We start from the raw sequence: 55,451 nt of genomic DNA on the forward strand, positions 1-55,451 counted from the left end.
GAGACTTCCCACAGCGCAAGCTGGTAAGACCCCTCATAGACGATGAGGTTGATAGGTTCGGTGTGGAAGCGTGGCAACACGTGGAGCTGACGAATACTAATCGGTCGAGGACTTATCCACATGCTTTGGCAATCATGCAGATCCAGTTTTCAAAGAATAAACCGGACCTCCTTATCGGATTGATAAGGAGGTTTTTGTTGTAATAGCTTGCTACTCTGTTATGAATCAACTAACATGGGTAGAGCTTGTCGAATGGATAGAAGTCCAGATGCACATGATGGGATAGAAAGCCATGACGATGCAAAGGAGAGAAGAAACATGAGCATACCGTATGCTATTTTATTGGATATGGATGGTACCTTGCTTCAAACAGAAAAACTGTCAACACCTGCTTTTCAACGTACGTTTCAGCAGCTTCGAGAACAAGGCATGTGGGAACGTCCAACACCAGACGAAAAGGAATTGGTTAACGTTTTGGGGATGACGGTCGAGCAGGTATGGGAAAAGCTGTTGCCAGATACAAATGAAGAAACAAAGCGAGCTGCAGATCTACATTTGCTGGAGAATGAAATCCAACTGATCAAGGAACGGATTACGGATTTGTACCCAGGTGTAAAAGAAACGCTGCAGCAGCTTCATGACGACGGGTATTCATTATTTATTGCGAGCAACGGCCAGGAAGAGTATATTGAAGCCATTTGCGAAGAATACGGTTTGAAACCACTATTCACGGATCTGTATTCTGCCGGCCGCTTTCGAACGAGTACCAAAAACGACCTCGTTGCCAAATTGCTCAGTGATTACCAGATCAAGCAAGCAGTCATGGTAGGAGATCGCCATTCTGACATCGAAGCGGGCTTGACCAATGGACTATTTACCATCGGCTGCGATTTCGGCTTTGCCAAACAAGGTGAACTCGAGGGTGCCAATCAGGTGATCCGTGATTTTAAAGAGCTGCTTACATACTTGCCTCCCCATAAACAATAGGCATGAAATGAATCCTTACCGATACTGTTGATATGATAAGCCACTCAGCCGAGTGGTTTTTTTCATGTGCAGAACCAGCTTCACCTTTGACCCATGCACCCGCTATCCGGTCAAAGATCACAACGAATGATCGTCTTACTGAATCAAAAGTCAAGATTCTGCCCACAATAGTACGTGTAGAAAGTAGATTCTCCACTTGCACGACCGAGAAAAACCCATTATAATAAAAGTCAAAGATAGTCAAAGTCAAAAAATCAAACACATTGGATAGGAGGCGATGACTTGCGTAACATCTCGGACATCATCGAGCAGCACTTGAAAAGCATCATAACCGAGAGCCCGAATGGATCAATCGAGATTCAGCGTAGTGAGCTTGCCGACCTCTTTCAGTGTGTCCCATCTCAGATCAACTACGTGATCAACACTCGTTTTACGGTTCAAAAAGGGTACATTGTGGAGAGCAAGCGAGGCGGAGGAGGTTACATCCGAATTCGCAAGGTGCAGATCGTCAGCAAGGCGAGACTTCAGGAGCTCCTGACCGAAGAATTGATTGGTGAGAGCATTGCCCAAAGCGTCGCATACGCAATCGTGGAGCGATTGCTGGAGGATGGATTGGTCAGTCATCGCGAAGCCACACTGATGAAGATTGCAACCTCGCGCAATGTGTTAACCATCGAGCCGGAAATTCGGGATCGACTTCGGGCAAACATTTTAAAGCAAATGATTGCAGCTATCTTGTTAAAGTAAGGAATGTGTTAGGAGGGATCGAGATGAACTGTGAGGAATGTGGAAAAAGACCGGCGACACTACATTTGACTAAAATCGTCAATGGTGAAAAAACCGAATACCATATTTGCGAACAATGTGCGCAGGAAAAAGGGGATGTCTTTACCGGCTTTCACAACTTCAGCATCAACAATCTCCTGTCAGGCTTGCTCAAATTTGACCCGATGCAGAAAAACGGGCGCGAATCTACGGCAAGCAAACCGCTTCGATGTGAAACGTGCGGTCTGACCTATGCGCAATTCAGCAAAAGCGGTCGATTCGGCTGCAGCGATTGTTACACGTTCCTGGGAGATAAGCTGGACCCGTTGTTTCGACGTATCCACGGCAATACCCAGCACATGGGCAAGGTACCCGAGAGGACAGGTGGACAATTGAAGATCCGCAAAGAACTGGAACAATTGAAAAGTGCTTTGCAAAAGCATGTCGCCAGCGAGGAGTTTGAAAAAGCCGCAGAAATGCGCGACCGGATTCGTCTGCTGGAACAAAAAATGTCTCAATCGTAACAAGGGGAGGTAAGCTGGTCATGTCCCAACAGCAGTTTATGCAAAACCCGTGGAGCAATTGGATGAAAGGAGAAGGTCCTGACTCCGATATTGTCATCAGTACACGGTTGCGTATCGCGCGAAACCTGCGCCAGCACCCTTTTCCGTTATTGGCTACGGATACCCAAGGGGAGGAAGTAGTAAGAAAGGTAACGGAAGTAAGCGATTCAGAGGCTATGCGCAAGCGGCACCGGATGCAGCTGATTCAAATGGATCAGGTCAATCCATTGGAAAAACGGGTACTCGTAGAAAAGCATCTCATCAGTCCTCATCTGGCTGAGGAATCACGCAAAGGGGCAGTTTTGTTAAACCCGGATGAATCAGTCAGCATCATGATAAATGAAGAAGACCATATTCGCATTCAAGTCCTGTTGCCTGGTTTCCGATTAAATGAGGCTTGGGAGATGGGCACGAAAATAGATGACATATTTGAAAAGCATCTGAACTATGCTTTTGACGAAAATAGAGGTTATCTCACCAGCTGTCCGACCAACGTCGGTACAGGTATCCGAGCTTCGGTCATGCTACACTTGCCCGCGCTGGTCATGACGCAGCAGATCAATAGGATCCTGCAGGCAATCAATCAGGTAGGGCTGGTTGTTCGCGGCATATACGGTGAAGGCAGTGAGGCATTGGGCAACCTCTTCCAGCTCTCCAATCAGGTTACGCTGGGGATGTCGGAATCGGACATTCTTTCAAACCTGTATGGAGTAGCAAGGCAGATTATTGAGCAAGAGCGCGTGGCTCGCAATTATTTGCTGGAGCACACCCGCATCTCCTTGGAGGATCGAATCTTCCGCTCGTATGGCATCTTGCTGCACGCGCGGACGATGGAGTCGAAAGAAGCAGCACAGCGTCTCTCAGATGTACGGCTCGGTATTGACCTTGGTGTCATTCCGAATGTGTCGCCGCTGATCTTGAACGAGCTGCTCGTCACGACACAACCGGGCTTTCTGCAACAGCACGCCGGGCAAAAATTGACACCGGAGCAAAGAGATGAACGCAGAGCGCGGTTGATCAGGGAGCGAATCAGTGCAGACTGGTCGCAGGAGGAGAATGGCAATTTGTAAGAGAACCCATAAACTATAAACGCGGTAATCATGGAGGTGTACACGTATGATGTTTGGACGATTTACAGAACGAGCACAAAAAGTACTGGCGCTGGCCCTGGAAGAAGCAGTGAGACTGGGTCACAAAGATATTGGAACAGAACACGTACTGTTGGGATTGATTCGTGAAGGAGAAGGTATCGCAGCCAAGGCATTGCAGTCTTTGGGACTGGGCCTCGACAAAATTCAGAGTGAAGTGGAGTCGCTGATCGGCAGGGGTACCGAACAGTCCGGCAGCAACTACACACCGAACTATACACCAAGAGCGAAAAAAGTGATTGAGTTGTCGATGGACGAAGCTCGCAAATTGGGCCATACGTACGTGGGCACAGAGCACATTCTGTTGGGCCTCATCCGTGAAGGGGAAGGTATCGCGGCCCGCATCATGAATAATCTGGGAGTAAGCCTGAACAAGGCACGTCAGCAAGTGCTGCAGCTTCTGGGCAGCTCGGAAATGATGGCTTCCCACCAACCTTCCGGGGGCAATCCTGCAGCCAACACCCCTACTTTGGATGGCTTGGCACGTGACCTGACGGCAATCGCTCGTGAGGGTGGTCTGGACCCCGTTATCGGCCGCCAAAAGGAAATTGAGCGCGTGATTCAGGTTCTGAGCCGACGCACCAAAAACAATCCGGTTCTGATCGGTGAGCCTGGTGTAGGGAAGACCGCAATTGCAGAAGGACTGGCACAAAAGATCGTAAATAACGAAATTCCGGAAACACTGCGTGACAAACGCGTCATGACCCTGGATATGGGTACAGTGGTTGCAGGTACCAAGTATCGGGGTGAATTTGAAGATCGTCTGAAAAAGATCATGGATGAAATCCGTCAGGCTGGAAATATCATCTTGTTCATTGATGAGCTGCACACGCTGATCGGTGCGGGTGGGGCAGAAGGGGCGATCGACGCCTCCAATATCCTCAAGCCGGCACTTGCACGCGGGGAACTGCAATGCGTAGGAGCAACCACTCTCGATGAATACCGCAAGTACATCGAGAAGGATGCTGCTCTGGAACGCCGTTTCCAACCGATTCAAGTAGATGAACCGACAGCTGAGGATGCGATCAAAATTTTGCACGGCCTGCGCGATCGCTATGAGGCTCATCACCGTGTGAAAATTACGGATGAAGCGATTGAGCAAGCAGTGAAGCTCTCTGACCGCTATATTACAGACCGTTTCCTGCCTGATAAAGCCATTGACCTGGTGGATGAAGCAGCTTCCAAGGTACGCCTCCAGTCCTTTACCGTTCCGCCTAATCTCAAAGAGCTGGAAGGACGTCTTGAAGAAGTGCGCAAAGAAAAGGATGCGGCTGTACAATCTCAGGAATTTGAAGAGGCTGCAGCACTCCGTGATCAAGAGCAGAAGCTGCGCGAAGAGCTGGACAAAACCAAGAAGGATTGGAAAGAGCGCCAGGGTCAATTGAACATGGAGGTCACACCAGAGGATATCGCGACAGTAGTGGCAAGCTGGACGGGTATTCCTGTGATCAAGCTGAAGGAAGAAGAGACAGAGCGTCTCTTGAAAATGGAAGAGATTCTACATGATCGCGTCATTGGTCAAGATGAGGCTGTCAAATCCATCTCCCGGGCAGTACGCCGTGCTCGTGCAGGTCTCAAAGACCCTAAGCGTCCGATTGGTTCGTTCATCTTCCTGGGCCCTACAGGGGTTGGTAAGACCGAATTGGCTCGCGCTGTAGCGGAAACCCTGTTCGGTGACGAGGACGCCATGATTCGTGTAGACATGTCCGAGTACATGGAGAAGCATTCCACGGCTCGTCTGGTAGGTGCGCCTCCGGGATATGTGGGCTACGATGAAGGCGGTCAATTGACGGAAAAAGTTCGTCGCAAACCATATTCCGTTATTCTGTTGGACGAAATTGAAAAAGCGCATCCGGATGTGTTCAACATCCTGCTGCAAGTCCTGGATGATGGCAGACTGACCGATTCCAAGGGACGTACCGTAGACTTCCGCAACACGGTCGTGATCATGACCTCCAACGTAGGGGCGAGCATGATCAAGAAAAATACGACACTCGGCTTTACCACAGGTGACACCGAGAGAAAATATCAGGATATGAAGGACAAAGTGATGGATGAGCTGAAAAAGAGCTTCCGTCCGGAGTTCCTCAACCGTATCGATGAAGTGATTGTCTTCCATTCCCTGGAGCAAGAGCACATCGAGCAAATCGTTTCACTGATGACAGAAGAGCTCCGCAAGCGTCTGAAAGAACAAGAGATCGATTTTGTACTGACAGATACAGCCAAGAAAATTTTGGCGAAGGAAGGCTTTGACCCGGCATACGGAGCACGTCCATTGCGCCGTGCGATCCAGCGTCATATCGAGGACAGATTGTCTGAAGAACTGTTGAAGGGTGTCATCAGCAAGGGAGACACTGTGAATATTGACGCAGAGGACGACAAGCTGGTTGTGAAGCGCCTCGAAAAGGCAAAGTCGTAAAAAGTCGAATAAACTCGCAAAAGGGTACCCCTTTTTAAAGGAGGTATCCTTTTTTTCATCCATCTGGTCATGTATGATAATGGTAGTTCAAACTAAAAACGAGGGACGATCATGTCAAAGTATAAAACGAAATACGCGTGTCAAGAATGTGGCTATGAATCACCAAAATGGATGGGAAAATGTCCGGGCTGCAACAGCTGGAATACCCTGGTCGAGGAAGTGACGGTCAAGGCCACATCGCACCGTCATGAGGGGATTGGCGGAGGTCAACGTCAAGCTCCACTACCGCTCACGCAGGTGGCCAGTGAAGAAGAACCGCGTATGGATACCACCATTGGGGAATTGAATCGGGTGCTTGGGGGAGGTTTAGTTCCCGGGTCGTTGATTTTGGTAGGTGGAGATCCCGGAATCGGCAAGTCCACCCTGTTGTTGCAAACCTCATTTGCTCTTGCTCATAAAGGCGGTAAAGTCCTCTATGTGTCTGGTGAGGAATCAGCAAAGCAGATAAAGCTGCGTGCTGATCGACTGGGCATGAAAACACCGCCTATGTTTGTATTGGCTGAAAATGATTTGGAATTGATCGAACAGCATATTAATCAAGTAGACCCCGACGTGTTGATCATTGACTCGATCCAAACTGTTTTTCATCCTGCGATTCAGTCGGCTGCAGGCAGCGTCGCGCAGGTCAGAGAAGCGACTGCCCAATTGATGCGTATCGCCAAGGGAAAAGGAATCGGAACGTTCATTGTCGGTCATGTAACCAAGGAAGGCTCGATTGCAGGACCGCGGATGCTGGAGCATATGGTGGATGCCGTTCTATATTTTGAAGGGGAAAGGCATAATACCTTCCGGATCCTGCGAGCAGTCAAAAACCGCTTTGGTTCGACAAACGAGATTGGCATATTTGAGATGAAGGATCGGGGCTTGGAGGAAGTGGCGAACCCCTCCGAGATCTTTTTGGCCGAACGTCCATTTGGGGTAGCAGGCTCCACCGTCGTTGCCAGCATGGAGGGGACGCGCCCTGTTCTGGTGGAATTGCAGGCATTGGTAGCACCAACGAGCTTTGTCACACCACGAAGAACGGCTACTGGAGTGGACCACCAGCGAGTAGCGATGATTATGGCCGTCCTGGAAAAGCGCATGGGCATGATGCTCCAAAATCAGGATGCGTATGTGAATGTGGCCGGAGGTGTGCGACTGGACGAGCCGGCAGTTGATTTGGCGATTGCAGTCAGTATTGCCAGCAGTTTTCGCGACCACGCCACGAATCCTCATGACGTGGTGATTGGCGAGATTGGCCTGACCGGGGAAGTGCGAGGAGTCTCACGGATTGAACAACGTGTGCGAGAGGCACATAAATTGGGCTTCAAGCGCGTAATAATCCCGGAGAAGAATATTCGCGGTTTAGATGCACCTGAGGATATCCAGGTGATCGGTGTGAACAATATTGCAGAGGCGTTGAATGAAGTCATGAGGGGGTAGACTGGCATGCACGAGAACAGTAAACGACATCAGCACTTCAGCGATGTGCTTCGCTTCGTCGCCCCCGGTACCATGCTTCGAGAAGGCCTTGAGCACGTCCTCAGGGCCAAAACGGGTGGATTGATTGTGATAGGATGCGGGTCTAAAATGGACGAGATGGTGGACGGGGGTTTTTCCATCAATTGTGAGTTCTCACCTGCCCACTTGTATGAATTGGCTAAAATGGATGGGGGAATTATATTAAGTGAAGATGCCAAGCGCATCCTGTATGCCAATACGCAGTTATTTCCCCCTTCCTCCATTCCGACGAGTGAAACAGGAACGCGCCATAGGACAGCCCAACGCACGGCTATTCACACGGGTCATCTCGTGATCGCGATTTCCCAACGCCGCAATGTCATCACGCTTTACAAGGGGAGCTACCGCTATGTGCTCAATGACATCAGCGTCATTTTGGCGAAAGCGAATCAGGCTGTCTCCACGCTAGAGAGGTACAAGGCCGTTCTGGAGCAGGCCATGTCCAATCTGGGAGCAATGGAGTTTGAAGAGCTGGTCACACTGGAAGAAGTGACCTCCGTTTTGCAACGAATTGAGATGGTATTACGTATTAAGGAGGAAGTGTCCAATTACATCTGTGAAATGGGCACAGAGGGCAGGCTCATCAGCATGCAGCTGGAGGAGCTGGTTGCCAACATTGAGGAAGAGGCATATCTGTTGATCCAGGATTATCGTCGTGATCCGAGTTTGTCTCCAAAGGAAGTATTATTGGAAATGAAAAAACTCAGTTCCGACGAAATGCTGGAGTTGGGATCTTTCTTGCGTGTGCTTGGCTATACGGCTAATGTCAGCATGCTTGAAGAGTCGATTTCACCGCGTGGCTATCGAATTTTGCAGAAAATTCCCAGGCTGCCTGTCTCGATCATTGCGAATCTTGTCGATCACTTTCACAACCTGCCGCGAATTGTGATGGCGACCATTGAAGAATTGGACGAAGTGGATGGGATCGGAGAGGTTCGAGCCAGGGCAATCAAGGATGGGTTGAAAAGGATTCAGGAGCAAGTGTTCATTGACAGGCACATTTGAAGTAGAATAGGATTAAGTCACGTTATTTTCTGTGAAAATCGTCCCCTCTTTTAGTGAAACGCTTTTCAGACATGGTAAGGGCCTTTGGGTCAACAAAACGGTTAAGGCTGTTTTGTAACAATCGATTTGCCTAGTGGACCAATCATGAGAAATGATCTGTCTTCTTCGCGAAGGAAATCAGGAGGTAGTCTATGTTCGTGAAATCGTTACCGAACATACTAACCGTAAGCAACTTGTTTTTGGGAGTACTCGCTATTATTCTTGCGTTTCAAGGTGATCATTACGTCGATTATGCTGCGATTACAGTCATTATCGGTATGCTGGCGGATGGGCTCGACGGTCGTGTGGCCCGTATGCTGAATGCCCAAAGTGAGTTTGGGAAAGAACTGGATTCATTATCGGATGTCATTACGTTTGGTGTCGCTCCTGCCTTCATCATGTACGTGGTGGTCCTGCAGGATTTTAACTGGCTGGGCATTTTCCTTACAGCGATATTCCCGATCTGTGGTGCATTGCGTCTTGCTCGATTCAACGTACAAGCTGGCGTTCCCGGCTACTTCATTGGGCTACCTATCACAGCAGCAGGTGGGGTGTTAGCGACACTGGCTCTATACCATGAAGTGTTCAATTCTACACTTCTGGCTGCCAGCATGCTGCTGCTCGCATTTTTGATGGTATCCAAAGTCAAGTACCCGAACTTCAAAAAAGTAGGCATTCCCAAGGCTGCTTATTGGATTACACCGATCATCATTGCAATCGTTGTGATCGTGGCGGTTAAATACCCACAACAGTTTCCGAAAATCGTCTTCTTGCCGCTCGCTTTTTACGCCTTGTACGGAATAAAAAAAAACGTTGACTTTTTGATTAAAAAGTTAAGCAAGCGTAAAAAGAAAGAAGAAGAATCAGTGCCATTTGAATAAAGCACGGCTCACAGAAAAAAACCCGCAGATGAAAAATGCGGGTTTTTTTGCAACCTTTTATTAGGCTTATACGTATTACGAATGAAGAATTATGTGAGATTAAACACGCCCAGCGTATTCAGCCGTTCCTTTTCCTGCTTGATGACGTCTTCCAGCTTAATATCTGTGATATTGCACAGGGCAGTCAGATAAAAAAGGTTTTTTCCCAGCTCTGCGGTGACGACATCGCGGCAGTGTTCGCACAATGGACCCGAAAAATGAGTGTCGAGATGATTTTTGTTTTCCTCCAGATTTTTGCTGGCGTCATACGTTTGTTTTTTGGCTACCACCTCAACACAGCCGCATTCTGTGATGGCTTTTGTCAGTGAACGATTGATGCGAGAAGCTGTTTCCTGCACTTTTGACATGACATCCAGAACGCTGCGATGTCTGATTAAAAGTTCCGATACCTGTGTTTGAAAATCGTCGATGTTGCGAGTGTCCATACGGTTCACCTCTACTTTAGGCTGTACTGTTCGTCACAATTTTCAAGCCAATCGCTATTGCCATTATAAGAAGGGTTTCGGCTCGCTGTCAATTTGTGCAAAAGGAAAACACCAGTTCGATGTTGACGTTTGTTTGATAATTATGTTAAAATTTTTGGCTATTTGACATGATAAAATGAATTTTGCTATAGTGAGGGAAATAGGGTTTTACTTGTAAGCTTCTGTCAATATTAATAACAAGGAGGTGAAGGCATGGTACGCCGCATAGGAAAAATCTTTTTCGTTTTGGTTGGCGGTGGTTTGGGGTACCAGTATGGCCCAGATCTGTATAATTTGCTAGATCCATTACTGAATTTTGGAGTTGTCAGTGGGACGTCTTACATTGGTGCGGTGCTCGGTGCCATCTTGTTCTTCTTTTTAGCGAATTGGCTGTTGGATTATATTCTGAAGGTCATCCGTTGGGGAGAAGAGACACTCGTCAAAATGCCGATTGTCGATGTCATGTTCGGAGCGATGGGGTTGATTAGTGGTCTTATTGTTGCATTTTTATTATTCCTGCCCATCAGTAAAATTCCGATACCGGTAATAGGTGACTTGTTGCCGCTGGTTGTATCTGGTCTGCTTGGCTATTTGGGGTTCCAGGTAGGATTCCGCAAGCGAGACGAGATCATGTCTGTCTTTTCGATTGGTCGCAAGGATAAGAAAAAAGAGGCTGCTGGAACCACTACCAATGTGGAAAACAAAATCCTGGATACGAGTGTGATTATCGACGGTCGTATCGCCGATATTTGCCGCACAGGATTTTTGGAAGGAAGCCTGATCATCCCGGGTTTTGTGCTGGAAGAATTGCAGCACATTGCAGATTCGTCTGACGTGTTGAAACGAAACCGTGGAAGACGTGGACTGGATATTCTCAACAAGATTCAAAAAGAGATGAAAGTGAAGGTCCAGATCTGGGAAGGCGATTTTGAAGAAGTGTCCGAAGTAGACAGCAAGCTGATCAAGCTGGCAAAAGTAATTAACGGTAAAGTGGTGACCAACGACTTTAACCTGAATAAGGTTTGCGAATTGCAAGGAGTCCCTGTTCTGAACATCAACGACCTGGCGAATGCGGTAAAGCCCGTAGTCTTGCCAGGTGAGGAAATGAACGTACAGGTGATCAAGGATGGAAAAGAGCACGGTCAGGGTGTCGCGTATCTGGACGACGGTACGATGATTGTAGTCGAAGGTGGCCGCGAATACATCGGCAACGACGTAGATGTCCTGGTTACGAGCGTGTTGCAAACGTCTGCAGGACGAATGATTTTTGCCAAACCAAAGCTCTTGGAAAAAGCATTGTAGAGATTTGCGGGAGAGGGAATGGATTGTGACGACAGGGGTTGTGATTGTAGCTGCCGGTTCTGGCAAGCGCATGGGCGGTCAACGAAACAAGCTGTGGCTGCCATTGGCGGGAGAACCGATATTGGCCCATACAGTACGAGTATTTGCATCTCATCCGGAGATTCAGGAAATCGTGCTGGTCGTAAGTGAGCAGGATCATGCAGATGTTCGCGCTTGGCTAGCTGAACAGAACATCCAGCTGACGGTAGTGCTGGGTGGTGCCGAGCGACAGGACAGTGTGCGCAATGGTTTGGACGCACTTACGAACAGTGCCTATGTACTCGTACATGACGCTGCTCGTCCCTTCGTTACCCCGGCTCAGATCAGTCAGATGATCAAACAGGTTCAGCGGGATCAAGCGACGATCCTGGCAGTTCCTGTCAAGGATACGATAAAAGTGGTGGGGGAGACAGGTGTGGTAGAGTCTACTCCGGCACGGGAAAGCTTGTGGGCGGTCCAAACCCCACAAGCTTTTCGTATGTCCTTGTTGAAAGAAGCTCATCGGGCTGCCTGGCAGGCGGGTAGCATGGGTACGGATGACGCGATGCTGGTAGAGTGGTTAGGGTATCCGGTTACTGTAGTGCTGGGAAGTTATGAAAACATAAAGATAACGACGCCTGACGATCTGTTGTTGGGTGAGGAGATTTTGCGCAAAAGAAAGGGAGAGTAGAAAATGCGGATTGGACAAGGTTTTGATGTGCATCAATTGGTTGAGGGGCGTCCTTGCATCATCGGAGGCATTACCATTCCTTACGAAAAAGGTTTATTGGGTCACTCAGATGCCGATGTTCTGCTTCATGCGATCACAGATGCCATTCTCGGGGCGATTGGCGAGGGGGATATTGGACGTCATTTTCCCGATACTGATGCAGCGTACAAGGATGCAGATAGTGTCAAGCTGCTGGAGCACGTATGGGCTATGGTCAAAGATCGAGGATATCGACTCGGTAATCTCGATGCAACGATTATTGCACAAGCACCCAAAATGGCTCCCTACATTCCTCAAATGCAGGAATTGATAGCACGTGTTTTGGAGGCAGAAGAGCTTTCCCAAGTAAATGTAAAGGCAACAACGACGGAAAAGCTTGGTTTTCCAGGTCGTGGAGAGGGAATCGCTGCGCAGGCTGCATGCTTGCTTGTCAAGTAGAAGGGCAAGGTGTAACATAAAACGTTAGAAACGTTTATTACGATATTCAGCCTTTTACACTCATAAGGATGGTGCTACCCATGGCGAAAGAAATTCGCACGCGTTATGCTCCCAGTCCAACTGGGCATTTACATATTGGTGGTGCGAGAACTGCGCTTTTCAACTATTTGTTTGCCAAACATCACGGCGGTTCCTTTATCGTACGGATTGAGGATACGGACCAAACCCGCAACAAGGAAAACGCAGACGAAGAGCAGATGAAAAATTTGAAGTGGCTGGGTGTTGAGTGGGAAGAAGGTACCGATGTAGGGGGAGATTATGCTCCTTACCGTCAGACTGAGCGCCTGGACATCTATCGCAAGTATATTGATCAATTGCTCGCAGAAGGGAAAGCCTATTACTGCTACGCTACCAAAGAAGAACTGGATGCTGAGCGCGAAGAGCAGCTCGCACGTGGCGAAACACCGCGTATCCTGGAAAAGCATCGTCATGTTACAGACGAGCAGCGTGCCCAATACGAAGCAGAGGGACGTGTTCCGTCTATTCACTTCCTCGTGCATGACAATCGCGAATACGTTGTCGATGATATGATTCGTGGACAAGTTACCTTCAATTCCAGTGAAATGGGCGACTTTGTCATCTGTCGTCCTGACGGTATTCCTACCTATAACTTTGCGGTTGTGATTGACGATTACCTGATGAAAATCAGTCACGTCATCCGCGGTGAAGAGCATCTGTCCAACACGCCGAGACAGTTGATGATCTATGAAGCGTTTGGCTGGGAAGCACCTCGCTTTGCTCACTTGGCGCTGATTCTGAATACAGAAGGCAAAAAGATGTCTAAACGCGACGAGAGCATCATCCAGTTTATCGAGCAGTACCGTGAGCTCGGATTCTTGCCGGAAGCGATCGTCAACTTCCTCGTCCTGCTCGGTTGGTCGCCAGGCGGAGAAGAAGAGATTTTCTTGAAGGATGATCTGATCAAGCTCTTCTCGATGGACCGTGTCAATAAATCGCCTGCGGTTTTTGATTCGACCAAAATGAACTGGATGAACAACTACTATTTGAAACGTCAGCCGTTGGACACCATTACCGATATGTGTATTCCTCATTTGCAAAAAGCTGGTTTCATCGAAGAGGTTTTGTCCAGCGAGAAACGCGCATGGGTACGCAGCATTGTTGCCTTGTATCAGGAGCAAATGTCATACTGTGCTCAAATCGTTCCGTTGGCGGCTCTTTTCTTCCTCGACGAAGTGGTGTACGATGAAGAGGCTAGAGCTGTTTTGAAAGAAGAGCAGTTGCCAGCAGTTTTGACCTCTTTTGCGAAACACCTGTCGGCAAATGACGAATATAATGTAGATATTATCAAGGCTGTGCTGAAAGAAGTGCAGAAGGAAACGGGCTTTAAAGGTAAAGCGTTGTTTATGCCAGTTCGTGTGGCGGCTACCGGCCAGGCACATGGACGCGATTTGGCGGAAACGCTATTCCTGCTCGGTCGTGACAAAGTGCTGGCGCGCACGAACCATGTTTTGGCACACGGGGAGTAATCCCAGCGTTATTCCATATATTGAATACGACGCGATGATCAGGAGAAGTACAGGAGATGATACGTCCACAGAGAGGATGGAAAGGTGAGAGCCATCCACGTACGCTGTCTGGAAATGCCCCTGAGAGCAATGAACGGAACGCACCGGATCGCAAGCCCGATCTGTGTGCAAGTATGTGGCATCGGCTTCCCGCCGTTACCGGGATTGGAGCGAGATTGTCCTGGTGGCGATCTAAGCAGAGTGGAACCGCGGTAAATGAACCGTCTCTGTCCCTTCTTTATGAAGGAGGCAGAGGCGGTTTTTTGGTTTATGAACATCACGTAGGAGGTGGAGACCTATGTTTGCTCAGATGAAAGAAGACATTCAAGCAGTATTCGAACGAGATCCGGCAGCCCGCAGCACACTGGAGGTCGTCTTAACCTACTCAGGCTTGCACGCCATCTGGGGATACCGGATTGCGCACAAGTTTTGGAAGGCAGGCTGGTGTACACTGGCGCGCGCTGTTTCTCAGTTCACCCGCTTTTTGACGGGTATTGAGATTCATCCGGGCGCGCGTATCGGAAAAGGCTTGTTTATCGATCATGGAACAGGTGTAGTGATCGGAGAAACGTGTGAGATCGGTGACAACGTGACAATTTATCAAGGCGTTACGCTTGGAGGAACCGGGAAGGAAAAAGGAAAGCGGCATCCGACGATCGGCAATGACGTCATTATCGCAACCGGGGCAAAAGTATTGGGCTCCTTCAAAATTGGCGATAATTCAAAGATCGGTGCAGGCGCGGTCGTCTTGCAGGAGGTTCCGCCCAATTCCACGGTAGTAGGCATCAAAGGTCGCATCGTCATTCAGGACGGAAAAAGAGTGAAATGCGATCTCGATCATGTGAATGTGCCTGACCCTGTTGCTGATACGCTTCGGCAGATGCAGAAGGAAATTGAAGGCTTGCGCAAGGAATTGGATCTTTTGAGGGAGGATAAAAAGAAGAATGAGCATTCAATTCACTAATACGATGACCCGTCGGAAGGAAGAGTTCATACCGTTGGAGCCTGGCAAGGTAAAGATGTACGTGTGTGGTCCGACGGTTTACAACTATATTCACATCGGGAATTCCCGTCCGGCTATTACATTTGATACGTTGCGCCGCTATCTCAAATACCGCGGCTATGAAGTCACCTTTGTACAAAACATTACTGATGTCGATGACAAGCTGATTCGCGTAGCCAACGAGGAAGGCGTGACCGTCAAGGAGGTAGCGGATCGGTACACAGATGCCTTTAATCAGGATTTGCACAATATGAACATCTTGCCTCCTGATATCCAGCCGCGTGTCATGCAGACGATTCCGGAGATCATTGAATTTATTGAGGGCTTGATTGAAAAAGGATTTGCCTATGAAAGCGAAGGTGACGTGTATTTCCGTACCGGCCGATTTGGCGACTACGGAAAGCTCTCTCATCAGCCGCTGGATGACTTGCAGGCGGGAGCGCGGGTAGAAATCAACGAGAAGAAAGAGCATCCTCTCGATTTTGCCTTGTGGAAAGCAGCCAAGGACAAGGAAGTAAGCTGGAGCAGTCCTTGGGGAGATGGCCGTCCGGGATGGCACATCGAGTGCTCGGCGATGGCATTGAAATTCCTGGGAGAGCAGATCGACATTCACGCTGGCGGTACCGATCTGGTATTCCCGCATCATGAAAATGAGATCGCGCAATCAGAATGCTATACAGGTAAAGTATTCGCACGCTATTGGCTGCATAATGGCATGCTTAACATCAACAATGAAAAGATGTCCAAATCCCTGGGCAACTTCGTACTGGCTCGCGATCTGATTCAGCAATTTGGCGGGCAGCTGATTCGATTCTTCATGCTGCAAGGACATTACCGCAACCCGATCAATTTCAGCGATGAGCTGCTGGAGCAAGCAGCCAACAGTTTAGAACGAATGAAAACAGCCTATCATAATCTGGGGCATCGTTTGGAGACTGCGCGTGAAGTAGAGCCGAACGGCCAGGCTGAGCAGCAAGCACAGATCATCAGCGACCTGCGGAATCGTTTTATCAAGGAAATGGATGACGATTTGAATACCGCGAATGCGATTACGGTTCTGTTTGAAGTGGTGAAGGAAGCAAATCAATATATGACTTCTCAAAACGTTGGCGTACAAGAAATTCGCGCCTACAAGGAATTGCTGCTGGAGCTGACTGACGTCCTTGGGCTTATTCTCGAGCAAGAAGAGGAATTGCTGGACAGCGACATTGACGCATTGATTGTAGAGCGGACCGAAGCGCGGGCATCGCGAAATTTTGCTCGTGCTGATGAGATCCGCGACCTGCTCGCGGCAAAAGGGATTGTGCTGGAAGACACGCCACAGGGTGTGCGCTGGCGCCGGAAGTAAGGAGCTAAAGAACTGATGCAAAAAGAAGAATTAACCCGTGACCCCAATCAAACCAATCCACTCGTGCTCGCCTTTTTGGGTGATGCTACGTATGCGCATTGTGTCAGGTACCATTTGATCGCCAGGGGGCTGGTAAAACCAAACCAGCTCCACAAAACGGCGAATCGCTATGTATCCGCAAAAGCCCAAGCCAATATCCTGCTGACGCTTTTGCCTGATTTGCCAGAGGATGAGGTCAACATCGTCAAGCGCGGGCGCAATGCCAAATCAGGCTCCACGGCAAAAAATGCAGATATTATCGACTATCGTCACGCGACTGCATTCGAGGCATTGATCGGGTACCTGTATTTGAATGGAAAAGAAGAGCGGATCGCAGAAATCATGCAGCAGGCATTTGCCATTGTGGAAGGAGACACGGAACATGAGTGAAGAGTGGATTGTCGGGAAAAACCCGGTGATTGAGGCCTTGCGATCGGGGCGAACGATCAATAAAATCTGGATTGCGGAAGGAACTAACAAAAATTTGATGGGTCCCATCTTTGCGTTGGCAAAGGATCAGGGTGTAATCGTAACGACAGCCAACCGTAAAAAGCTGGACACGTTGAGCTCGACGGACAATCACCAGGGCGTGATTGCATCTGTAGCAGCCTATGATTATGTAGAGGTAGACGACATCCTGCGACGTGCAGAGGAGAAGAATGAAGTGCCTTTTATCCTCTTGCTGGATGAACTGGAGGACCCTCATAACCTGGGCTCCATTCTGCGTACAGCAGATGCAGTAGGCGTACATGGGGTGGTCATCCCGAAGCGGCGTTCTGTAAGCCTGACTGCGACCGTAGCCAAGGCATCGGCAGGCGCGATCAACTACGTGCCTGTCGCTCGTGTGACCAATCTCGTCCGTACGATGGAGGAGCTGAAGGAGCGCGGAGTCTGGATCGCAGGTACGGATGCCAGCGCCAAGCAAGATTTTCGACAAGGCGACTTTACCATGCCGCTTGCCGTAGTCATCGGCAGTGAAGGCAAGGGAATCAGCCGATTGGTTCGCGAAAACTGCGATTTTCTTTTCAGTCTGCCGATGGCTGGCAACGTCACCTCATTGAATGCTTCTGTTGCTGCCGCCCTGTTGATGTATGAGGTATATCGTTCCCGATGTCCGCTACCGACTCGGGTGAAGTGATATGGCCAAACGGAAAGCCAAGCAACTGTTGATCGTGGACGGTTACAATATCATCGGTGCCTGGCCAGACTTGCGCGCGCTGAAAGACCAGGATCGCATGGATGAGGCGCGCGACATGTTGATTTCCAAAATGGCGGAGTACCAGAGCTACACAGGTACGAAGGTCATGATTGTTTTTGATGCCTACAATGTACCTGGACCGGGTCGCCAGATCGAGGATTACCAGGTTGAAGTATACTTTACGAAGAAAAAAGAAACTGCGGATGAAAAAATTGAGCAGATTGTTTCCCAATATCAACAGAAAAATCGACAAATTTACGTAGCTACTTCTGACTATACTTCCCAGCGTGTTATTTTTGGACAAGGTGCCTTGCGTAAATCCGCACGGGAGTTGTTGCTTGACATGGAAAATGCGGGCAAGGAGATCAAGCAGCAAGTCGAAAAAACACACGAGGAACGTTTCTCGAAGCGCATTTCACTGGATGATGAAATAGCGAAAATATTCGAAAAATGGCGAAGGGAATAACCTGGATTTGGTTGACGCTTTTTTACGGCATCATGTATAATAGCGTCATCTATGGAGAACGGCTGGCGGAGGGATCGAGAGTGATTGTTGACCTCAAGGAGTTGAAGCATGCCCAATATGAGCTATTGACCGACGAAGAGGTAGTCGATCTCGTTCGCGATGATGACACCGAAGCATTGGAGTACTTGATCAACAAGTACAAGAACTTCGTCCGTGCCAAGGCCAGATCCTATTTTCTTATTGGGGCTGACCGCGAAGATATTGTGCAGGAAGGCATGATTGGGCTGTACAAATCCATTCGCGACTTCCGCGGGGATAAACTGACATCGTTCAAGGCTTTTGCTGAGCTTTGCATTACTCGTCAGATCATTACGGCAATCAAGACGGCTACCCGACAAAAGCATATTCCCCTCAACTCCTACGTGTCTCTGGACAAGCCCATTTACGACGAGGACTCTGACCGCACATTGCTGGATGTGATCTGCGGAACCAAAGTGACCGATCCGGAAGAGCTGTTCATCAATCGTGAAGAGTTTGACGACATTGAGGGCAAGATGAGTGAGATCCTGAGTGATCTGGAACGGCAAGTACTGATGCTTTATTTGGATGGGCGATCCTATCAGCAGATTGCCGTCGAGCTAAAGCGTCACGTCAAATCGATCGACAATGCGCTCCAGCGCGTGAAGCGAAAATTAGAGCGTTACCTGGAAGGAAGAGAGATTCATCTGTAAAACAGAGAATCTCTTTTTTTTTTTTTTTTTCTGTGAAAAACGTCTCGACGTTTTTCATTAAACAGGATGTGACCGCTTGCGGTCTGCAAATAAACGGTCACGACCGTTTGTTTGCGTATGGAACAATATGCATTCCTTTTGTCAAGACGTTTTGTTGACATGAGTTTTTGGGTGTGATAAATTTGTTTAGGTAGCCATAGACTCTTATCTCTCTTTTTCTATGGTTACTTTTAGGTGAAATGGTCAGGAAAAAGTAGCGGTTTTCCCGTACTATTAATCATCGGGTTTACTTTCAACAATAGCAGGTTTGAAATGAGATGGAGGTGGCAATAAATGCGAGTAAACATCACGTTGGCGTGCACAGAGTGTGGCGAGCGTAACTATATCTCGACCAAGAACAAGCGCACTACTACTGAACGTGTTGAACTGAAAAAGTATTGCTCCCGTGACAAGAAGCAAACCCTTCATCGCGAGACGAAGTAATGCTTGGCGACCAAGTCTGGGGGTGGCAATATGGGGTTCTTAGCACGAATTGGAGCTAGTTTCCGCCGTACAGGTTCTTTTTTTGGCGACGTTATGTCCGAATTGAAGAAGGTGCGCTGGCCTAACCGTAAGGAACTGACAACCTACACGATTGTCGTAATCATCACGGTTGTGCTGCTTGCTGTGTTCTTCTTTGTTATTGATTTGGGTATTTCTCGCTTGATCGATTTGATTTTAGGAAAGTAATTTTGCAAGTCTTAGGAGGGACGGACGGTTAACGTCCTGTTGGATATGGAAAAAGCATGGTATGTCGTTCATACGTACTCAGGTTACGAAAACAAGGTAAAAACGAATCTAGAGAAGCGCGTCGAATCGATGGGCATGGAAGACAAGATCTTTCGCGTTCTGGTTCCTACTGAAGAAGAGGTAGAGACCAAGGACGGGAAAAAGCGCACCGTTACGAAGAAAGTGTTTCCTGGATACGTTCTTGTTGAAATGGTGATGACGGACGACTCTTGGTATGTCGTGCGCAACACTCCTGGGGTTACCGGCTTTGTCGGATCCACGGGCGCTGGCTCTAAGCCGACAGCGCTACGTCCTGAAGAGGCCGATACGATTCTCAAGCAAATGGGAATCGAGATTCCCAAGATCAAAGTCGATTTTGCTCTCCGAGATATGGTGCGCGTCACAGATGGTCCTTTCTCCAATCGCACCGGGGAGATTATCGAGATTCACCCGGACAGACAAAAGGTCCGCGTTTTGGTGGACATTTTTGGACGTGAAACGCCGGTGGAGCTAGACTTTACACAAGTTCAAAAATTGGATTAGGATTCAGCTTGAAAAGTATGACGCTATGTGATACATTTCATGTTGTTTTAACAATCCCACAACAATATTTGGGGTTTCTTGCACTCTCACTATAGATCGGAAGTTTTCGTTTACATAAACGAGGCTTTCACCAAACGGTGGGAGGGGGCATTCCCCCGTAATAACCACATGTGAAGTAAGGAGGTGTCTTACGTGGCTAAGAAGGTTATCCGCGTAATTAAATTGCAAATCCCAGCAGGTAAAGCGAACCCTGCACCTCCAGTTGGTCCGGCGCTCGGTCAAGCTGGTGTAAACATCATGGGATTCTGTAAAGAATTCAACGCTCGTACAGAGAGCGAAGTTGGTATGATCATTCCGGTGGAAATCACCGTATTTGAAGACCGCTCTTTCACTTTTATCACCAAAACTCCTCCAGCTGCAGTTCTGTTGAAGAAAGCTGCTGGTATCGAGTCCGGTTCTGGCGTACCAAACAAAACAAAAGTTGCTACGCTGAAACGTGATAAAGTTCGTGAAATTGCAGAACTGAAGCGCCCTGACCTGAACGCAGCATCCGTGGAAGCGGCTATGCGCATGGTTGAAGGTACAGCTCGTTCTATGGGTATCGTAATCGAAGACTAATTGTCTTGGTGCAAGGGGGGCACAGACGTTGTGCCCCCTGTCTGTGGGAGGATTAACCGCTACGACCACATTGAAGGGAGATTTAAAACATGGCGAAACAAGGTAAAAAGTATCAAGAGGCTGTAAAGCTGATTGATAAGAACAAAGTATACGAAGTATCTGAAGGTGTAGAGCTGGTTAAAAAAGCAGCTTCCGCCAAATTTGATGAAACTGTTGAAGCAGCATTCCGTTTGGGCGTAGACCCTAAGCGTGCTGACCAACAAATCCGTGGTGCTGTTGTATTGCCGCACGGTACTGGTAAAGTACAACGCGTTCTCGTATTCGCGAAAGGCGAAAAAGCGAAGGATGCGGAAGCAGCAGGCGCAGACTACGTAGGCGATGCAGACATGATCGCTAAAATCCAGGGTGGCTGGTTCGAGTTTGACGTTATCGTAGCTACTCCTGACATGATGGGTGAAGTAGGTAAATTGGGTCGTGTACTCGGTCCAAAAGGCCTCATGCCAAACCCTAAAACCGGTACTGTTACCTTTGATGTAACCAAAGCGGTTAACGAAATCAAAGCTGGTAAAATTGAGTACCGTGTAGACAAAGCAGGTAACATCCACGCTCCGATCGGTAAAGTATCTTTTGATGCTGACAAGCTGGCTGAAAACCTGGCTGCACTGACTGAAGCACTGAACCGTGCGAAGCCAGCAGCTGCAAAAGGTGTTTACATGAGAAACGTAACCATCAGCTCCACTATGGGACCTGGTGTACGCGTTGCTGTAAAATAATGACGCTTGACTTCCCTAGTGGAAGTTGTTAAGATAGTGCCTGTTGATGAAATGAATATGCTATGCCGTAGACAGAAGGTGCGACGCTTGCGAGAGCGAAGCTTAATATCCCTCCGAGGCGTGTAATGTACGAAAGAGGAACGGAAACCTTCCTTTTACGATAGAGCATTATGCCCTCGTGAGTCTGCGAGGGCATTTTCCTTTTTTCGAGATAGAGCACGGGAGGTGTAAACAATGGCAGAAATTCGTCCAACCGTTATTCGTGAAGAGAAAGTACAGGCGATCAACGATATCGCATCCAAACTGCGTGAAAGCCAAACTACAGTGGTGGCTGACTACCGTGGTCTGACAGTAGCACAAGTAACCGAACTGCGTAAGCAATTGCGTGAAGCGGGTGTTGAGTTCCAGGTGTTGAAAAACTCCCTGACTCGCCTGGCTACTGAGAAAGAAAGCCTGACTGAACTGGATCAATATCTGACTGGACCAAACGCTCTGGCGTTCTCCAAAGACGATGTTATCGCTCCAGCGAAGATCATTGCTGATTTCGCGAAGAAAAACGATAAGCTGGAAATCAAAGGCGGCGTAATCGAAGGTAAAGTTGTAGGTGCTGATCAAATCCAAGCACTGGCTTCCCTCCCTTCCCGCGAAGGTCTCCTGTCCATGCTTCTCTCCGTCCTGCAAGCTCCTATGCGCAACGTTGCATTGGCAGTCAAAGCAGTGGCCGAGCAAAAAGAAGGTCAAGGCGCGTAATCGCCTGATCATCTAACGAACGAAAACTAAACCTATTCCTTGAATGGAGGATTTAAAAATGAGCAAAGAGCAAATCTTGGAAGCCATTAAAGGCATGTCCGTTCTCGAACTGAACGACCTGGTAAAAGCAATCGAAGACGAATTCGGTGTAACTGCTGCAGCTCCTGTAGCTGTTGTTGCTGGTGGCGCTGCTGAAGCTGCTGCTGAGCAAACTGAGTTCAACGTAACACTGGTAAGCGGTGGCGCTTCCAAAATCAACGTAATCAAAGTTGTTCGCGAACTGACTGGTCTGGGTCTGAAAGAAGCAAAAGACCTGGTAGACAACGCACCAAAAACACTCAAAGAGGGCGTTTCCAAAGACGAAGCAGAAGCTCTCAAAGCAAAACTCGAAGAAGCTGGCGCATCTGTAGAAGTGAAGTAAGTTAGCTTCCCATATGGAAATCCCCTTGCCTTGGCAGGGGGTTTTTCTGTAGGAAAGGTCCCCCTCGAAGAGAAATGACCAGCTTCTTCGAGAGGGCTTGATAGCAGAAGTTTTTCCTGCAGGGGTTCGATCATTGTTGGTTCTGTTGTCGAGGGGGATGAGAGCCTTAGGTATTTTCGTTTTCCGGCACAAAATAAACCAACCTACCTCTAATAGGCTGCGACAGAGGTTTTCTTATCGATGAGAGAAGGTGGAATTTACATGGCAGATCACTACTACACCAATAAGCCGGGCGCTGCGCATGATGAACAGCATTTCACTTTTGATTTGCGAGGACATGAATTTCATTTCACTACGGATGCGGGTGTCTTTTCGCGGGATCGTGTTGATTTCGGCAGTCTTTTGCTCATCGAGAATATGGAAATACCCAAACAAGCACGCGTGCTGGATGTGGGATGTGGTTACGGTCCCATTGGGTTGACAGCAGCCAAGCTTGCGGATGAGGGCAAGGTGACGATGATCGATGTCAACGAGCGAGCAGCAGATTTGGCACGTCGCAATGCTGAGCGAAATGGAATTCGTAATGTAGAGATTCGTGTCAGCGATGTCTACAGCGCGGTGCAGAATGAATCGTTTGATGTGATTCTGACCAATCCACCGATTCGAGCCGGTAAGGAAATTGTCCACCGCATTTTTACAGAGGGATACGAGCTGCTAGCTGATGGCGGAGAAATGTGGGTGGTCATTCAGAAAAAGCAGGGCGCTCCGTCAGCTTTGAAGAAATTGCAGGAGACCTACCGGCAAGTAGACGAAGTGGATCGTGAGAAAGGCTATTCCATTTTCCGCGCAGTGAAATAGTCAAGGACAAAACTTTAGAAAAGTTTTCTTGACGCGAATATTCCATTATGATAGTATTATAAAATGTCAATATGGGATAAATGTCTATTTTTCAGCAATTCCCTTTCTGTCAAGCACTTTCTCGCGTTTTGCTAAAAAGAGGAATGCGCGAGTAAAAACATGGGAATTCTATTAAAATAGAGTTTCTCTGGGTTAAAAATGGTATTGCTGATTTAACCCATTTTTCATTTTTAGGTATTCGTCTGCTTGTTAGGTTGCCGAATGCCGAGTTTCTATGTGTGAAAACACAACCTGAGGGGTGAATAAGTTGGCAGGTAAAGTGATTCAAAGTGGCCGACATCGCCAGCGTCGTACGTATTCACGTATTAACGAAGTGCTGGGCCTTCCAAATCTCATCGAGATTCAGCAGAAGTCCTACCAATGGTTCCTCGATGAGGGACTGCGTGAGATGTTCCAGGACATTTCACCGATCCAGGACTTTACGGGCAATCTCGTGCTGGAGTTCATTGACTACAGCTTGGGAGAGCCGAAGTATGACGTTGACGAGTCGAAAGAACGTGACGTCACCTATGCGGCGCCTCTGCGTGTGAAGGTACGTTTGTTGAACAAAGAGACGGGAGAAGTGAAGGAGCAAGAAGTCTTCATGGGGGATTTCCCGCTCATGACTGAAACGGGAACCTTCATTATTAATGGGGCTGAGCGCGTTATTGTCAGCCAGCTTGTTCGTTCCCCCAGTGTATATTACAACACAAAAGTGGACAAAAACGGTAAGCAGACGTTTACTGCTACTGTCATTCCGAACAGGGGTGCGTGGCTGGAGCTGGAGACAGATGCGAAAGACGTGATCTATGTCCGCATCGACCGTACGCGTAAAATCCCGGTAACGGTTCTTTTGCGTGCACTGGGCTTTGGCTCTGACATTGAGATCCTCAACTTGCTGGGTGAAGATGAGTACATCAAGAATACGCTGGAAAAAGACAACACCGACTCTACTGAAAAAGCGCTGATCGAAATCTACGAGCGCCTGCGTCCGGGTGAGCCGCCGACTGTAGACAATGCGAAAAGTCTATTGGTCTCGCGTTTCTTTGATCCGAAGCGTTACGACCTGGCTTCTGTAGGTCGTTATAAAATGAACAAAAAGCTTCATTTGAAAAATCGCCTCTACAATCAGCGTCTTGCTGAAACATTGGTTGATACCGCTACAGGTGAGATTCTCGCTGATGCTGGTCAAGTGATTGATCGCCGTGTGCTGGACCGTATTGTGAATGCACTGGAAGAGAACGTTGGTTTTATTGATGTTCGTACGCATGGTGGAGTTCTCGAAGAAGATACGATTCACCTGCAATCGATTAACATATTCTCCCCGATTGAGGACGGAAAAGTCATCAAAGTGATCGGTAACGGGAATGTGGAAAAATCGATCAAACACATTACGCCTGCAGATATCGTGGCGGCAATCAACTATTTCATGAATCTCCTGCACGGTGTAGGAACGACTGACGATATTGACCACTTGGGCAACCGTCGTCTGCGTTCTGTGGGTGAGCTCTTGCAAAACCAGTTCCGTATCGGTTTGTCCCGTATGGAGCGCGTGGTTCGCGAGCGTATGTCCATCCAAGACCAGAATCAAATCACACCGCAAGCTCTTATTAACATCCGTCCGGTGATTGCTTCACTGAAGGAGTTCTTTGGTAGCTCGCAGCTGTCTCAGTTTATGGATCAGACCAACCCGTTGGCTGAGCTGACGCACAAGCGTCGCCTCTCCGCACTCGGTCCTGGTGGTTTGACGCGTGAGCGCGCCGGCTTTGAAGTGCGTGACGTTCACCATTCCCACTATGGCCGCATGTGTCCGATTGAGACGCCGGAGGGTCCAAACATTGGTTTGATTAACTCCCTGTCTTCGTTTGCGCGAATCAACGATTACGGCTTTATCGAAACACCTCGCCGTAAAGTCGATCCGGAAACAGGATTTGTTCTTACTGACATCAGCTACCTGACTGCGGACGAAGAGGATGTCTTCAACGTCGCACAGGCGAACCAACCACTCGATGATGACGGTCGTTTCGTCAATGACATGGTTATTTGCCGACGCAAAGGTGAAATCCTGAGCGTTCCACGCGATAAGGTAGACTTCATGGACGTATCGCCGAAACAGGTTGTTTCTGTCGCGACTGCGCTCATCCCGTTCCTCGAGAACGATGACGCAAACCGCGCGTTGATGGGTTCCAACATGCAGCGGCAGGCTGTTCCGCTTTTGATTCCGCAGGCACCGTTTGTCGGTACCGGTATGGAGCACAAAGCAGCACAAGACTCTGGAGTCGCGATCGTGGCGAAGCATCCTGGTCAAGTTGAACGTGTAACAGCTCGCGAAATTTGGATCCGTCGTTACAAAGAGATCGACGGCAAGCAAGTTGCTGGTGATCTCGACAAGTACAAATTGCACAAGTTTATCCGTTCCAACCAAGGTACTTGCGTCAACCAACGCCCGATCGTGAATCGCGGTGATTGGATTGAAAAAGGAGATATCGTTGGTGACGGTCCGTCCACAGAAAAGGGCGAATTGGCTCTCGGACGCAACGTGATTGTCGCGTTTATGACCTATGAAGGATACAACTACGAAGATGCGATTTTGCTGAGTGAAAAACTGGTGAAGGATGACGTGTACACGTCTATCCATATTGAAGAGTACGAGTCTGAAGCTCGCGATACCAAGCTCGGTCCGGAAGAAATCACACGTGATATTCCGAACGTGGGTGAAGACGCTCTGAAAAATCTGGACGAACGTGGGATTGTTCGCGTAGGTGCGGAGATCCAGGACGGCGACATTCTGGTGGGTAAAGTGACGCCTAAAGGTGTGACTGAACTGACAGCAGAAGAACGTCTCCTCCATGCGATTTTCGGTGAGAAAGCTCGCGAGGTTCGCGATACTTCTCTGCGTGTACCTCATGGTGGTTCCGGAATCATCGTAGACGTCAAGGTGTTCACACGTGAAAACGGCGATGAATTGCCTCCGGGCGTCAACCAACTCGTCCGTGTCTACATCGCCCAAAAACGGAAAATCTCCGTGGGTGACAAAATGGCGGGACGCCACGGTAACAAAGGGGTTATTGCCCGTATCATGCCTGAGGAAGATATGCCATTCCTGCCAGATGGTTCTCCAGTAGAGATCGTACTCAACCCATTGGGCGTACCTTCTCGTATGAACATTGGTCAGGTATTGGAGACTCACCTCGGTATGGCGGCTAAGCTTCTGGGTATCCACGTCGCTACGCCGGTATTCGACGGAGCGCGTCAGCACGAAGTATTTGAAACCTTGGAAGAAGCCGGCTTGGACCGCGACGGTAAAACCATCCTGTACGATGGTCGTACAGGTGAACCGTTTGATCGTCGTGTAACAGTCGGGTGCGTATACATGCTGAAACTGGCTCACTTGGTAGACGACAAGATTCATGCCCGTTCTACCGGACCATACTCTCTCGTTACCCAGCAGCCATTGGGTGGTAAAGCTCAATTTGGCGGACAGCGTTTCGGGGAGATGGAGGTTTGGGCATTGGAAGCTTACGGTGCAGCCTACACCTTGCAGGAGATCCTCACCGTCAAGTCGGATGATGTGGTCGGTCGCGTGAAGACGTACGAAGCGATCGTCAAGGGAGAAAACGTACCGGAGCCAGGCGTTCCAGAGTCGTTCAAGGTATTGATCAAGGAACTGCAAAGCTTGGGTATGGACGTGAAAATCCTGTCCGGTGACGAGCAGGAGATTGAAATGCGAGAAATGGAAGACGAGGATGAGGGCAATGGCGAAAAGCTGAACCTCGTGCTTGAAGGTGGAAGCTCGGAAGCAGAGTAAGATTCCGGTACAAAGGGAGGTAACGCCCTGTGATAGACGTGAACAACTTCGAATATATGAAGATCGGCTTGGCTTCCCCCGATAAGATCCGTTCGTGGTCTTTCGGGGAAGTGAAGAAGCCGGAGACGATCAACTACCGTACATTGAAACCGGAAAAAGACGGCTTGTTCTGCGAACGCATCTTTGGACCAACCAAGGACTGGGAGTGCCATTGCGGAAAATACAAGCGCGTTCGTTATAAAGGTGTCGTGTGCGATCGTTGTGGCGTGGAAGTGACTCGCGCCAAAGTACGCCGTGAGCGGATGGGGCATATTGAACTGGCTGCCCCAGTCTCTCACATCTGGTACTTCAAAGGGATTCCTAGCCGTATGGGCTTGGTTCTCGACATGTCCCCGCGTTCCCTGGAAGAAGTGATTTATTTTGCATCTTATGTAGTCACGGATCCAGGTGATACCCCGCTCGATAAGAAGCAGCTGCTCTCCGAAAAAGAGTATCGCAATTATCGTGAGAAATACGGACATTCTTTCCAAGCGATGATGGGTGCAGAAGCGATCAAGCGTCTGCTGGCTGAAATCGACTTGGACAAAGACGTGGAAACGCTGAAGGAAGACCTGAAAACAGCTCAAGGACAGCGTCGCAATCGCGCGATCAAGCGCCTTGAAGTGCTGGAGGCATTCCGCAACTCCGGCAACCACCCTGACTGGATGGTGCTGGATGTACTGCCGGTTATTCCACCGGAGCTTCGCCCGATGGTTCAGCTGGATGGTGGACGTTTCGCTACCTCCGACCTGAACGACCTGTATCGTCGCGTGATCAACCGGAACAACCGTTTGAAGCGTCTCCTGGAGCTGGGTGCTCCTGACATTATCGTACAAAACGAAAAACGCATGCTGCAGGAAGCTGTCGATGCGTTGATCGATAACGGACGCCGTGGTCGTCCGGTAACAGGTCCTGGAAACCGTCCTTTGAAATCTCTCAGCCACATGCTGAAAGGTAAGCAAGGTCGTTTCCGTCAAAACCTCTTGGGTAAACGCGTTGACTACTCCGGTCGTTCCGTTATCGTTGTCGGACCGAACCTGAAAATGTATCAGTGCGGTTTGCCGAAGGAAATGGCATTGGAGCTGTTCAAGCCGTTCGTGATGAAAGAGCTGGTCTCCAAAGGACTCGCTCACAACATCAAGAGCGCAAAACGCAAGGTCGAGCGCGTTCAACCAGAGGTTTGGGACGTACTCGAAGACGTGATTCGTGAGCATCCAGTGCTCTTGAACCGCGCCCCCACCTTGCACCGTCTGGGTATCCAGGCTTTTGAACCTGTATTGGTGGAAGGTCGTGCGATTCGTCTGCACCCACTCGTATGTACCGCTTACAACGCGGACTTCGACGGGGACCAGATGGCTGTTCACGTTCCGTTGTCTGCTGAGGCGCAAGCAGAAGCTCGCATCCTCATGCTGGCAGCTCAAAACATCCTGAACCCGAAAGATGGTAAGCCGGTCGTTACTCCATCTCAGGACATGGTACTTGGTTCGTACTACCTGACATTGGAGCGCGAAGGCGAAAAAGGGGAAGGTACCGTTTATCGTGATCCGCATGATGCGATTGCGGCATATCAACAAGGCTTTATCAGCCTGCATACGCGTATCGCATTGCCGGCTAAGCGCCTGAGCAAAACCAGCTTCACTGAGAAACAAGAGGAAGCACTACTGGTTACCACTGCAGGTAAAGTGATTTTCAATGAAATTTTCCCTGCGGATTTGCCGTTCATTAACGAACCGACCAAGAGCAATCTGCAAAACATGGTGCCAGACCAGTACTTCATTTTTGAAAAAGGCGTCGATGTGAAGGAGTTCATCAAGAATCTCCCGGATAGCGGCGCAGTGAAAAAGGGCTTCCTGGGTACGATCATCTCCGAGTGCTTCCGTCGCTTCGGTACGATGAAAACCTCCATGATTCTTGACAAGATCAAGGAACTGGGCTTTACGTACTCCACAAAAGCAGGTATTACGATTGCCGTAGCGGACATCGTGGTGCCTGAGAAGAAGAAAGAAATTCTTGATGAAGCTGACCAAAAGGTTGCGACTGTCATGACGCAGTTCCGTCGCGGTTTGATCACTGAAGACGAGCGCTATGACCGCGTAATCTCCATCTGGTCAAAAGCCAAGGATGAAGTAACCGAAGTCCTGATGAAGTCGATGGATAAGTTCAACGCAATCTTCATGATGGCGAACTCCGGTGCCCGTGGTAACGTATCCCAGATTACTCAGTTGGCTGGTATGCGCGGTCTGATGGCCAACCCGTCCGGACGAATCATCGAGTTGCCGATCAAATCCAACTTCCGTGAAGGTCTGACCGTATTGGAGTACTTTATCTCCACGCATGGTGCGCGTAAAGGTCTCGCCGATACGGCGCTGCGTACAGCGGACTCGGGTTATCTGACTCGTCGTCTGGTAGACGTTGCCCAAGACGTGATCGTTCGCGAAAAAGATTGCGGAACCGACAAAGGTATTCGTGTTTCGGCGATCAAAGATGGTAAGGAAGAGATTGAAAAGCTGTCAGATCGACTTGTCGGCCGTACATGCTTTGAGACTCTGCGCCATCCGGTAACAAAAGAAGTTATCGTGGGTCGCAACGAGGAAATCTCGGAAGAGGTTGCCGAGTATATCGAAAAAGAAGGCATCACAGAAGTATATATTCGCAACGTACTGGCTTGCCGCACTCCTCATGGAGTCTGCAAACTGTGCTACGGTCGTAACCTGGCAACAGGTGCCGAAGTGGAAGTGGGCGAAGCGGTAGGAATTATCGCGGCTCAGTCCATCGGGGAACCTGGAACACAGCTGACCATGCGTACGTTCCATACCGGTGGGGTTGCCGGAGACGATATTACCCAAGGTTTGCCGCGTATTCAGGAGTTGTTCGAAGCGCGCAATCCGAAAGGTCAAGCGGTTATTTCTGAAATCGACGGGGAAGTCGTCGACATTCGTGAAGTAAAAGACCGTCGTGAAATCGAAGTACAAGGCGAAGCGGAAAACAAAGTGTACGCTGCTCCATACGGTGCACGTATCAAGGTATCTGTTGGTACGAAGCTGAATGCAGGGGATGAGCTCACGGAAGGTTCCGTTGACCCGAAAGAAATGCTGAAGGTTCGCGGCATGCGCGGTGTATCCAACTACATTTTGCAAGAGGTGCAAAAAGTGTACCGTATGCAGGGTGTGGAAATTAATGACAAGCACGTCGAAGTAATGATCCGTCAGATGCTTCGCAAGCTGCGAGTTATTGACAGTGGAGATACTGACCTGTTGCCTGGCTCTTATGTGGAAGTTCCAGAATTTGAGCAAGCGAACACGAAAGTACTTCTTGAAGGAAAAAGTCCAGCTGTGGGTCGTCCGGTTCTCTTGGGGATTACAAAAGCATCCCTGGAGACAGACTCCTTCCTGTCGGCTGCATCCTTCCAGGAAACAACTCGCGTACTGACCGATGCTGCTATCAAAGGCAAGGTAGACCGTCTGCTAGGTCTGAAAGAGAACGTGATTATCGGTAAACTGGTTCCAGCAGGTACTGGTATGAACCGTTATCGCAATATCAAAGTGTCCAGTGTGGCTGAATATGAAGCAGAAGCAGCTGAAAAAGAGCAACAAGAAGCCGTTTCTGTAGAGTAAACCAGGAAAAACGTCCGTCTTATGGCGGACGTTTTCCTAACTAAATTTTTTAGTATACGGGCATTGACATCTAATAGCCTACCTGCTATTATATTCAAGTGTGCCTGACATCTGTACTTTGGAGGATATGATCATCATGTCTTATGAAAAAGTAGAGCGGGCCAAGGAGTTAACCATCGGAATCAAGCAAACGATTAAAGCCGTGGAAAACCAACAGGTTGAAGCGGTATATATCGCGAATGATGCTGATCGGCGTTTGACCCAAAAAGTCGAGCTCCTTTGCAAAGAGAAGGGTGTGCCAGTCATCCATGTGGATTCCATGCGCCGATTAGGCAAGGCGTGCGGGATCGAAGTGGGAGCGGCAACGGCCGCGATTAAAAAAAGTGGTTAACGATGTTTTTGTTTGGTTATTACACGTTGCGTAATACTGGACAAGAACTTTCTATTTGACCTCAAAATGACTCACCTGGATCTGTGGTCTTGAGATTGGGTATTAAGAAGGGAGGTAACATCATGCCTACAATTAACCAATTGGTGCGTAAAGGTCGCGAGGATAAGGTTGTGAAGTCGAAGTCCCCAGCTCTTCAAAAAGGGTACAACAGCTTCAAGAAAAGCCAAACCAACCAAAGCTCTCCTCAAAAACGTGGTGTTTGCACTCGTGTAGGTACCATGACTCCGAAAAAACCGAACTCCGCGTTGCGTAAATACGCTCGTGTGCGTTTGACTAACGGAATCGAGGTAACAGCTTACATCGGTGGTATCGGCCACAACCTGCAAGAGCATAGCGTCGTGCTGGTGCGCGGCGGTCGTGTAAAAGACTTGCCAGGGGTACGCTACCATATCGTTCGTGGTGCACTTGACACTGCTGGTGTGAACAACCGTAAACAAGGTCGTTCCAAATACGGTACTAAACGTCCGAAGCCAGGTCAAGCAGCTGCAGCTGCGAAAAAGAAATAAGAAAGCGCCTGTGAAGTGGCGTAGATTTATATCGAAAAGAAGGAGGGAATACGATGCCTCGTAAAGGTCCTGTAGCTCGACGTGACGTGCTGCCTGATCCAATTCACAACAGCAAACTGGTTACTCGTCTGATTAACCGTCTGATGTTGGATGGTAAACGCGGTGTAGCTCAAAATATTCTCTACAACGCATTTGACATCATTCAGGAGCGCACAGGTCGCAATCCGATGGAAGTGTTTGAAGAAGCACTGAAAAACGTAATGCCAGTACTGGAAGTAAAAGCTCGCCGTGTAGGTGGTGCCAACTACCAAGTTCCAATCGAAGTAAAACCAGAGCGCCGCACCACTCTTGGTCTGCGTTGGATGGTGAACTACTCCCGTAACCGCGGTGAGAAAACGATGGAACAACGTCTGGCTAACGAAATCATGGATGCAGCTAACAACACTGGTGCAGCTGTGAAAAAACGTGAAGACACGCACAAAATGGCTGAAGCAAACAAAGCGTTTGCACACTATCGTTGGTAGAATCCAAAACGGGTGTCTGTTTTGGACACCCTTATCTGTTTACACTCGAGTATGGAAGGAGCACACCTAATGGCTCGCGAGTTCTCTTTGCCGAATACGCGTAATATCGGTATCATGGCTCATATTGATGCTGGTAAGACGACCACGACTGAGCGTATTCTGTTCTACACCGGTCGCGTTCACAAAATTGGTGAGACGCACGAAGGTGCTGCAACCATGGACTGGATGGAACAAGAACAAGAGCGCGGTATCACCATCACTTCTGCTGCTACTACTGCTCAGTGGAAAGGCCATCGAATCAACATCATCGATACGCCTGGACACGTAGACTTCACTGTTGAAGTTGAGCGCTCCTTGCGCGTTCTTGACGGTGCGGTTACCGTTTTTGATGCAAAAGGCGGTGTAGAGCCACAGACTGAAACCGTATGGCGTCAAGCTGACAAATACGGTGTTCCGCGTGTTTGCTACATTAACAAGATGGATATTATCGGCGCTAACTTCGATATGTGCTTGGAGCAGATCAAATCTCGCTTGGGTGCTAATCCAGTTGCGATCCAATATCCAATCGGTGCTGAAGACCAGTTCAAAGGTATGGTTGACCTCATTGAGATGAAGGCAATCATCTATACGGATGACCTGGGTAAAACATCTGACTCTGTAGATATTCCAGCTGACCTGAAAGACAAGTGCGAAGAGCTTCGTATGGCGCTTGTTGAAGCAGCTGCAGAACAAGATGAAGAATTGATGATGAAGTACCTCGAAGGCGAAGAGCTGACGAACGATGAAATTCGTGCAGCACTGCGCAAAGGTACTATTGAAGTAAAAATCGTTCCAGTAATGTGCGGTTCTTCATACCGTAACAAAGGTGTTCAACCTATGCTGGATAACGTAGTTTCGTACCTGCCATCTCCAGTGGATATCCCTGCGATTAAAGGTACTTTGCCAGACTCCGAAGATGAAGTGACTCGTCCAGCGGACGACAACGGTCCGTTCTCCGCTCTTGCGTTCAAGATCATGACCGACCCGTACGTTGGCCGCCTGACTTTCTTCCGCGTGTATTCTGGTGTGCTGAACTCCGGTTCCTACGTATTGAACTCTACCAAAGGCAAACGTGAGCGTGTAGGACGCATCCTGCAAATGCACGCAAACCACCGCGAAGAAATCCAAACGGTTTATTCCGGTGACATCGCTGCGGCAGTAGGTTTGAAAGATACGACAACTGGTGATACTCTGTGTGATGAAAAGGCTCCTGTAATCCTGGAGTCCATGGTATTCCCAGAGCCAGTTATCTCCGTTGCGATCGAACCAAAATCCAAAGCAGACCAAGACAAGATGGGTATTGCCCTGTCCAAGCTGTCTGAAGAGGATCCAACGTTCAGAACTCGTACGGATGAAGAAACTGGTCAAACGATCATTTCCGGTATGGGTGAGCTTCACCTGGAGATCATCGTTGACCGCATGAAGCGTGAGTTCAAAGTAGAAGCGAACGTAGGAGCTCCACAGGTAGCTTATCGCGAGACATTCCGCAGTCAAGCGAAAGTGGAAGGTAAATTCGTTCGTCAATCCGGTGGTCGTGGTCAATACGGTCACGTTTGGGTTGAGTTTGCTCCGCTCGAACCAGGTCAAGGCTTCCAGTTTGAGAACAAAATCGTCGGTGGTGTAGTACCAAGAGAATACATCCCGGCTGTTCAAGCTGGTATCGAAGAAGCAATGAAAAATGGTGTTATCGCCGGCTTCCCGCTGGTTGATATCAAAGCTACTATCGTAGACGGTAGCTACCATGACGTTGACTCCTCCGAGATGGCGTTTAAAGTAGCAGGTTCCCTTGCTCTGAAAGAAGCTGCGAAAAAATGTGGCGCTGTCATTCTTGAGCCAATCATGAAAGTAGAAGTCGTTATGCCTGAAGAGTACATGGGCGACGTTATGGGTGACCTGAACTCCCGCCGTGGTCGCATCGAAGGTATGGAAGCTCGTGCAAACGCACAAGCAATCCGTGCAATGGTGCCGCTGTCCGAGATGTTCGGCTACTCCACTGTACTTCGTTCCCGTACCCAAGGTCGCGGAACCTACTCGATGGAAATTGACCATTACGAAGAAGTACCGAAGTTCATCGCTGAAGAGATCATCAAGAAATCCAAAGGCGAATAATTTCCGAGTACGACTTTATTTGGAAACCAGAAAGGTTTACAATATGGAAGGGAAACCTGAGGTAGGGTAAACCTTTCTACCAACTATAAAACCCTTATATTTAAGGAGGCTTTAGCTCTCATGGCAAAAGAAACATTTGAGCGTAATAAACCGCACGTTAACATCGGTACCATTGGTCACGTTGACCACGGTAAAACTACCCTGACTGCTGCCATCACTACTGTATTGGCGCAAAAAGGTAATGCAAAAGCTATGAACTATGCTGCGATCGATGCTGCTCCTGAGGAAAAAGAGCGCGGTATCACAATCAACACTTCTCACGTTGAGTACGAAACTGAGAACCGTCACTATGCTCACGTTGACTGCCCTGGTCACGCGGACTATGTGAAAAACATGATTACTGGTGCTGCTCAAATGGACGGAGCGATCCTGGTTGTATCCGCAGCTGATGGCCCTATGCCACAAACTCGCGAGCACATCCTGCTCTCCAAACAAGTAGGCGTACCTTACATCGTAGTATTCATGAACAAATGCGACATGGTAGACGATGAAGAGTTGCTGGAACTGGTTGAAATGGAAATCCGTGACCTGTTGTCTCAATATGAGTTCCCAGGTGACGATACTCCAGTAATCAAAGGTTCTGCTAAAGAAGCTTTGGACAATCCAACTGGCGAATGGGCTCAAAAAGTTGTTGAACTGATGGAAGCTGTTGACAGCTACATCCCAACTCCTGAGCGCGCAACTGACAAGCCTTTCTTGATGCCTGTAGAGGACGTGTTCACGATCACTGGTCGTGGTACTGTTGCTACTGGTCGCGTAGAGCGCGGTATTGTTAAAGTTGGTGACCCAGTTGAGATCATCGGTCTGGCTGAAGAAACAAAAACTTCCACTGTAACTGGCGTTGAGATGTTCCGCAAATTGCTGGATTCCGCTCAAGCTGGTGACAACATCGGTGCTTTGCTGCGCGGTGTTGACCGTAAAGATATCGAGCGTGGACAATGCTTGGCGAAACCAGGTTCCGTTAAGCCTTACACCAAGTTCAAAGCAGAAGTTTACGTTCTGTCCAAAGAAGAGGGCGGACGTCACACTCCTTTCTTTGCTAACTACCGTCCACAATTCTACTTCCGTACAACTGACGTTACAGGTATCATCCAACTGCCAGAAGGCGTTGAAATGATCATGCCTGGCGACAACACTGAGTTCACCGTTGAACTGATCGCTCCAGTAGCGATGGAACAAGGTACTCGTTTCGCGATCCGCGAAGGTGGCCGTACAGTAGGTGCAGGCGTAGTAGCTTCCATCGAAGCTTAATTGCCTATACAAGAGAGACCCGACAGCTTTATGGTTGTCGGGTCTTTTTTTCATGCTTGGATTGATCGATTTTTTCAATAACTGTGATCTAAATGATTCTACAGCAGGTGACAAGCGTGTTGTGCTACAATACCAACATTGATTTGGATTGGGGATAACACATATGAAGAATAAAGAAGGCCTATTATTCCTTATGCTGGCCGTTGTGGTCACTTTCTGGGGTCTTAATGTTGTAATGGTCAAATACTTGACTACATTTCCGCCATTATTTGTCTCATCATTGCGCATGACGCTTGCAGCTGCTTGTTTTCTTCCGGTTATTGCGGCGTACCACAAGAGTTTACGACTTTCCAAGGTGGATTGGATACTGCTAGCTGGAGTGGGGGCGACATCGATCGCGCTTCATCAAATCACCATGACGATTGGCGTGCAGTATACTACGGCTGGCAACGGGTCACTCATTCTCGGTCTCAATCCATTGGCAACTGGACTGCTTGCGATGCTGTTTTTGGGAGAGGGGATGACCTGGAGAAAGGCTTTGGGAATTGGGGTTGGATTTTCGGGGGTTTTGATTGTTGTCATCTCGCAGCATGGTGCTGTACAGATGAACGGCGTGGGCGATGCCATTATGTTTTTCTCCATGCTAATGTATGTTACAGGCGGACTGTTGATTCGCAAGCTGGTGATTCGTGGTGTTCCTGTATTGTTGATCACGGCACTGGCCCAGGTGTTTGGCATGGTATTTCTCTGGTCGGTGGCATTGGTGGATCAACCTGTTTCTTATTATATGAATATCGATATTAGCGGATTTCAGTGGCTGGTCATCCTGGCTTCAGCCGTCTTTTCTTCCGCTTTAGGTACGCTGGGCTGGAATTATGGCATACGACAGCTCGGAGCAAGCCGGACGGCTATCTTTTTAAATGGCATGCCGCTTGCCAGCTTGGTGTTTGCTGCGATCTTTCTGGGTGAACGGTTGCAGCTGGTACATCTGCTTGCGTTATTTATGATTGTGCTGGGCGTATATCTGGGGTCAAAAAAAATACCACAGCCAGCTATCGGCTCACCTGTTGAATCGACGACAAAAGCGTAGGGATCGCCCCTACGCTTTTGTGTTTCTGCTTACGCTTGCTCCCACTGGTTAACCATATGATGCGCAGTGATGCGAAGACGATCAAAGATATGATCTCGAATTTCACCTTCCAGCCCCGTTCGATCCATCGCTTCCTTCATACAAGCCAGCCATGCTTCTGCCTGGACAGTGCCAATAGGGAAGCGAAGGTGGCGGGCTCTTAGCATCGGATGGCCATGCTTTTCGGTATACAAGGTAGGGCCCCCGAGAAACTGTGTAAGGAACTGATACTGCCTTTCCTTCACTTCAGTAAAATCCTCAGGAAAAAGCGGAGAAATATCCGGGTGCTGCTTTACCAGATCATAAAAGGTATCAACAAGGCGAGCCAGTACTTCTGCTCCACCAATCAATTCATAAGGTGTTTTGCTCCAATCAGACATCTGTAAAGACCTCCTTTACTCACACATTCCATCCTAGTATAACGGTTTCTTTCTATTATAGGAAGGTAAGGCCAGGAGTTGGCAGGGAATCCCGCTTGCCTTTCTAGAGTTAAATCTGTATTATAGGCAAGGTGAGTCTTGCAACGAGACTTGCTTGTACAAAAATATTGCGGGAAACACAGAAAAAACTTGCGTTGCCCAATAGATTTTAGTACAATATGTAATGTTGGTCATGGACTTGCGATGATGTGGGAGGTTGCTGACACACCCGGCCCCTTTGCCATGACCGGGGTGCAGGATATTTCCACGGAGAAATGTCTGTTTAGAAAATGGGCGAAAAAGGAGGGACTCAAATGGCAAAGCAAAAGATTCGTATTCGTTTGAAAGCGTATGATCACAAAATCCTCGATCAGTCTGCAGAAAAAATTGTAGACACTGCTAAGCGTTCCGGTGCAAATGTATCCGGTCCAATCCCGCTTCCTACGGAAAAAGCAGTTTACACAATCCTGCGCGCGGTGCACAAGTACAAAGATTCTCGCGAGCAATTCGAGATGCGTACACACAAACGTTTGATCGACATCTTGAACCCTACACCACAAACAGTAGATGCTTTGATGCGTCTGGATCTGCCATCTGGTGTAGATATCGAGATCAAACTGTAAAGTCCCAAACGCGATACACGCGCAGCCGTTGTCTTGATGAGCGTGTTACCACAAGCAACAAACCCCTGAAATGGCACCCCTGCGCATCGGTAGGGACTTGATACAACAATACTGTTTTTGTGAAATATGTACAGGAGGTGGCACAAATGACCAAAGGAATCTTAGGTAAAAAACTTGGAATGACTCAAGTTTTTGGTCCGAACGGAACAGCGATCGCTGTAACGGTCATCGAAGCTGGTTCTAACGTAGTTCTCCAAAAGAAAGATCTGGAGAATGACGGTTACGAAGCAATTCAAATCGGCTTTGAAGATAAAAAAGAACAGCGCGCTAACAAGCCGGAAAAAGGCCATGCAGCGAAAGCTAACACTGCACCTAAGCGCTTCGTTCGCGAAATTCGCGGTGTGAACCTCGGAGACTTCGAGGTAGGTCAAGAGTTGAAAGCAGATATTTTCGCTGAGGGAGATATCGTAGACGTAGCTGGTGTAACCAAGGGTAAAGGATTCCAAGGATCGATCAAACGTCACAATCAATCCCGCGGTCCAATGGCTCACGGTTCGCGTTACCATCGCGGTCCAGGTTCCCTGGGTTCTGTCGATGCAGCTCGCGTATTCAAAGGCCAAACACTGCCAGGTCAAATGGGTGGCGACAATGTTACCATTCAAAACCTGGAAGTAGTAAAAGTCATCGCAGATCGCAATCTGATTCTCGTTAAAGGCTCCATACCAGGACCGAAAAACAGTTGCGTACTGGTTTCGACGGCAGTCAAGAAGAACTAGTAAGGAAAGGAGGAACTGACATGCCGAAAGTAGCTCTTTATAACCAAACCGGTTCTCAAGTTGGCGAAATCGATCTGGCAGACAGCGTATTTGGGATTGAACCTAACAGCGCAGTTCTGTACGATGCGATCGTGATGCAACAAGCGTCCCAACGCCAAGGTACACACGATGTAAAGAACCGTTCTGAAGTACGTGGTGGTGGCCGCAAGCCATGGCGCCAAAAAGGTACAGGTCGTGCACGCCAAGGTTCCATTCGCTCTCCGCAATGGAAAGGTGGCGGTGTTGTTTTCGGACCAACTCCGCGCAAATACGGTTACAAACTGAACCGTAAAGTTCGTCGTTTGGCTCTGAAATCTGCACTCTCGACAAAAGTTCAAAACAACGAATTGCTCGTTTTGGATGCTCTGAACTTCACAGCTCCAAAAACAAAAGAAATGACAGCTGTTCTGAACAGCTTGAAAGCAGATCGCAAAGTACTGATCGTTACTTCCGAGTATGATCAAAACGTAGCGCTCTCTTCCCGTAACATCCCAGGTGCTAAGTTCGTAGATGCTGCAGGCATTAACGTTCTGGATCTGGTAGCGCATGATAAAGTAATCGTGACGAAAGACGCGGTTGCGAAAGTAGAGGAGGTGCTCGCCTAATGAAGAGCCTTCATGATGTCCTTAAGCGCCCTATCATTACGGAGCGCACCACTGACATGATGGCAGAGAAGAAGTACGTTTTCGAAGTACCTCTTAAAGCCAACAAGACAGAAATCAAGCAAGTAGTTGAAAAGATTTTTGGCGTAAAGGTTGCTGCAGTGAACACTATCCGCGTACCTGCGAAACCAAAACGCTATGGAAAATACTCCGGTTATACTTCTGAGTGGAAGAAAGCGATCGTTAAGCTGACTGATGACAGCAAAGACCTGACCTTCTACGAGGGCGTATAATCTCGACGATTCCCGAAAAGGAGGGTATTAACATGGGTATTAAAAAGTTTAAACCGACTTCTCCTTCTCGTCGCCAAATGACTGTTTCTACTTTTGAGGAGATCACGACTTCAACTCCTGAGAAATCCTTGTTGGCGCCTCTGAGCAAAAAAGCTGGACGCAACAACCAAGGTAGAATTACAGTACGTCATCAAGGTGGCGGGCATAAACGCAAATACCGCATCATCGACTTCAAACGCAATAAGGACGGTATCGTAGGTCGTGTAGCTACTATCGAATACGATCCAAACCGTTCCGCTAACATTGCTTTGATCAACTATGCTGACGGTGAAAAGCGTTATATCATCGCTCCACATAACTTGAAAGTGGGCGACGAGATTGTTTCCGGCGCAGATGCCGACATCAAAATCGGTAACGCACTGCCTCTGGAAAAAATCCCTGTAGGTACAACTATCCACAACATCGAGCTGAAACCAGGCAAAGGTGGCCAATTGGTTCGCGCTGCTGGTACTTCCGCTCAATTGCTGGGTCGTGACGGGGAGTTCGTAATCGTACGTCTTTCTTCCGGTGAAACACGCCGCATTCATAACGTATGCCGTGCAACCATCGGTCAAGTAGGAAACCAAGATCATGAGCTGCTGAACATCGGTAAAGCAGGACGTTCCCGCTGGCTGGGTAAGCGCCCAACTGTTCGCGGTAGCGTAATGAACCCTAACGATCACCCACACGGTGGTGGTGAAGGCCGCGCTCCAATCGGACGTAAAGCACCTGTTACTCCTTGGGGTAAACCCACTTTGGGTCTCAAGACTCGCAAGAAAAAGAATAAATCCGATCAGTACATCATCCGCCGTCGCAAGAAATAAGGTAGGCTGATACAATAACCGAACGCCTTTGGCGAAGGGAGGTTCACTAATGGGACGAAGCTTGAAAAAGGGTCCTTTCGTGGATGACCATTTGATGAAAAAAGTTGTCGAGCAGAATGAAAAGAACGAGAAACGCGTGATCAAAACCTGGTCTCGTCGATCCACCATCTTCCCTGATTTCGTAGGACACACGTTTGCAGTGTACGATGGCCGCAAACACGTACCTGTATACGTTTCGGAAGACATGGTTGGCCATAAATTGGGTGAATTCGCACCAACTCGTACCTTCAAGGGTCACGTCGACAACGACAAGAAGTCCAAGAAGCGCTAATTTTCTCTTGACAGAGAGGAGGTACAAAGATGGAAGCAAAAGCAGTTGCTCGCAATATTCGCATCGCGTCTCGTAAAGTCCGCCTCGTGGTAGACTTGATCAGAGGCAAGCAAGTAGGTGAGGCTTTGGCGATCCTGAAACACACGCCTAAAGCAGCATCTCCTGTAGTAGAAAAACTCCTGAAGTCGGCTATTGCAAACGCTGAGCACAACTATGAGCTGGATCCAAACAGCCTGGTAGTGAGCAAAATCTTCGTAGACCAAGGTCCTACGCTGAAGCGTTTCCGTCCGCGCGCTATGGGTCGCGCTAGCCGCATCCATAAACGCACGAGCCACATCACAGTGGTACTAAACGAGAAATAAGAAGGAGGGATTACGTGTGGGTCAAAAGGTAAGCCCGGTAGGACTTCGGATCGGTGTCATTCGTGACTGGGAGTCCAAATGGTACGCTGACAAGGACTTCGCAACACTGTTGCACGAAGACCTGAAAATCCGCAAGTTTGTAAAAGGGCGTCTAAAAGATGCTGCAGTATCCACGATCGAAATCGAGCGCGCTGCAAATCGCGTGAACGTTACGATTCACACCGCTAAGCCTGGTATGGTAATTGGTAAAGGTGGAGCAGAAGTAGAAGTTCTGCGTAAATCCTTGACTGAACTGACTGGCAAACGCGTTCATATCAATATCAACGAAGTAAAACGTCCTGACCTGGATGCTACTCTGGTAGCTGAAAATATTGCTCGCCAATTAGAAAACCGCATTTCTTTCCGCCGTGCGCAAAAGCAATCGATCACTCGTACGCTGCGCTCTGGTGCAAAAGGTATCAAAACCTTGGTAAGCGGTCGTCTGGGCGGCGCTGACATCGCACGTTCTGAAGGATATAGCGAAGGTACTGTTCCGCTTCATACACTACGCGCTGATATCGACTACGGTACTGCTGAAGCACATACCACTTATGGTCGCATCGGTGTTAAAGTGTGGATCTATCGTGGAGAAGTCCTTCCAGCGAGAAAGAACGTCGCTACTGAGGAAGGAGGCAAGTAATCATGTTGACGCCAAAACGCGTGAAACACCGTAAACAACACCGCGGGAAAATGGCCGGTAACGCAAAAGGCGGTACCACTGTTGCGTTCGGTGAATACGGATTGCAAGCAGTAGAACCATCTTGGGTAACCAACCGTCAAATCGAGGCTGCCCGTATCGCGATGACACGTTATATCAAACGTGGCGGTAAAGTATGGATTAAAATCTTCCCTGATAAACCAGTAACACAAAAACCGCTCGAAGTACGGATGGGTTCCGGTAAAGGTTCTCCTGAGAAATGGGTAGCGGTAGTGAAACCAGGCAAGATCATGTTTGAACTTGCTGGCGTACCTGAAGAAGTCGCTCGCGAAGCAATGCGCTTGGCAATGCACAAACTGCCAATCAAGTGCAAGTTCGTGAAGCGTGAAGAAGTGGGTGGTGACGCACATGAAGGCTAATGAGTACCGTAATTTGACCACTGCCGAGCTCGAACAAAACGTTGTTTCTTTGAAAGAAGAGTTGTTCAACCTTCGTTTCCAGTTGGCTACCGGTCAACTCGAAACCACATCTCGCATCAAACAAGTACGCAAGGATATTGCTCGTGCGAAAACCATCCTGCGTCAGAGAGAATTGGGAATCGGTTAATTTAAGGAAGGAGGTTTGAACGATGACCGCAGATCGCAATATGCGTCGAACCGTTGTAGGTCGCGTCGTTTCCGACAAAATGGATAAAACCATCGTGGTTCTTGTTGAAACTTACAAGAAACATACTTTGTACGGCAAACGTGTGAAATACTCCAAAAAGTTCAAGGCTCACGACGAGAACAATACGGCAAAAGTGGGCGACATCGTGGAAATCATGGAAACTCGTCCATTGTCCAAAGACAAGCGTTTCCGCTTGGTACGTATCGTCGAAGAGGCAGTAATCGTATAAGTTAGATTTTCGGATATCAATTCCGAAAGGAGGAACAGTAAATGATCCAAACTCAGACGAGATTGGCTGTTGCTGACAACTCCGGTGCAAAGGAACTCATGTGCATCAAGGTTCTGGGTGGTTCCGGTCGCAAAACGGCGAACATCGGTGATGTTATTGTATGCTCCGTTAAATCCGCTACACCCGGCGGCGTTGTCAAGAAAGGTCAAGTAGTTAAAGCGGTTGTAGTACGTACAGTGAGCGGCGTTCGCCGTACAGACGGTTCTTACATTCGTTTTGATGAAAACGCAGCAGTTGTCATCAAAGAAGATCAATCCCCTCGTGGTACTCGTATCTTTGGACCTGTGGCTCGTGAGCTCCGCGACAAGGATTTCATGAAGATCATCTCTTTGGCTCCAGAGGTTATCTAATTGAAGCTTAATAGTTCGGTAGTTTGTTCGATAGGAGGTGCACCAAGCGATGCACGTTAAAAAAGGCGACACTGTTATCGTAAATGCGGGCAAGGACAAAGGGAAAAAAGGTCGCGTTCTCGCTGCCTATCCTAAAAAAGATCGCGTTCTGGTTGAAGGTATCAACCTCGTGAAAAAACACAGCCGTCCGTCTCAAGCCAATCCGCAAGGCGGCATTGTTACCCAAGAAGCACCGATTCACGTTTCCAACGTAGCTTTGATCGATCCGAAGTCCGGAACTGCAACTCGCATCGGTTACAAAGTGTTGGATAACGGTAAAAAAGTTCGGTATGCGAAAAAATCTGGCGAAGTAATCGACAAGTAGTCAGGTCGGAAAGGAGGACGTTCTAGATGGCAGTAAGACTGAAAGAAAAGTATTCGAATGAAATCGTGCCTAGCTTGATGAGCAAGTTCAATTACACTTCCATCATGCAAGTGCCGAAAGTAGAAAAGATCATCATCAACATGGGTGTTGGCGAAGCTGTTGCTAACGCTAAAGCCTTGGATACTGCGGTTGAAGACCTGCAAATTATCGCTGGTCAAAAGCCTGTAGTAACTCGCGCGAAGAAATCCATCGCGGGTTTCAAATTGCGTGAAGGTATGCCGATCGGTGCGAAGGTTACTCTGCGCGGCGAGCGTATGTACCACTTCCTCGACAAGTTGATGAATGTATCTCTTCCACGTGTACGTGACTTCCGCGGAATTTCTTCCAAAGCGTTTGATGGTCGCGGTAACTACACACTCGGTCTGAAGGAACAACTGATCTTCCCTGAGATCGAGTACGATAAAATTGACAAAGTGCGCGGTATGGACATCGTTATCGTTACTTCCGCGAAAACGGATGAGGAAGCTCGTGAGCTTTTGACTCAAATGGGTATGCCATTCCGTAAATAAACCCACTCGTAAGGAGGGAAGAATGTGGCAAAGAAATCAATGATCATCAAGCAACAGCGTCAGCCGAAGTTTGCTGTTCGCGCGTACACTCGTTGCGAGCGTTGCGGACGTCCTCACTCCGTATTGCGCAAATTCAAACTCTGCCGTATTTGCTTCCGTGAACTTGCTTATAAAGGTCAAATTCCAGGCGTGAAAAAAGCAAGCTGGTAATTTGAAACGGGAAGGAGGTTTTCTCTCATGGTTATGACTGATCCAATTGCAGATATGTTGACACGCATTCGCAACGCCAACATGGTTCGCCACGAGAAAGTGGAGATCCCGGCGTCCCAAATCAAGAAGGAAATCGCGCGCATTCTGAAAGAAGAAGGCTTTATCCGCGATGCTGAGTTTGTTGAAGACAACAAACAAGGGATTATCCGTGTATTCTTGAAATATGGCCAAAACAACGAACGCGTTATTACAGGTCTGAAACGCATCTCCAAGCCTGGTCTTCGTGTGTACGCTAAGAACACTGAAGTGCCTAAGGTTTTGGGTGGACTGGGTTGCGCGATCATCTCTACATCCACTGGTGTTATGACTGACAAACAAGCTCGTCAGGCACACGTTGGTGGAGAAGTTCTTGCATACGTTTGGTAATTCATAGATTGTAAAAGCACAGGAGGTGCACCACATGTCTCGTGTCGGTAGAAAACCGATCGTGGTACCTGCAGGCGTTACCCTCACTCTGAACGGAACTGAGCTGACGGTAAAGGGCCCTAAGGGTCAACTCGTTCGTAGCTTTCACCCAGATATCAAAATCAACATCGCTGAGAATGAAGTAGTTATTGAGCGCCCTAGCGACAACAAACTTCACCGTTCCCTGCACGGTACAACTCGTGCACTCGTTGCCAACATGGTAACAGGTGTATCGGAAGGCTTTACTCGTACTTTGGAACTGGTCGGTGTAGGTTACCGTGCTGCAAAAAGCGGCAGCGGAGTTACACTTTCTCTCGGTTTCTCTCACCCAGTGGAAATCACACCTGAAGCTGGTATTGAAATCGATGTACCGAACCAAACCACTTTGGTGGTTAAAGGGATCAGCAAAGAGCGCGTAGGACAAATCGCTGCTGAAATCCGCGCACATCGCAAACCTGAGCCTTACAAAGGTAAAGGTATCAAGTACAGCGATGAAGTGGTTCGTCGTAAAGAAGGTAAAAAAGGTAAGTAAGCTTCGTAGTTTCATGAGAAAGGAGGCCGCTTAATGTTTACGAAAGCTGATAAAAACAAAGCTCGGAAAAAACGTCACCTGCGAATTCGCAGACGCGTGATTGGTTCTACCATCCGCCCTCGTCTGAACGTATTCCGTTCTTCTAAACACATCTATGCTCAACTGATTGACGATGCAACTGGTGTAACTTTGGCATCTGCATCTTCTTTGGATAAAGAGCTTGGCCTGAAAAACGGGGCTAATGTGGAAGCTGCTACGGCTGTTGGCACACTGATCGCTAAGCGTGCACAAGAAAAAGGTGCGACTGAAGTGATTTTTGACCGTGGTGGTTACATCTATCATGGACGTATTAAAGCACTGGCAGAAGCAGCTCGTGAAGCTGGTCTGCAATTCTAACAACAAGGAGGGTAAGGAATGCGTATCGACCCTAGCAAATTAGAGCTCGAAGAAAAAGTAGTCGCCGTTAACCGCGTAGCTAAGACGGTTAAAGGTGGACGTCGCATGAGCTTCAGCGCCCTGGTTGTTGTGGGTGACCGTAACGGCCACGTAGGTGCCGGTATGGGTAAAGCTCAAGAAGTACCAGACGCCATTCGCAAAGCGATTGACGACGCTAAGAAAAAATTGATCCGCGTACCGATGAGAGGAACGACTGTACCACATCAAGTCCTCTGCCAATTCGGCGCTGGTAAAGTACTCCTGAAACCTGCAGCACCAGGTACTGGTGTAATCGCAGGTGGTCCTGTTCGTGCCGTTCTCGAACTGGCAGGTGTAGGTGATATTCTGAGTAAGTCTCTTGGTTCCAACAATCCTATCAACATGGTCAACGCTACGCTGGAAGGTCTCGGCCGTCTCAAAACAGCGGAAGATGTCGCGAAATTGCGCGGTAAGACTGTTGACGAGTTGTTGGGTTAATAAGGAGGGAATGAACATGGCAAAATTGCAAATCACCCTCAAACGCAGCCTGATCGGTCGTACTGTCGATCAAAAAGATACGGTAAAAGCACTGGGTCTTCGCAAAATCAATTCGTCCGTGGTGAAAGAAGATAACGCTGCGATCCGCGGTATGGTTTTCAAAGTGAAGCACTTGGTTGAAGTGAAAGAAGTAGAAGCGTAAAAAGCATTTCAATCAGTTAGGAGGTGCAACGTATGAAATTGCACGAACTGCAACCTGCAGAAGGTTCTCGTCACACTCGCAAACGCATCGGTCGCGGTATTGGTAGCGGTACTGGTAAAACTGCTGGTAAAGGTCACAAAGGTCAAAATGCTCGTTCCGGTGGCGGAGTTCGCCTTGGCTTCGAGGGTGGTCAAAATCCTTTGTTCCGTCGTCTGCCTAAGCGCGGTTTCACGAACATCAGTCGTAAAGAGTTCGCTATCGTGAGCTTGGATGCACTGAACCGTTTCGAGGAAGGCACTGTGGTAACACCTGAGTTGCTCTTGGCAACTGGCGTAATCAGCTCCCTCCGCGATGGTGTGAAAGTCCTTGCTAATGGCGAACTGACAGTGAAGCTTACAGTTAAAGCTCACAAGTTCTCCGGTGCAGCTGCTGAGAAGATCGCTCAAGTCGGTGGAACAACCGAGGTGATCTAATGTTAGCGTCATTCACTAACATTTTTAAGATAGGCGACCTTCGTCGTAAGATCTTGTTTACTCTTATGATGCTGGTTGTCTTCCGGATTGGGACATTTGTTCCTGTTCCTAACGTAAACGTCGAGTTGTTTCAGCAGAACACAAACCAGCTGTTGGGATTGTTGAACACCTTCTCGGGTGGAGCACTGCAAAACTTCTCGATTTTTGCAATGGGGATCATGCCTTACATTACAGCATCCATTATCATGCAGCTTCTCTCCATGGACGTTGTGCCCAAGCTGACGCAATGGGCGCGTGAGGGTGAAGTTGGCCGTCGCAAAATCGCTACGGTAACTCGCTACTTCACGATTGTTCTTGGTTTGATTCAGTCGGTCGGGATGACAATTGGTTTCAACAATATGGCGCCTGGATTGCTCAATGATACATCGATTGGCAGTTATGCACTTATTGCGTTGACATTGACGGCTGGTACAGCTTTCATGATGTGGATGGGAGAACAGATTACGGAGAAGGGTATCGGGAACGGGATTTCGATCCTGATCGTTGCGGGTATCGTCGCGAACATTCCTAACGGGATTGGCACGATTTACGCTACGCAATTCGCTGATCCATCCCAAAATCTTTTCTTCAGTATCGTAAAGGTAGTGATCATCCTTTTGGTGATCCTCGCCATTGTTGTCGGGGTTATCTTTATGCAGCAAGGTGTGCGTAAGATTCCTGTGCAATACGCCAAGCGCGTTGTTGGACGCAAAATGTATGGTGGTCAATCCACTCATATTCCTTTGAAGGTCAACTCTGCAGGTGTAATTCCAGTTATCTTCGCGGTCTCGCTCGTGATGTTCCCATCGACGATTGCGCAGTTCTGGGTTGATGCTTCCGGTACTGGCTTTGCCAACTGGATCTATCAAAACTTCCAGGTAAATGCTCCAATCGGAATGGCACTTTACGCTATCTTGATCATTGGTTTCACTTATTTCTACACCTTTGTACAGATCAATCCTGTGCAAATGGCGGAGAATATGAGGAAAAATGGCGGTTACATTCCTGGTATCCGACCTGGTAAAAACACCGAGGTGTACATTTCACGTACGTTGAACCGTCTGACACTGGCTGGCGCTATGTTCTTGATGGTAATCTCCATCTTGCCGTTCTTCTTCAGTTCGCTGGCCGATTTACCACAGTCGATTTTCATCGGTGGTACTTCACTCTTGATCGTCATCGGGGTTTCTCTTGATACGATGAAGCAGATTGAAAGCCAGTTGATCAAGCGCCACTATCAAGGGTTCATCAAGTAGTACCTTGGTATTTTTCGGAAAAGCCTCTGTAAGCTTTTCTTCTTGGGACGGAGGGAATGGACGTGAATATAATTCTGATGGGACTGCCTGGAGCCGGTAAGGGTACACAGGCAGAACGAATCGTGAAAGAGTTTAACATCCCGCACATTTCGACTGGTGACATGTTCCGAGCTGCGGTTAAAAACGAAACGCCGCTCGGACTGAAGGCCAAGTCTTACATGGATCAAGGTCAACTGGTCCCAGATGAAGTAACGATTGGAATTGTGCGGGAAAGATTGTCGATGGACGACTGCAAAGAGGGTTTTCTCTTGGATGGATTCCCGCGCACCGTTCCTCAAGCTGAAGCGTTGACAGCAACTCTCGAAGAGCTGGGACGCAAAATTGATCACGTGGTCAATATCACCGTTCGTCGGGAACTCCTGATTGAACGGCTGACAGGTCGCTGGATCTGCCCTGTATGCGGAGGTAGCTACCACACACTGTTCAATCCTCCAGCGGAGGCTGGCGTGTGTGATAAGGATGGCGGCAAACTGTATCAGCGTGAAGACGACAAGCCGGAAGTGGTTGCACAACGTCTTGATGTCAACATTGCTCAAACACAACCGCTCATTGATTACTACTCCGGTCAGGAACTCCTGCGAGAAATCAATGGAGAACAAGATATCCAGGTAGTGTTTGCAGAAATACAGTCTTTGTTGCGAGGGTAATTGCGAATGATCATCCTAAAGTCGAAAGCAGAACTTGAGGTTATGCGCGAAGCTGGTCGGATCGTAGCACTCACCCATCAAGAACTGGCCAAGGCAATCAAGCCTGGTGTCACGACGAAGCAACTGGACGAAATAGCCGAGACCTTTATCAGAAGCATGGGAGCTATTCCCTCGTTTAAAGGCTACGGTGGCTTTCCAGGAAGTATCTGTACTTCAGTCAATGAAGAACTCGTACACGGTATCCCAGGAAAACGGACGTTACAAGAGGGAGATATCATCAGCCTCGACATTGGTGCCCAGTTTCAAGGCTTTCATGGCGACTCCGCTTGGACGTATCCGGTCGGCACGATTTCTCCGGAGAATCAGATGTTGCTGCGAGTAACGGAAGAATCGCTGTTCAAGGGTCTTGAGCAAGCGAGATCGGGCGCTAGGCTCTCCGATATCTCACATGCGATCCAGGTTCATGCTGAAGCTGCCGGCTTCACACTCGTTCGCGAGTATGTGGGGCATGGGATTGGGCAAAACTTGCACGAGGATCCGCAGGTTCCCAACTACGGCCCTCCGAATCGAGGTCCACGGTTGAAACCAGGCATGGTGTTGGCAGTTGAGCCAATGGTAAATGCCGGCGAACGTTATGTCCGCACATTGGAGGACAATTGGACGGTAGTAACAGTGGATCGGAAGAACTGTGCTCATTTTGAACACACCATCGCGATTACGGAAGATGGCTATGAGATTTTTACACGAACGTAAACGAGAGTTTCGGTTTTCTCCCGAAATTGTCGTCCAACGTGTCGACGATAAGTTCGTTGTGTGATCATTTCGCAAAACTCATGGTCCGACTGAAGAGCAGAAGAAAGGAGAGTTTACTATGGCAAAAGACGATGTTATTGAGGTGGAAGGAACGGTTATTGAGCCTTTGCCCAACGCAATGTTTCGGGTAGAATTAGAGAATGGACACAAGATCCTCGCTCACGTCTCTGGTAAGATTCGCATGCACTTTATTCGCATTCTACCTGGGGATAAAGTTACTGTTGAACTGTCGCCGTACGACTTGACCCGCGGACGTATTACGTACCGTTATAAATAAGAGGTTAAACCCCTAGAAAAGGGAGGCAAGAACCATGAAAGTGAGACCTTCGGTTAAACCGATCTGCGAAAAATGCAAGGTTATCCGTCGTAAAGGCAACGTTATGGTTATTTGTGAAAATCCGAAGCATAAGCAAAAACAAGGGTAAACAAGGAGGTGCTTTTTACACATGGCACGTATTGCAGGCGTTGACTTGCCCCGCGAAAAACGCGTGGAAGTTGCTCTTACCTACATCTTTGGTATTGGCCGCCCCACGTCCCAAAAAATTCTGTCCGCCACTGGCGTAGATGTGAACACTCGTGTTCGCGATCTGACAGAAGATGAAGTTGCTAAACTGCGTGAGTACATCGACAAAACCGTGAAGGTGGAAGGCGATCTCCGTCGTGAGATTTCCCTGAACATCAAACGTCTGATGGAAATCGGTTGCTTCCGTGGTATCCGTCACCGTCGTGGACTGCCAGTTCGCGGCCAACGTTCCAAAACCAATGCTCGTACGCGTAAAGGTCCACGCCGTACAGTAGCGAACAAGAAGAAGTAAAGGAGGGTAATCTGACATGGCGAAAAGAAAACAAGCGACAGCTACTCGTACCCGTCGTCGTGACCGTAAAAATGTTGAAGTTGGCGTAGCGCATATCCGCTCTACATTCAACAACACCATCGTTACGATCACTGATCCACATGGTAACGCAATCTCTTGGTCCAGCGCTGGTTCCCTCGGATTCAAAGGCTCCCGCAAAAGCACTCCATTTGCAGCGCAAATGGCTGCTGAAGCAGCAGCACGCGTAGCTATGGATCATGGCATGCGCTCCCTTGAAGTTTCCGTAAAAGGTCCAGGTGCAGGTCGTGAAGCAGCGATCCGTTCCCTGCAAGCAGCAGGTCTGGAAGTTAATATGATCAAAGACGTGACACCGATTCCGCACAACGGTTGCCGTCCACCAAAACGTCGCCGCGTGTAACTGGTTTATAACGTTCAGAACATGTCCATACTAGAATGGTAAATTCTGATTTATTTGCTTGTCATGCACGCAAACGGTAAACCGCCGGGGAAGTTCCTGAGTGGGCACGTATGCGGCCCACCCAAGAATTTCGACGTTTTGAAGGAGGGTTTGTTTAATGATAGAAATAGAAAAACCAAAAATCGAGGTTGTGGAAGTAAGCGACGACAACTCGTACGGAAAATTTGTAGTAGAACCCCTAGAACGCGGCTATGGAACTACTCTTGGCAACTCTCTGAGACGGATTCTCCTGTCTTCGTTGCCAGGCGCGGCAGTTCGTACTGTGCAAATCGATGGTGTTCTGCATGAGTTCTCGACAGTAGAGGGCGTCGTTGAAGATGTAACCGAGATCATCCTGAATATCAAAGGCCTAGCACTGAAGATCCACTCTGATGAGGAAAAAATCATCGAGATTGATGCAGAAGGCGAAGGCGTCGTCAAGGCGGGAGATATCCGTGCTGACAGTGATGTGGAGATCTTGAACCCTGATCTTCATATTGCAACGTTGGCGAATGGCGGTCGACTACACATTCGTATGACAGCAGGACGTGGTCGTGGATATGTTCAAGCAGACGGAAACAAATCGGAGGATCTGCCTATTGGTGTGATTCCGATTGATTCCATCTACACGCCAATCAAACGCGTGAACTATCAAGTGGAAAATACCCGTGTAGGGCAAATGACCAACTATGATAAGTTGACGCTGGAGGTTTGGACGAACGGCAGCATTAGTCCGGAAGAAGCCGTGAGTCTTGGCGCCAAAATCATGACGGAGCACCTGAACTTGTTCGTCGGTCTGACGGATGAAGCGAAAGATGCTGAAATCATGGTTGAAAAGGAAGAGGACAAAAAAGAGAAAGTTTTGGAGATGACGATCGAAGAACTGGATCTTTCTGTTCGTTCCTACAACTGCTTGAAGCGTGCCGGTATCAATACCGTGCAAGAGCTGACGCAGAAAACCGAAGAGGACATGATGAAAGTGCGCAATCTGGGTCGCAAATCTCTGGAAGAAGTGCAAGAGAAGCTGGCTGAGCTCGGCTTGTCATTGCGCAGCGACGACTAGGGAAGAGATTCACCCAAGGACACCATTTGTTCTTTCGGTATCCCTAATAGGGAGTACAGATCTGGTTTTGCTGACATAGAAGCATACAGCATCTAGGCAGCATGGTCAGCGTGAAAAGGGAGGTTAAGAACATGGCATACCGTAAATTGGGTCGTCGCAGTGCGGCGCGTAAAGCGTTGTTCCGCGACTTGGTAACTGACCTGATCATTCACGAGCGCATTGAAACTACTGAGATGAAGGCAAAAGAACTGCGCCCAATCGCTGAGCAAATGATTACGCTGGCGAAGCGTGGAGACTTGCATGCTCGTCGTCAAGTAGCTGCTTTCGTTCGTAAAGAAGTAGCCAATGAAGAAGGCCGCGATGCAGTTCAAAAACTGTTCGATGAAATCGCACCTCGCTTCAAAGAGCGCAACGGTGGATACACTCGTATCCTGAAAACCGGTCCTCGTCGTGGGGATGCTGCTCCAATGGCGTTCATCGAATTGGTTTAATTTCACAAATAAACTGGTCGTTTGACCCGGGAATGGGACACAATCTCTGACCTGGAAAACTACCGCGAAAAGGGTGGGGGCAGATCTGGTCATAGGCTGGACTCTGATTCAACCCTTTTTTCTACTTTCTAGAAGTTCCTATTCGTTAACGCGATAACGGAGGAAAGTAAAAGAGAGTACATTGGCCATGGAGAGCCACGTATATCTCGATTCTCACCTGGGCTTGAAGATGTCGAGGGATGTGACTGACTCATGAATCCGGAGAACTTGCTGACATTTTCAGATGTCACTTTTTCCTATGATGGCGAAGAAGGTCAACGGGTAAAGGTACTGAAGGGAGTCGATCTCTCGATTGCCAAAGGATCGTTTGTTTCGGTTCTCGGTCACAATGGTTCCGGCAAATCGACTTTGGCAAAATTGATGAACGCTCTGCTTCTTCCTGAGGGTGGAAAGATACTGGTCAGCGGTGTAGATACCAAAGATGGTGAAATGATTTGGGAAATCCGCCGACATGTGGGGATGGTCTTTCAGAACCCGGACAATCAAATAGTTGGTGCAACAGTAGAAGACGATGTTGCCTTTGGCCTTGAAAATATGGGGGTAGATCCAAAGGAAATGCGCAATCGCATTGACGAGGCTTTGCTTTCAGTAGGCATGGAAAAGTATGCGCTGGCACAACCATACCGTTTGTCTGGAGGACAAAAGCAGCGTGTCGCGATCGCCGGTATCATGGCGATGCGTCCCTCCGTCATTATCTTGGATGAGGCTACAGCGATGCTGGACCCACAGGGGCGACAGGAAGTCATGCACTTGGCTAGACGGTTGAACCGGGAAGAGGGAATCACGGTTGTAAACATCACGCATTTTCCCGAAGAAGCGATCGATTCAGATCGGGTAATCGTGATGGAAAACGGTGAAGTCTTGATGGAAGGGCACCCGGCTGAAGTATTCTCCCAGGTAGACAGGCTACAGCAAGCAGGCTTGGACGTACCCTTTGTAGTACGAGTACGACATGAACTGATTGCAAAGGGATATGATCTTCCGTTTGAACTGCATCAAGAGGAGCTGGTGGAGCACCTATGCAGATTACTTTTGACCAGGTAAGCCACATGTACGGCAAGGGAACGCCATTTGAACGGCTGGCCTTGCAAAATATTTCGCTGACGATTCCTTCAGGTGCGTTTGTCGGGATAATCGGCCAAACAGGTTCTGGGAAATCGACGTTGATCCAGCATCTGAATGGTCTCTTAACTCCCACTTCTGGCAAAATTACCATCGGGGATGTAGTGATTACCCCTTCTCAGCGAATTCCGCATGCTCGACGCAAAGATATCGGGCTTGTTTTTCAATATCCTGAACATCAATTGTTTGAAGAAACAGTTGCCAAGGATGTCTGCTTTGGTCCGCTTAACTTTGAGCTTCCTCCGAATATGGCAGAAGCTAGGGCGCGAGAAGCGTTGGAGATTGTTGGTCTTGACTACGAAACGATGAAAGACAGATCGCCTTTTCAATTGAGCGGCGGGCAGATGAGGCGTGTAGCGATTGCCGGGGTTTTAGCGATGCAACCCAAGGTACTTGTACTCGATGAGCCGACTGCTGGTCTAGACCCTGCAGGGCGCAAAGCGATCCTGGAAGGCATTCACCGCATTCATCGTGAGCAGAAGCTGACTACCTTGTTGGTCACACATAGCATGGAGGAAGCTGCGCGTTATGCTGACCTGATGCTGGTGATGGCAGGTGGTGAGCTGGTGATGCAGGGGAGACCGGAAGAGGTATTTCAGCAGGCAGAGTTGCTCCGAACTTTGTCACTGGACGTACCGGAAACCGTATCCTTCATCTCCCGTATCAATCAATCGCTGCCGGACAAAGAAAGCCTACCGACCACGCTGTATCGGGAAGAGGAGCTGATTGCTCATTTGCTGGAACGACTGTCCGCGCCAAAGGAGTGCTAGGGCATGCTGCAGAATATCGCTATCGGCCAGTACGTGCCGGGACAATCGTTTCTTCATCGGGCTGATCCACGGAGCAAGCTGCTTTTTATCGTACTGTTTGCGACGCTGGTTTTTTTAGGAAACAACACCATTACGTACTCGATTCTCATCGGGTTTACCCTATTTACGATTCTGCTTTCCCGGCTCTCATTCACCTATATCCTGAAGAGCTTGAAGCCCGTTTGGTTTTTAATTCTCTTTACCGTCATTCTCCATATTTTTATTACGAAAGGCGGAACCGTCTACTATCAATGGGGCAGCTTTACCATTGAAGAGCAAGGCGTACGACAGGCCATCTTTATTTCCATTCGTCTGGGGCTTCTCATCCTCTTCAGTTCCTTGCTTACCTTGACTACGTCTCCGATGGATTTGACGGAAGGTTTGGAGCGACTGCTGCGGCCATTTGGACGCATAGGCGTGCCGGTACATGAGATCGCACTCATGATGTCGATTGCTCTGCGATTTATTCCTACGCTCATGGAAGAGACGGACAAGATCATCAAGGCACAGACAGCAAGAGGCGCCGACTTCACGAGCGGTAATTTGGTCAGAAGAGCGAAAAATCTGATTCCGATTGCCATTCCGTTGTTTATCAGTGCGTTTCGACGTGCTGAGGAGTTGGCTCTAGCGATGGAGGCTCGAGGATATCGCGGAGGAGTTGGCAGGACGCGACTCAATAAGCTGCAGTTTACGTGGCGCGATGTCGCGATCGCTGTAGTAGCTGCGGCCTTG

Annotated in this window: 69 protein-coding genes, 1 rRNA gene and 2 other annotated features (1 of these 72 running past the window's edge); of the genes, 68 read left to right on the plus strand and 2 right to left on the minus strand. The window is 48.6% G+C overall.

What is annotated here, in order from left to right:
• From JZI27_RS17355 to pssA, 9 genes are all read left to right on the plus strand, one after another.
• Nucleotides 1-120, plus strand: a 23S ribosomal RNA gene (locus JZI27_RS17355); the annotation flags it as partial.
• Nucleotides 121-318: 198 nt separating this feature from the next.
• Nucleotides 319-987, plus strand: a complete 669-nt coding sequence (locus tag JZI27_RS17360; protein ID WP_280208454.1) for an HAD-IA family hydrolase — start codon at nt 319-321, stop codon at nt 985-987.
• Between the two features lie 282 nt (nt 988-1,269).
• Nucleotides 1,270-1,734 carry a CtsR family transcriptional regulator gene (locus tag JZI27_RS17365; protein ID WP_122910094.1) on the plus strand — a complete coding sequence of 155 codons (465 nt, stop codon included), beginning with the start codon at nt 1,270-1,272 and terminating at the stop codon, nt 1,732-1,734.
• A 23-nt stretch (nt 1,735-1,757) separates the two neighbouring features.
• Entirely contained in the window at nt 1,758-2,276 is a 519-nt protein-coding gene (gene mcsA / locus JZI27_RS17370) for a protein-arginine kinase activator protein McsA (protein WP_122910095.1), read from the plus strand.
• Nucleotides 2,277-2,296: 20 nt separating this feature from the next.
• A complete protein-coding gene (gene mcsB / locus JZI27_RS17375; RefSeq protein ID WP_122910096.1) occupies nt 2,297-3,385 on the plus strand; it encodes a protein-arginine kinase McsB in 1,089 nt (362 codons plus the stop codon).
• A gap of 46 nt (nt 3,386-3,431) precedes the next feature.
• Complete coding sequence (locus JZI27_RS17380) at nt 3,432-5,882, plus strand: ATP-dependent Clp protease ATP-binding subunit (protein ID WP_122910097.1); 2,451 nt, start codon at nt 3,432-3,434, stop codon at nt 5,880-5,882.
• A gap of 111 nt (nt 5,883-5,993) precedes the next feature.
• The gene (gene radA, locus JZI27_RS17385) at nt 5,994-7,364 is read left to right on the plus strand and encodes a DNA repair protein RadA (protein WP_280208455.1); all 1,371 of its coding nucleotides are present in this window, start codon (nt 5,994-5,996) and stop codon (nt 7,362-7,364) included.
• 6 nt (nt 7,365-7,370) lie between these two features.
• Nucleotides 7,371-8,447 carry a DNA integrity scanning diadenylate cyclase DisA gene (disA, locus tag JZI27_RS17390; protein WP_280208456.1) on the plus strand — a complete coding sequence of 359 codons (1,077 nt, stop codon included), beginning with the start codon at nt 7,371-7,373 and terminating at the stop codon, nt 8,445-8,447.
• Between the two features lie 191 nt (nt 8,448-8,638).
• A complete protein-coding gene (gene pssA / locus JZI27_RS17395) occupies nt 8,639-9,367 on the plus strand; it encodes a CDP-diacylglycerol--serine O-phosphatidyltransferase (protein WP_122910100.1) in 729 nt (242 codons plus the stop codon).
• An 89-nt stretch (nt 9,368-9,456) separates the two neighbouring features.
• Here the strand turns inward: pssA and JZI27_RS17400 are convergent, their stop codons facing one another.
• Complete coding sequence (locus JZI27_RS17400) at nt 9,457-9,852, minus strand: DUF1573 domain-containing protein (protein WP_122910101.1); 396 nt, start codon at nt 9,850-9,852, stop codon at nt 9,457-9,459.
• A 252-nt stretch (nt 9,853-10,104) separates the two neighbouring features.
• Here JZI27_RS17400 and JZI27_RS17405 point away from each other — a divergent pair, with 252 nt between their 5' ends.
• The 26 genes from JZI27_RS17405 (at nt 10,105) to JZI27_RS17535 (ending at nt 37,011) form a co-directional block, all read left to right on the plus strand.
• Nucleotides 10,105-11,193 (plus strand): PIN/TRAM domain-containing protein, encoded by a 1,089-nt coding sequence (locus tag JZI27_RS17405; protein WP_280208457.1) that lies wholly within the window; start codon nt 10,105-10,107, stop codon nt 11,191-11,193.
• A 25-nt stretch (nt 11,194-11,218) separates the two neighbouring features.
• Complete coding sequence (gene ispD, locus JZI27_RS17410) at nt 11,219-11,902, plus strand: 2-C-methyl-D-erythritol 4-phosphate cytidylyltransferase (RefSeq protein WP_122910103.1); 684 nt, start codon at nt 11,219-11,221, stop codon at nt 11,900-11,902.
• Between the two features lie 3 nt (nt 11,903-11,905).
• Complete coding sequence (ispF, locus tag JZI27_RS17415; RefSeq protein WP_122910104.1) at nt 11,906-12,379, plus strand: 2-C-methyl-D-erythritol 2,4-cyclodiphosphate synthase; 474 nt, start codon at nt 11,906-11,908, stop codon at nt 12,377-12,379.
• An 80-nt stretch (nt 12,380-12,459) separates the two neighbouring features.
• The gene (gene gltX / locus JZI27_RS17420; RefSeq protein WP_280208458.1) at nt 12,460-13,926 is read left to right on the plus strand and encodes a glutamate--tRNA ligase; all 1,467 of its coding nucleotides are present in this window, start codon (nt 12,460-12,462) and stop codon (nt 13,924-13,926) included.
• Nucleotides 13,927-13,951: 25 nt separating this feature from the next.
• Nucleotides 13,952-14,197 (plus strand) — a binding site (T-box leader).
• 66 nt (nt 14,198-14,263) lie between these two features.
• Nucleotides 14,264-14,929, plus strand: a complete 666-nt coding sequence (gene cysE / locus JZI27_RS17430) for a serine O-acetyltransferase (protein ID WP_251244633.1) — start codon at nt 14,264-14,266, stop codon at nt 14,927-14,929.
• Nucleotides 14,910-16,316: a cysteine--tRNA ligase gene (gene cysS, locus JZI27_RS17435; RefSeq protein ID WP_122910107.1), complete on the plus strand. Its 1,407-nt coding sequence runs from the start codon at nt 14,910-14,912 to the stop codon at nt 16,314-16,316. Before cysE ends, cysS begins: the two co-directional genes overlap by 20 nt.
• 15 nt (nt 16,317-16,331) lie before the next feature.
• A complete protein-coding gene (locus JZI27_RS17440; RefSeq protein ID WP_122910108.1) occupies nt 16,332-16,745 on the plus strand; it encodes a Mini-ribonuclease 3 in 414 nt (137 codons plus the stop codon).
• On the plus strand, nt 16,738-17,493 hold the full coding sequence (gene rlmB / locus JZI27_RS17445; protein WP_251244634.1) for a 23S rRNA (guanosine(2251)-2'-O)-methyltransferase RlmB: 756 nt from the start codon (nt 16,738-16,740) through the stop codon (nt 17,491-17,493). Before JZI27_RS17440 ends, rlmB begins: the two co-directional genes overlap by 8 nt.
• A gap of 1 nt (nt 17,494) precedes the next feature.
• Nucleotides 17,495-18,019, plus strand: a complete 525-nt coding sequence (locus JZI27_RS17450) for an NYN domain-containing protein (protein WP_122910110.1) — start codon at nt 17,495-17,497, stop codon at nt 18,017-18,019.
• Nucleotides 18,020-18,099: 80 nt separating this feature from the next.
• On the plus strand, nt 18,100-18,750 hold the full coding sequence (sigH, locus tag JZI27_RS17455) for an RNA polymerase sporulation sigma factor SigH (protein WP_122910162.1): 651 nt from the start codon (nt 18,100-18,102) through the stop codon (nt 18,748-18,750).
• Nucleotides 18,751-19,083: 333 nt separating this feature from the next.
• Nucleotides 19,084-19,233, plus strand: coding sequence for a 50S ribosomal protein L33 (rpmG, locus tag JZI27_RS17460; protein WP_003392018.1), 150 nt, complete (start codon nt 19,084-19,086; stop codon nt 19,231-19,233).
• A 30-nt stretch (nt 19,234-19,263) separates the two neighbouring features.
• Nucleotides 19,264-19,479, plus strand: a complete 216-nt coding sequence (gene secE, locus JZI27_RS17465; RefSeq protein WP_122910112.1) for a preprotein translocase subunit SecE — start codon at nt 19,264-19,266, stop codon at nt 19,477-19,479.
• Nucleotides 19,480-19,524: 45 nt separating this feature from the next.
• Nucleotides 19,525-20,061 carry a transcription termination/antitermination protein NusG gene (gene nusG, locus JZI27_RS17470; protein WP_023558756.1) on the plus strand — a complete coding sequence of 179 codons (537 nt, stop codon included), beginning with the start codon at nt 19,525-19,527 and terminating at the stop codon, nt 20,059-20,061.
• A 192-nt stretch (nt 20,062-20,253) separates the two neighbouring features.
• The gene (rplK, locus tag JZI27_RS17475) at nt 20,254-20,679 is read left to right on the plus strand and encodes a 50S ribosomal protein L11 (RefSeq protein WP_005828886.1); all 426 of its coding nucleotides are present in this window, start codon (nt 20,254-20,256) and stop codon (nt 20,677-20,679) included.
• An 89-nt stretch (nt 20,680-20,768) separates the two neighbouring features.
• Complete coding sequence (rplA, locus tag JZI27_RS17480; protein WP_122910113.1) at nt 20,769-21,452, plus strand: 50S ribosomal protein L1; 684 nt, start codon at nt 20,769-20,771, stop codon at nt 21,450-21,452.
• A 47-nt stretch (nt 21,453-21,499) separates the two neighbouring features.
• Nucleotides 21,500-21,662: a sequence feature (ribosomal protein L10 leader region), on the plus strand.
• A gap of 24 nt (nt 21,663-21,686) precedes the next feature.
• Complete coding sequence (gene rplJ / locus JZI27_RS17485; RefSeq protein ID WP_122910114.1) at nt 21,687-22,202, plus strand: 50S ribosomal protein L10; 516 nt, start codon at nt 21,687-21,689, stop codon at nt 22,200-22,202.
• A 58-nt stretch (nt 22,203-22,260) separates the two neighbouring features.
• On the plus strand, nt 22,261-22,623 hold the full coding sequence (rplL, locus tag JZI27_RS17490) for a 50S ribosomal protein L7/L12 (protein WP_122910115.1): 363 nt from the start codon (nt 22,261-22,263) through the stop codon (nt 22,621-22,623).
• A 261-nt stretch (nt 22,624-22,884) separates the two neighbouring features.
• A complete protein-coding gene (locus tag JZI27_RS17495; RefSeq protein WP_122910116.1) occupies nt 22,885-23,481 on the plus strand; it encodes a class I SAM-dependent methyltransferase in 597 nt (198 codons plus the stop codon).
• Between the two features lie 307 nt (nt 23,482-23,788).
• On the plus strand, nt 23,789-27,328 hold the full coding sequence (rpoB, locus tag JZI27_RS17500) for a DNA-directed RNA polymerase subunit beta (protein ID WP_122910117.1): 3,540 nt from the start codon (nt 23,789-23,791) through the stop codon (nt 27,326-27,328).
• A 29-nt stretch (nt 27,329-27,357) separates the two neighbouring features.
• Nucleotides 27,358-30,981, plus strand: a complete 3,624-nt coding sequence (gene rpoC / locus JZI27_RS17505) for a DNA-directed RNA polymerase subunit beta' (protein ID WP_280208462.1) — start codon at nt 27,358-27,360, stop codon at nt 30,979-30,981.
• Between the two features lie 136 nt (nt 30,982-31,117).
• The gene (locus JZI27_RS17510; RefSeq protein WP_122910119.1) at nt 31,118-31,372 is read left to right on the plus strand and encodes a 50S ribosomal protein L7ae-like protein; all 255 of its coding nucleotides are present in this window, start codon (nt 31,118-31,120) and stop codon (nt 31,370-31,372) included.
• 122 nt (nt 31,373-31,494) lie between these two features.
• Entirely contained in the window at nt 31,495-31,938 is a 444-nt protein-coding gene (gene rpsL / locus JZI27_RS17515) for a 30S ribosomal protein S12 (RefSeq protein ID WP_005828873.1), read from the plus strand.
• A 53-nt stretch (nt 31,939-31,991) separates the two neighbouring features.
• Nucleotides 31,992-32,462, plus strand: coding sequence for a 30S ribosomal protein S7 (gene rpsG, locus JZI27_RS17520; RefSeq protein WP_122910121.1), 471 nt, complete (start codon nt 31,992-31,994; stop codon nt 32,460-32,462).
• 69 nt (nt 32,463-32,531) lie between these two features.
• Nucleotides 32,532-34,610: an elongation factor G gene (fusA, locus tag JZI27_RS17525; RefSeq protein WP_280208463.1), complete on the plus strand. Its 2,079-nt coding sequence runs from the start codon at nt 32,532-32,534 to the stop codon at nt 34,608-34,610.
• Between the two features lie 120 nt (nt 34,611-34,730).
• Complete coding sequence (gene tuf / locus JZI27_RS17530; RefSeq protein WP_280208464.1) at nt 34,731-35,921, plus strand: elongation factor Tu; 1,191 nt, start codon at nt 34,731-34,733, stop codon at nt 35,919-35,921.
• A gap of 163 nt (nt 35,922-36,084) precedes the next feature.
• Nucleotides 36,085-37,011 carry a DMT family transporter gene (locus tag JZI27_RS17535; protein ID WP_280208466.1) on the plus strand — a complete coding sequence of 309 codons (927 nt, stop codon included), beginning with the start codon at nt 36,085-36,087 and terminating at the stop codon, nt 37,009-37,011.
• Nucleotides 37,012-37,040: 29 nt separating this feature from the next.
• Here JZI27_RS17535 and JZI27_RS17540 read toward each other — a convergent pair whose 3' ends face one another.
• Nucleotides 37,041-37,430: a globin domain-containing protein gene (locus JZI27_RS17540; RefSeq protein WP_122910125.1), complete on the minus strand. Its 390-nt coding sequence runs from the start codon at nt 37,428-37,430 to the stop codon at nt 37,041-37,043.
• Nucleotides 37,431-37,783: 353 nt separating this feature from the next.
• On the opposite strand from JZI27_RS17540, the gene rpsJ reads away from it, so the two are divergent.
• The 33 genes from rpsJ to JZI27_RS17705 all read left to right on the plus strand — a co-directional run.
• Nucleotides 37,784-38,092, plus strand: a complete 309-nt coding sequence (gene rpsJ, locus JZI27_RS17545) for a 30S ribosomal protein S10 (RefSeq protein ID WP_005828858.1) — start codon at nt 37,784-37,786, stop codon at nt 38,090-38,092.
• Nucleotides 38,093-38,238: 146 nt separating this feature from the next.
• A complete protein-coding gene (gene rplC, locus JZI27_RS17550) occupies nt 38,239-38,868 on the plus strand; it encodes a 50S ribosomal protein L3 (RefSeq protein ID WP_122910127.1) in 630 nt (209 codons plus the stop codon).
• Nucleotides 38,869-38,888: 20 nt separating this feature from the next.
• Nucleotides 38,889-39,512 (plus strand): 50S ribosomal protein L4, encoded by a 624-nt coding sequence (gene rplD, locus JZI27_RS17555; protein ID WP_122910128.1) that lies wholly within the window; start codon nt 38,889-38,891, stop codon nt 39,510-39,512.
• Nucleotides 39,512-39,802 (plus strand): 50S ribosomal protein L23, encoded by a 291-nt coding sequence (gene rplW, locus JZI27_RS17560; RefSeq protein ID WP_122910129.1) that lies wholly within the window; start codon nt 39,512-39,514, stop codon nt 39,800-39,802. The genes rplD and rplW overlap by 1 nt, the downstream gene beginning before the upstream one ends.
• Before the next feature lie 32 nt (nt 39,803-39,834).
• Entirely contained in the window at nt 39,835-40,665 is an 831-nt protein-coding gene (gene rplB, locus JZI27_RS17565; protein WP_122910130.1) for a 50S ribosomal protein L2, read from the plus strand.
• A gap of 49 nt (nt 40,666-40,714) precedes the next feature.
• On the plus strand, nt 40,715-40,996 hold the full coding sequence (gene rpsS, locus JZI27_RS17570; RefSeq protein ID WP_122910131.1) for a 30S ribosomal protein S19: 282 nt from the start codon (nt 40,715-40,717) through the stop codon (nt 40,994-40,996).
• A 29-nt stretch (nt 40,997-41,025) separates the two neighbouring features.
• Nucleotides 41,026-41,358 carry a 50S ribosomal protein L22 gene (gene rplV, locus JZI27_RS17575; RefSeq protein WP_023558735.1) on the plus strand — a complete coding sequence of 111 codons (333 nt, stop codon included), beginning with the start codon at nt 41,026-41,028 and terminating at the stop codon, nt 41,356-41,358.
• A gap of 16 nt (nt 41,359-41,374) precedes the next feature.
• On the plus strand, nt 41,375-42,037 hold the full coding sequence (rpsC, locus tag JZI27_RS17580; RefSeq protein WP_122910133.1) for a 30S ribosomal protein S3: 663 nt from the start codon (nt 41,375-41,377) through the stop codon (nt 42,035-42,037).
• A gap of 2 nt (nt 42,038-42,039) precedes the next feature.
• Nucleotides 42,040-42,474, plus strand: coding sequence for a 50S ribosomal protein L16 (gene rplP / locus JZI27_RS17585; protein WP_049742233.1), 435 nt, complete (start codon nt 42,040-42,042; stop codon nt 42,472-42,474).
• Complete coding sequence (gene rpmC / locus JZI27_RS17590) at nt 42,464-42,661, plus strand: 50S ribosomal protein L29 (protein ID WP_122910134.1); 198 nt, start codon at nt 42,464-42,466, stop codon at nt 42,659-42,661. The genes rplP and rpmC overlap by 11 nt, the downstream gene beginning before the upstream one ends.
• Nucleotides 42,662-42,683: 22 nt before the next feature.
• Nucleotides 42,684-42,950, plus strand: coding sequence for a 30S ribosomal protein S17 (rpsQ, locus tag JZI27_RS17595; protein WP_122910135.1), 267 nt, complete (start codon nt 42,684-42,686; stop codon nt 42,948-42,950).
• 41 nt (nt 42,951-42,991) lie between these two features.
• On the plus strand, nt 42,992-43,360 hold the full coding sequence (gene rplN / locus JZI27_RS17600) for a 50S ribosomal protein L14 (RefSeq protein WP_122910136.1): 369 nt from the start codon (nt 42,992-42,994) through the stop codon (nt 43,358-43,360).
• 49 nt (nt 43,361-43,409) lie between these two features.
• Nucleotides 43,410-43,724: a 50S ribosomal protein L24 gene (gene rplX / locus JZI27_RS17605; protein ID WP_122910137.1), complete on the plus strand. Its 315-nt coding sequence runs from the start codon at nt 43,410-43,412 to the stop codon at nt 43,722-43,724.
• Nucleotides 43,725-43,750: 26 nt separating this feature from the next.
• The gene (gene rplE, locus JZI27_RS17610) at nt 43,751-44,293 is read left to right on the plus strand and encodes a 50S ribosomal protein L5 (protein WP_122910138.1); all 543 of its coding nucleotides are present in this window, start codon (nt 43,751-43,753) and stop codon (nt 44,291-44,293) included.
• Between the two features lie 24 nt (nt 44,294-44,317).
• Complete coding sequence (locus JZI27_RS17615; protein WP_005828830.1) at nt 44,318-44,503, plus strand: type Z 30S ribosomal protein S14; 186 nt, start codon at nt 44,318-44,320, stop codon at nt 44,501-44,503.
• A 27-nt stretch (nt 44,504-44,530) separates the two neighbouring features.
• Complete coding sequence (gene rpsH / locus JZI27_RS17620) at nt 44,531-44,929, plus strand: 30S ribosomal protein S8 (protein ID WP_023558729.1); 399 nt, start codon at nt 44,531-44,533, stop codon at nt 44,927-44,929.
• Nucleotides 44,930-44,963: 34 nt separating this feature from the next.
• Complete coding sequence (gene rplF, locus JZI27_RS17625) at nt 44,964-45,500, plus strand: 50S ribosomal protein L6 (RefSeq protein WP_122910139.1); 537 nt, start codon at nt 44,964-44,966, stop codon at nt 45,498-45,500.
• Nucleotides 45,501-45,533: 33 nt separating this feature from the next.
• Nucleotides 45,534-45,896, plus strand: a complete 363-nt coding sequence (gene rplR, locus JZI27_RS17630; protein ID WP_122910140.1) for a 50S ribosomal protein L18 — start codon at nt 45,534-45,536, stop codon at nt 45,894-45,896.
• 18 nt (nt 45,897-45,914) lie between these two features.
• The gene (rpsE, locus tag JZI27_RS17635) at nt 45,915-46,412 is read left to right on the plus strand and encodes a 30S ribosomal protein S5 (RefSeq protein ID WP_122910141.1); all 498 of its coding nucleotides are present in this window, start codon (nt 45,915-45,917) and stop codon (nt 46,410-46,412) included.
• 16 nt (nt 46,413-46,428) lie between these two features.
• Nucleotides 46,429-46,614, plus strand: coding sequence for a 50S ribosomal protein L30 (gene rpmD / locus JZI27_RS17640; protein ID WP_023558725.1), 186 nt, complete (start codon nt 46,429-46,431; stop codon nt 46,612-46,614).
• A 32-nt stretch (nt 46,615-46,646) separates the two neighbouring features.
• Complete coding sequence (rplO, locus tag JZI27_RS17645) at nt 46,647-47,087, plus strand: 50S ribosomal protein L15 (RefSeq protein ID WP_251244638.1); 441 nt, start codon at nt 46,647-46,649, stop codon at nt 47,085-47,087.
• Complete coding sequence (gene secY, locus JZI27_RS17650) at nt 47,087-48,382, plus strand: preprotein translocase subunit SecY (RefSeq protein WP_122910143.1); 1,296 nt, start codon at nt 47,087-47,089, stop codon at nt 48,380-48,382. The genes rplO and secY overlap by 1 nt, the downstream gene beginning before the upstream one ends.
• Before the next feature lie 62 nt (nt 48,383-48,444).
• Nucleotides 48,445-49,089, plus strand: coding sequence for an adenylate kinase (locus JZI27_RS17655; protein WP_122910144.1), 645 nt, complete (start codon nt 48,445-48,447; stop codon nt 49,087-49,089).
• 6 nt (nt 49,090-49,095) lie between these two features.
• Nucleotides 49,096-49,842: a type I methionyl aminopeptidase gene (gene map / locus JZI27_RS17660; RefSeq protein WP_122910145.1), complete on the plus strand. Its 747-nt coding sequence runs from the start codon at nt 49,096-49,098 to the stop codon at nt 49,840-49,842.
• A 118-nt stretch (nt 49,843-49,960) separates the two neighbouring features.
• On the plus strand, nt 49,961-50,179 hold the full coding sequence (infA, locus tag JZI27_RS17665; RefSeq protein ID WP_023558720.1) for a translation initiation factor IF-1: 219 nt from the start codon (nt 49,961-49,963) through the stop codon (nt 50,177-50,179).
• 34 nt (nt 50,180-50,213) lie between these two features.
• The gene (gene rpmJ / locus JZI27_RS17670; protein ID WP_003333770.1) at nt 50,214-50,327 is read left to right on the plus strand and encodes a 50S ribosomal protein L36; all 114 of its coding nucleotides are present in this window, start codon (nt 50,214-50,216) and stop codon (nt 50,325-50,327) included.
• A 21-nt stretch (nt 50,328-50,348) separates the two neighbouring features.
• Complete coding sequence (gene rpsM / locus JZI27_RS17675) at nt 50,349-50,717, plus strand: 30S ribosomal protein S13 (RefSeq protein ID WP_122910146.1); 369 nt, start codon at nt 50,349-50,351, stop codon at nt 50,715-50,717.
• A gap of 16 nt (nt 50,718-50,733) precedes the next feature.
• Nucleotides 50,734-51,135 carry a 30S ribosomal protein S11 gene (gene rpsK / locus JZI27_RS17680; protein ID WP_122910147.1) on the plus strand — a complete coding sequence of 134 codons (402 nt, stop codon included), beginning with the start codon at nt 50,734-50,736 and terminating at the stop codon, nt 51,133-51,135.
• A 157-nt stretch (nt 51,136-51,292) separates the two neighbouring features.
• Entirely contained in the window at nt 51,293-52,237 is a 945-nt protein-coding gene (locus JZI27_RS17685) for a DNA-directed RNA polymerase subunit alpha (RefSeq protein ID WP_122910148.1), read from the plus strand.
• A gap of 131 nt (nt 52,238-52,368) precedes the next feature.
• A complete protein-coding gene (rplQ, locus tag JZI27_RS17690; RefSeq protein WP_122910149.1) occupies nt 52,369-52,728 on the plus strand; it encodes a 50S ribosomal protein L17 in 360 nt (119 codons plus the stop codon).
• Between the two features lie 252 nt (nt 52,729-52,980).
• Nucleotides 52,981-53,832, plus strand: coding sequence for an energy-coupling factor transporter ATPase (locus tag JZI27_RS17695; protein ID WP_280208475.1), 852 nt, complete (start codon nt 52,981-52,983; stop codon nt 53,830-53,832).
• Nucleotides 53,808-54,680 (plus strand): energy-coupling factor transporter ATPase, encoded by an 873-nt coding sequence (locus JZI27_RS17700; protein WP_122910151.1) that lies wholly within the window; start codon nt 53,808-53,810, stop codon nt 54,678-54,680. Before JZI27_RS17695 ends, JZI27_RS17700 begins: the two co-directional genes overlap by 25 nt.
• Before the next feature lie 3 nt (nt 54,681-54,683).
• Nucleotides 54,684-55,451, plus strand: partial view of an energy-coupling factor transporter transmembrane component T family protein gene (locus tag JZI27_RS17705; protein ID WP_280208477.1) — the 5' portion only. Its footprint extends 30 nt past the window's final position; 768 of the gene's 798 nt are visible here — the first part of the coding sequence; it begins with the start codon at nt 54,684-54,686; its stop codon lies off the right edge, out of view.

The sequence above is a fragment of the Brevibacillus sp. AY1 genome (assembly GCF_029870785.1).
Taxonomy (GTDB): domain Bacteria; phylum Bacillota; class Bacilli; order Brevibacillales; family Brevibacillaceae; genus Brevibacillus; species Brevibacillus invocatus.

Bases quoted from the DNA above. Each gene is read 5' to 3' on its own strand.
- gltX (WP_280208458.1), top strand. From the start codon at position 12,460: ATGGCGAAAGAAATTCGCACGCGTTATGCTCCCAGTCCAACTGGGCAT.
- rplJ (WP_122910114.1), top strand. From the start codon at position 21,687: ATGGCAGAAATTCGTCCAACCGTTATTCGTGAAGAGAAAGTACAGGCG.
- rpsE (WP_122910141.1), top strand. From the start codon at position 45,915: ATGCGTATCGACCCTAGCAAATTAGAGCTCGAAGAAAAAGTAGTCGCC.
- rpsL (WP_005828873.1), top strand. From the start codon at position 31,495: ATGCCTACAATTAACCAATTGGTGCGTAAAGGTCGCGAGGATAAGGTT.
- rplX (WP_122910137.1), top strand. From the start codon at position 43,410: ATGCACGTTAAAAAAGGCGACACTGTTATCGTAAATGCGGGCAAGGAC.
- pssA (WP_122910100.1), top strand. From the start codon at position 8,639: ATGTTCGTGAAATCGTTACCGAACATACTAACCGTAAGCAACTTGTTT.
- rlmB (WP_251244634.1), top strand. From the start codon at position 16,738: ATGAGTGAAGAGTGGATTGTCGGGAAAAACCCGGTGATTGAGGCCTTG.
- JZI27_RS17535 (WP_280208466.1), top strand. From the start codon at position 36,085: ATGAAGAATAAAGAAGGCCTATTATTCCTTATGCTGGCCGTTGTGGTC.
- rplC (WP_122910127.1), top strand. From the start codon at position 38,239: ATGACCAAAGGAATCTTAGGTAAAAAACTTGGAATGACTCAAGTTTTT.
- rpsS (WP_122910131.1), top strand. From the start codon at position 40,715: ATGGGACGAAGCTTGAAAAAGGGTCCTTTCGTGGATGACCATTTGATG.
- rplQ (WP_122910149.1), top strand. From the start codon at position 52,369: ATGGCATACCGTAAATTGGGTCGTCGCAGTGCGGCGCGTAAAGCGTTG.
- JZI27_RS17540 (WP_122910125.1), bottom strand. From the start codon at position 37,430: ATGTCTGATTGGAGCAAAACACCTTATGAATTGATTGGTGGAGCAGAA.
- rplD (WP_122910128.1), top strand. From the start codon at position 38,889: ATGCCGAAAGTAGCTCTTTATAACCAAACCGGTTCTCAAGTTGGCGAA.
- mcsA (WP_122910095.1), top strand. From the start codon at position 1,758: ATGAACTGTGAGGAATGTGGAAAAAGACCGGCGACACTACATTTGACT.
- rpmJ (WP_003333770.1), top strand. From the start codon at position 50,214: ATGAAAGTGAGACCTTCGGTTAAACCGATCTGCGAAAAATGCAAGGTT.
- rplL (WP_122910115.1), top strand. From the start codon at position 22,261: ATGAGCAAAGAGCAAATCTTGGAAGCCATTAAAGGCATGTCCGTTCTC.
- JZI27_RS17510 (WP_122910119.1), top strand. From the start codon at position 31,118: ATGTCTTATGAAAAAGTAGAGCGGGCCAAGGAGTTAACCATCGGAATC.
- ispF (WP_122910104.1), top strand. From the start codon at position 11,906: ATGCGGATTGGACAAGGTTTTGATGTGCATCAATTGGTTGAGGGGCGT.
- radA (WP_280208455.1), top strand. From the start codon at position 5,994: ATGTCAAAGTATAAAACGAAATACGCGTGTCAAGAATGTGGCTATGAA.
- secE (WP_122910112.1), top strand. From the start codon at position 19,264: ATGGGGTTCTTAGCACGAATTGGAGCTAGTTTCCGCCGTACAGGTTCT.
- tuf (WP_280208464.1), top strand. From the start codon at position 34,731: ATGGCAAAAGAAACATTTGAGCGTAATAAACCGCACGTTAACATCGGT.
- map (WP_122910145.1), top strand. From the start codon at position 49,096: ATGATCATCCTAAAGTCGAAAGCAGAACTTGAGGTTATGCGCGAAGCT.
- rplB (WP_122910130.1), top strand. From the start codon at position 39,835: ATGGGTATTAAAAAGTTTAAACCGACTTCTCCTTCTCGTCGCCAAATG.
- rpsK (WP_122910147.1), top strand. From the start codon at position 50,734: ATGGCGAAAAGAAAACAAGCGACAGCTACTCGTACCCGTCGTCGTGAC.
- rpmD (WP_023558725.1), top strand. From the start codon at position 46,429: ATGGCAAAATTGCAAATCACCCTCAAACGCAGCCTGATCGGTCGTACT.
- JZI27_RS17450 (WP_122910110.1), top strand. From the start codon at position 17,495: ATGGCCAAACGGAAAGCCAAGCAACTGTTGATCGTGGACGGTTACAAT.
- mcsB (WP_122910096.1), top strand. From the start codon at position 2,297: ATGTCCCAACAGCAGTTTATGCAAAACCCGTGGAGCAATTGGATGAAA.
- disA (WP_280208456.1), top strand. From the start codon at position 7,371: ATGCACGAGAACAGTAAACGACATCAGCACTTCAGCGATGTGCTTCGC.
- rpsG (WP_122910121.1), top strand. From the start codon at position 31,992: ATGCCTCGTAAAGGTCCTGTAGCTCGACGTGACGTGCTGCCTGATCCA.
- nusG (WP_023558756.1), top strand. From the start codon at position 19,525: ATGGAAAAAGCATGGTATGTCGTTCATACGTACTCAGGTTACGAAAAC.
- secY (WP_122910143.1), top strand. From the start codon at position 47,087: ATGTTAGCGTCATTCACTAACATTTTTAAGATAGGCGACCTTCGTCGT.
- JZI27_RS17685 (WP_122910148.1), top strand. From the start codon at position 51,293: ATGATAGAAATAGAAAAACCAAAAATCGAGGTTGTGGAAGTAAGCGAC.
- JZI27_RS17495 (WP_122910116.1), top strand. From the start codon at position 22,885: ATGGCAGATCACTACTACACCAATAAGCCGGGCGCTGCGCATGATGAA.
- rpmG (WP_003392018.1), top strand. From the start codon at position 19,084: ATGCGAGTAAACATCACGTTGGCGTGCACAGAGTGTGGCGAGCGTAAC.
- JZI27_RS17380 (WP_122910097.1), top strand. From the start codon at position 3,432: ATGATGTTTGGACGATTTACAGAACGAGCACAAAAAGTACTGGCGCTG.
- rplV (WP_023558735.1), top strand. From the start codon at position 41,026: ATGGAAGCAAAAGCAGTTGCTCGCAATATTCGCATCGCGTCTCGTAAA.
- rpsQ (WP_122910135.1), top strand. From the start codon at position 42,684: ATGACCGCAGATCGCAATATGCGTCGAACCGTTGTAGGTCGCGTCGTT.
- rplR (WP_122910140.1), top strand. From the start codon at position 45,534: ATGTTTACGAAAGCTGATAAAAACAAAGCTCGGAAAAAACGTCACCTG.
- rplN (WP_122910136.1), top strand. From the start codon at position 42,992: ATGATCCAAACTCAGACGAGATTGGCTGTTGCTGACAACTCCGGTGCA.
- rplP (WP_049742233.1), top strand. From the start codon at position 42,040: ATGTTGACGCCAAAACGCGTGAAACACCGTAAACAACACCGCGGGAAA.
- cysS (WP_122910107.1), top strand. From the start codon at position 14,910: ATGAGCATTCAATTCACTAATACGATGACCCGTCGGAAGGAAGAGTTC.
- JZI27_RS17400 (WP_122910101.1), bottom strand. From the start codon at position 9,852: ATGGACACTCGCAACATCGACGATTTTCAAACACAGGTATCGGAACTT.
- JZI27_RS17405 (WP_280208457.1), top strand. From the start codon at position 10,105: ATGGTACGCCGCATAGGAAAAATCTTTTTCGTTTTGGTTGGCGGTGGT.
- infA (WP_023558720.1), top strand. From the start codon at position 49,961: ATGGCAAAAGACGATGTTATTGAGGTGGAAGGAACGGTTATTGAGCCT.
- rplO (WP_251244638.1), top strand. From the start codon at position 46,647: ATGAAATTGCACGAACTGCAACCTGCAGAAGGTTCTCGTCACACTCGC.
- JZI27_RS17700 (WP_122910151.1), top strand. From the start codon at position 53,808: ATGCAGATTACTTTTGACCAGGTAAGCCACATGTACGGCAAGGGAACG.
- rpsJ (WP_005828858.1), top strand. From the start codon at position 37,784: ATGGCAAAGCAAAAGATTCGTATTCGTTTGAAAGCGTATGATCACAAA.
- rpsM (WP_122910146.1), top strand. From the start codon at position 50,349: ATGGCACGTATTGCAGGCGTTGACTTGCCCCGCGAAAAACGCGTGGAA.
- rplE (WP_122910138.1), top strand. From the start codon at position 43,751: ATGGCAGTAAGACTGAAAGAAAAGTATTCGAATGAAATCGTGCCTAGC.
- JZI27_RS17695 (WP_280208475.1), top strand. From the start codon at position 52,981: ATGAATCCGGAGAACTTGCTGACATTTTCAGATGTCACTTTTTCCTAT.
- rpsH (WP_023558729.1), top strand. From the start codon at position 44,531: ATGGTTATGACTGATCCAATTGCAGATATGTTGACACGCATTCGCAAC.
- rplF (WP_122910139.1), top strand. From the start codon at position 44,964: ATGTCTCGTGTCGGTAGAAAACCGATCGTGGTACCTGCAGGCGTTACC.
- fusA (WP_280208463.1), top strand. From the start codon at position 32,532: ATGGCTCGCGAGTTCTCTTTGCCGAATACGCGTAATATCGGTATCATG.
- rplW (WP_122910129.1), top strand. From the start codon at position 39,512: ATGAAGAGCCTTCATGATGTCCTTAAGCGCCCTATCATTACGGAGCGC.
- rpmC (WP_122910134.1), top strand. From the start codon at position 42,464: ATGAAGGCTAATGAGTACCGTAATTTGACCACTGCCGAGCTCGAACAA.
- cysE (WP_251244633.1), top strand. From the start codon at position 14,264: ATGTTTGCTCAGATGAAAGAAGACATTCAAGCAGTATTCGAACGAGAT.
- rplA (WP_122910113.1), top strand. From the start codon at position 20,769: ATGGCGAAACAAGGTAAAAAGTATCAAGAGGCTGTAAAGCTGATTGAT.
- JZI27_RS17360 (WP_280208454.1), top strand. From the start codon at position 319: ATGAGCATACCGTATGCTATTTTATTGGATATGGATGGTACCTTGCTT.
- JZI27_RS17440 (WP_122910108.1), top strand. From the start codon at position 16,332: ATGCAAAAAGAAGAATTAACCCGTGACCCCAATCAAACCAATCCACTC.